The organism is Nostocoides veronense, assembly GCF_039531185.1.
Lineage (GTDB): Bacteria > Actinomycetota > Actinomycetes > Actinomycetales > Dermatophilaceae > Nostocoides_A > Nostocoides_A veronense.
Genome location: NZ_BAAAPO010000056.1, coordinates 1 through 45,528 on the forward strand (window position 1 = coordinate 1; position 45,528 = coordinate 45,528).

Annotated in this window: 42 protein-coding genes; 18 read left to right on the forward strand and 24 right to left on the reverse strand. The window is 67.1% G+C overall.

What is annotated here, in order from left to right:
• Window positions 1–46: 46 nt before the first annotated feature.
• The 10 genes from ABD225_RS17030 to ABD225_RS17075 all read right to left on the reverse strand — a co-directional run bounded on the left by ABD225_RS17030 (window position 47) and on the right by ABD225_RS17075 (window position 8,505).
• Complete coding sequence (locus tag ABD225_RS17030) at window positions 47–697, reverse strand: acVLRF1 family peptidyl-tRNA hydrolase (RefSeq protein ID WP_344088356.1); 651 nt, start codon at window positions 695–697, stop codon at window positions 47–49.
• Window positions 675–1,004 carry a metal-sulfur cluster assembly factor gene (locus ABD225_RS17035; RefSeq protein ID WP_344088359.1) on the reverse strand — a complete coding sequence of 110 codons (330 nt, stop codon included), beginning with the start codon at window positions 1,002–1,004 and terminating at the stop codon, window positions 675–677. Before ABD225_RS17035 ends, ABD225_RS17030 begins: the two co-directional genes overlap by 23 nt.
• Window positions 997–1,446: a Fe-S cluster assembly sulfur transfer protein SufU gene (gene sufU, locus ABD225_RS17040; protein WP_344088362.1), complete on the reverse strand. Its 450-nt coding sequence runs from the start codon at window positions 1,444–1,446 to the stop codon at window positions 997–999. The genes ABD225_RS17035 and sufU overlap by 8 nt, the downstream gene beginning before the upstream one ends.
• Before the next feature lie 3 nt (window positions 1,447–1,449).
• The gene (locus tag ABD225_RS17045; RefSeq protein WP_344088365.1) at window positions 1,450–2,754 is read right to left on the reverse strand and encodes a SufS family cysteine desulfurase; all 1,305 of its coding nucleotides are present in this window, start codon (window positions 2,752–2,754) and stop codon (window positions 1,450–1,452) included.
• A gap of 8 nt (window positions 2,755–2,762) precedes the next feature.
• Window positions 2,763–3,521: a Fe-S cluster assembly ATPase SufC gene (gene sufC, locus ABD225_RS17050; RefSeq protein WP_344088368.1), complete on the reverse strand. Its 759-nt coding sequence runs from the start codon at window positions 3,519–3,521 to the stop codon at window positions 2,763–2,765.
• Between the two features lie 2 nt (window positions 3,522–3,523).
• Entirely contained in the window at window positions 3,524–3,877 is a 354-nt protein-coding gene (locus ABD225_RS17055; RefSeq protein ID WP_344088371.1) for a non-heme iron oxygenase ferredoxin subunit, read from the reverse strand.
• Window positions 3,874–5,067, reverse strand: coding sequence for a Fe-S cluster assembly protein SufD (gene sufD / locus ABD225_RS17060; protein WP_344088374.1), 1,194 nt, complete (start codon window positions 5,065–5,067; stop codon window positions 3,874–3,876). Before sufD ends, ABD225_RS17055 begins: the two co-directional genes overlap by 4 nt.
• Window positions 5,068–5,119: 52 nt before the next feature.
• Window positions 5,120–6,541, reverse strand: a complete 1,422-nt coding sequence (sufB, locus tag ABD225_RS17065) for a Fe-S cluster assembly protein SufB (RefSeq protein ID WP_344088377.1) — start codon at window positions 6,539–6,541, stop codon at window positions 5,120–5,122.
• Complete coding sequence (locus tag ABD225_RS17070) at window positions 6,538–7,251, reverse strand: helix-turn-helix transcriptional regulator (protein WP_344088379.1); 714 nt, start codon at window positions 7,249–7,251, stop codon at window positions 6,538–6,540. The genes sufB and ABD225_RS17070 overlap by 4 nt, the downstream gene beginning before the upstream one ends.
• 72 nt (window positions 7,252–7,323) lie before the next feature.
• Window positions 7,324–8,505, reverse strand: coding sequence for a PQQ-dependent sugar dehydrogenase (locus tag ABD225_RS17075; RefSeq protein ID WP_344088382.1), 1,182 nt, complete (start codon window positions 8,503–8,505; stop codon window positions 7,324–7,326).
• 81 nt (window positions 8,506–8,586) lie between these two features.
• Here ABD225_RS17075 and ABD225_RS17080 point away from each other — a divergent pair, with 81 nt between their 5' ends.
• The 5 genes from ABD225_RS17080 to ABD225_RS17100 all read left to right on the forward strand — a co-directional run bounded on the left by ABD225_RS17080 (window position 8,587) and on the right by ABD225_RS17100 (window position 13,949).
• Entirely contained in the window at window positions 8,587–9,234 is a 648-nt protein-coding gene (locus tag ABD225_RS17080; protein ID WP_344088385.1) for a LuxR C-terminal-related transcriptional regulator, read from the forward strand.
• A 58-nt stretch (window positions 9,235–9,292) separates the two neighbouring features.
• Entirely contained in the window at window positions 9,293–10,003 is a 711-nt protein-coding gene (locus tag ABD225_RS17085; RefSeq protein ID WP_344088468.1) for an ABC transporter ATP-binding protein, read from the forward strand.
• Window positions 10,000–10,755, forward strand: coding sequence for an ABC transporter permease (locus tag ABD225_RS17090; RefSeq protein WP_344088388.1), 756 nt, complete (start codon window positions 10,000–10,002; stop codon window positions 10,753–10,755). The genes ABD225_RS17085 and ABD225_RS17090 overlap by 4 nt, the downstream gene beginning before the upstream one ends.
• 62 nt (window positions 10,756–10,817) lie before the next feature.
• Window positions 10,818–12,347 (forward strand): molybdopterin-dependent oxidoreductase, encoded by a 1,530-nt coding sequence (locus ABD225_RS17095; protein ID WP_344088391.1) that lies wholly within the window; start codon window positions 10,818–10,820, stop codon window positions 12,345–12,347.
• Between the two features lie 138 nt (window positions 12,348–12,485).
• Window positions 12,486–13,949, forward strand: coding sequence for a DEAD/DEAH box helicase (locus ABD225_RS17100; RefSeq protein WP_344088395.1), 1,464 nt, complete (start codon window positions 12,486–12,488; stop codon window positions 13,947–13,949).
• Window positions 13,950–14,016: 67 nt separating this feature from the next.
• Here the strand turns inward: ABD225_RS17100 and pgi are convergent, their stop codons facing one another.
• A complete protein-coding gene (pgi, locus tag ABD225_RS17105; RefSeq protein WP_344088398.1) occupies window positions 14,017–15,687 on the reverse strand; it encodes a glucose-6-phosphate isomerase in 1,671 nt (556 codons plus the stop codon).
• 108 nt (window positions 15,688–15,795) lie between these two features.
• On the opposite strand from pgi, the gene ABD225_RS17110 reads away from it, so the two are divergent.
• A complete protein-coding gene (locus tag ABD225_RS17110; protein ID WP_344088401.1) occupies window positions 15,796–16,731 on the forward strand; it encodes a COX15/CtaA family protein in 936 nt (311 codons plus the stop codon).
• The gene (locus tag ABD225_RS17115; RefSeq protein WP_344088404.1) at window positions 16,728–17,075 is read left to right on the forward strand and encodes an iron chaperone; all 348 of its coding nucleotides are present in this window, start codon (window positions 16,728–16,730) and stop codon (window positions 17,073–17,075) included. Before ABD225_RS17110 ends, ABD225_RS17115 begins: the two co-directional genes overlap by 4 nt.
• A 25-nt stretch (window positions 17,076–17,100) precedes the next feature.
• Here the strand turns inward: ABD225_RS17115 and ABD225_RS17120 are convergent, their stop codons facing one another.
• Window positions 17,101–18,039 (reverse strand): heme o synthase, encoded by a 939-nt coding sequence (locus ABD225_RS17120; RefSeq protein WP_425564483.1) that lies wholly within the window; start codon window positions 18,037–18,039, stop codon window positions 17,101–17,103.
• Window positions 18,040–18,206: 167 nt separating this feature from the next.
• Between ABD225_RS17120 and tkt the strand changes: the two genes are divergently transcribed.
• The 4 genes from tkt (at window position 18,207) to ABD225_RS17140 (ending at window position 24,141) form a co-directional block, all read left to right on the forward strand.
• Complete coding sequence (tkt, locus tag ABD225_RS17125) at window positions 18,207–20,420, forward strand: transketolase (RefSeq protein ID WP_344088474.1); 2,214 nt, start codon at window positions 18,207–18,209, stop codon at window positions 20,418–20,420.
• A 21-nt stretch (window positions 20,421–20,441) separates the two neighbouring features.
• The gene (gene tal / locus ABD225_RS17130) at window positions 20,442–21,554 is read left to right on the forward strand and encodes a transaldolase (RefSeq protein ID WP_344088407.1); all 1,113 of its coding nucleotides are present in this window, start codon (window positions 20,442–20,444) and stop codon (window positions 21,552–21,554) included.
• A gap of 72 nt (window positions 21,555–21,626) precedes the next feature.
• The gene (gene zwf / locus ABD225_RS17135) at window positions 21,627–23,171 is read left to right on the forward strand and encodes a glucose-6-phosphate dehydrogenase (protein ID WP_344088410.1); all 1,545 of its coding nucleotides are present in this window, start codon (window positions 21,627–21,629) and stop codon (window positions 23,169–23,171) included.
• A gap of 34 nt (window positions 23,172–23,205) precedes the next feature.
• On the forward strand, window positions 23,206–24,141 hold the full coding sequence (locus tag ABD225_RS17140) for a glucose-6-phosphate dehydrogenase assembly protein OpcA (RefSeq protein WP_344088413.1): 936 nt from the start codon (window positions 23,206–23,208) through the stop codon (window positions 24,139–24,141).
• A 3-nt stretch (window positions 24,142–24,144) separates the two neighbouring features.
• On the opposite strand, the gene ABD225_RS17145 is transcribed toward ABD225_RS17140, so the two are convergent.
• From ABD225_RS17145 to ABD225_RS17190, 10 genes are all read right to left on the reverse strand, one after another.
• Entirely contained in the window at window positions 24,145–24,495 is a 351-nt protein-coding gene (locus ABD225_RS17145; protein WP_344088416.1) for an RNA polymerase-binding protein RbpA, read from the reverse strand.
• Between the two features lie 52 nt (window positions 24,496–24,547).
• Entirely contained in the window at window positions 24,548–24,790 is a 243-nt protein-coding gene (gene secG, locus ABD225_RS17150; protein WP_344088420.1) for a preprotein translocase subunit SecG, read from the reverse strand.
• Between the two features lie 276 nt (window positions 24,791–25,066).
• Window positions 25,067–25,864, reverse strand: a complete 798-nt coding sequence (tpiA, locus tag ABD225_RS17155) for a triose-phosphate isomerase (protein WP_344088477.1) — start codon at window positions 25,862–25,864, stop codon at window positions 25,067–25,069.
• Window positions 25,858–27,063, reverse strand: coding sequence for a phosphoglycerate kinase (locus ABD225_RS17160; RefSeq protein WP_344088423.1), 1,206 nt, complete (start codon window positions 27,061–27,063; stop codon window positions 25,858–25,860). Before ABD225_RS17160 ends, tpiA begins: the two co-directional genes overlap by 7 nt.
• 6 nt (window positions 27,064–27,069) lie before the next feature.
• Entirely contained in the window at window positions 27,070–28,074 is a 1,005-nt protein-coding gene (gene gap / locus ABD225_RS17165; protein WP_344088426.1) for a type I glyceraldehyde-3-phosphate dehydrogenase, read from the reverse strand.
• A gap of 153 nt (window positions 28,075–28,227) precedes the next feature.
• On the reverse strand, window positions 28,228–29,208 hold the full coding sequence (gene whiA, locus ABD225_RS17170) for a DNA-binding protein WhiA (protein WP_344088429.1): 981 nt from the start codon (window positions 29,206–29,208) through the stop codon (window positions 28,228–28,230).
• 58 nt (window positions 29,209–29,266) lie between these two features.
• Window positions 29,267–30,205, reverse strand: a complete 939-nt coding sequence (locus ABD225_RS17175; protein WP_344088432.1) for a gluconeogenesis factor YvcK family protein — start codon at window positions 30,203–30,205, stop codon at window positions 29,267–29,269.
• The gene (gene rapZ, locus ABD225_RS17180; protein WP_425564487.1) at window positions 30,202–31,038 is read right to left on the reverse strand and encodes an RNase adapter RapZ; all 837 of its coding nucleotides are present in this window, start codon (window positions 31,036–31,038) and stop codon (window positions 30,202–30,204) included. The genes ABD225_RS17175 and rapZ overlap by 4 nt, the downstream gene beginning before the upstream one ends.
• A 135-nt stretch (window positions 31,039–31,173) precedes the next feature.
• Entirely contained in the window at window positions 31,174–33,090 is a 1,917-nt protein-coding gene (uvrC, locus tag ABD225_RS17185) for an excinuclease ABC subunit UvrC (protein ID WP_344088435.1), read from the reverse strand.
• Window positions 33,091–33,132: 42 nt separating this feature from the next.
• Window positions 33,133–33,624: a Rieske (2Fe-2S) protein gene (locus ABD225_RS17190; RefSeq protein WP_344088438.1), complete on the reverse strand. Its 492-nt coding sequence runs from the start codon at window positions 33,622–33,624 to the stop codon at window positions 33,133–33,135.
• A 160-nt stretch (window positions 33,625–33,784) separates the two neighbouring features.
• Here ABD225_RS17190 and ABD225_RS17195 point away from each other — a divergent pair, with 160 nt between their 5' ends.
• The 5 genes from ABD225_RS17195 (at window position 33,785) to ABD225_RS17215 (ending at window position 39,390) form a co-directional block, all read left to right on the forward strand.
• On the forward strand, window positions 33,785–35,008 hold the full coding sequence (locus ABD225_RS17195; RefSeq protein ID WP_344088441.1) for a branched-chain amino acid ABC transporter substrate-binding protein: 1,224 nt from the start codon (window positions 33,785–33,787) through the stop codon (window positions 35,006–35,008).
• A gap of 161 nt (window positions 35,009–35,169) precedes the next feature.
• On the forward strand, window positions 35,170–36,138 hold the full coding sequence (locus tag ABD225_RS17200) for a branched-chain amino acid ABC transporter permease (RefSeq protein ID WP_344088444.1): 969 nt from the start codon (window positions 35,170–35,172) through the stop codon (window positions 36,136–36,138).
• Window positions 36,135–37,847, forward strand: coding sequence for an ABC transporter permease subunit (locus ABD225_RS17205; RefSeq protein WP_344088447.1), 1,713 nt, complete (start codon window positions 36,135–36,137; stop codon window positions 37,845–37,847). The genes ABD225_RS17200 and ABD225_RS17205 overlap by 4 nt, the downstream gene beginning before the upstream one ends.
• On the forward strand, window positions 37,844–38,680 hold the full coding sequence (locus tag ABD225_RS17210; protein WP_344088450.1) for an ABC transporter ATP-binding protein: 837 nt from the start codon (window positions 37,844–37,846) through the stop codon (window positions 38,678–38,680). Before ABD225_RS17205 ends, ABD225_RS17210 begins: the two co-directional genes overlap by 4 nt.
• 5 nt (window positions 38,681–38,685) lie before the next feature.
• Complete coding sequence (locus tag ABD225_RS17215) at window positions 38,686–39,390, forward strand: ABC transporter ATP-binding protein (RefSeq protein ID WP_425564488.1); 705 nt, start codon at window positions 38,686–38,688, stop codon at window positions 39,388–39,390.
• 123 nt (window positions 39,391–39,513) lie between these two features.
• Here ABD225_RS17215 and trhA read toward each other — a convergent pair whose 3' ends face one another.
• Window positions 39,514–40,221, reverse strand: coding sequence for a PAQR family membrane homeostasis protein TrhA (trhA, locus tag ABD225_RS17220; protein WP_344088456.1), 708 nt, complete (start codon window positions 40,219–40,221; stop codon window positions 39,514–39,516).
• Window positions 40,222–40,322: 101 nt separating this feature from the next.
• On the opposite strand from trhA, the gene uvrA reads away from it, so the two are divergent.
• Both uvrA and ABD225_RS17230 read left to right on the forward strand, forming a co-directional pair.
• On the forward strand, window positions 40,323–43,439 hold the full coding sequence (uvrA, locus tag ABD225_RS17225; protein WP_425564485.1) for an excinuclease ABC subunit UvrA: 3,117 nt from the start codon (window positions 40,323–40,325) through the stop codon (window positions 43,437–43,439).
• A 12-nt stretch (window positions 43,440–43,451) separates the two neighbouring features.
• Entirely contained in the window at window positions 43,452–44,120 is a 669-nt protein-coding gene (locus ABD225_RS17230; RefSeq protein ID WP_344088462.1) for an MBL fold metallo-hydrolase, read from the forward strand.
• An 18-nt stretch (window positions 44,121–44,138) separates the two neighbouring features.
• Here ABD225_RS17230 and ABD225_RS17235 read toward each other — a convergent pair whose 3' ends face one another.
• Window positions 44,139–45,473, reverse strand: coding sequence for a pectinesterase family protein (locus ABD225_RS17235; protein WP_486348478.1), 1,335 nt, complete (start codon window positions 45,471–45,473; stop codon window positions 44,139–44,141).
• Window positions 45,474–45,528 lie beyond the last annotated feature (55 nt).

Sequence of the window (45,528 nt, forward strand, 5' to 3'; positions counted from 1 at the left end):
CCGGTATCCGGGCGGGGGCTTCACACGTCCTAGACGGTAGGTCGCCTTAGGCGAGTTCGCCGAGGCGGATGCGGACGGCGCTGCCGCGCTTGATGGCGGTTTCGAGGACGGCCCGGTTGGGGTCGGGCAGGTCAAAGAGGCCACGGCGCGGCAGGGGCACCAAGGAGGCGAGCCGGCGTTCGGCGAGCACGGCCGCGACCAGTTGGCGGTCGCCGCCGACGATCAGACCGGGCGTGACGGGCGCGCCACCGATCGGCAACTCCCCAGTCTCGTCCGGCACATGCGCCAGGTCGACGAGGATTCGGGCCGCATGCTCGACCACGGCCGTCACGAGCTCGTCCGCCTGGTTGTCACGTCGCCGGGCATACCGCTGCTGGCTCCAGCCGCCAGCCGCCGTGCGGGACTGCACATACCGCGTGCCGACCTTGTGCAAGAGCAGCTTTCCGCCACGAACCCGACCCACGGCATACCCACCGCGGCGCACCAAGATGACGCCGAGGGGGTCGTGGGGGAAGTAGTCCAGGATGGCGTCGGCGCCATCGGCACCGACGATCCGCTCCGGCATACCAGGGGGCACCTCGCCCCCATGTCGCTCGACGAAGCCGTCGAGCCAGGCGGGCAAGCGCTCCGGGGCGACCTCGACAATGCGAGGGGTCGCCGGAGCGCCGGAGGTGCTAGATGTTGAAACCAAGGGCACGCAATTGCTCCCGGCCGTCGTCGGTGATCTTGTCCGGGCCCCATGGTGGCATCCAGACCCAGTTAATGCGATGCGTTGTTACCAAACCGTCAAGTGCCTGGGCTGTTTGGTCCTCAATGACATCGGTCAGCGGGCACGCGGCAGACGTCAGCGTCATATCGATGACCGCGTGATTTTGCGGGTCGACGGTGATGCCATAGACGAGGCCAAGGTCGACGACATTGATCCCGAGTTCGGGGTCGACGACATCGCGCATGGCCTCTTCGAGGTCCGCAACATTGGCGGGCATGATCGTGGTCTCAGACATGTGACTCCTCCGAGAGATTGGCTCCGGTGGTGGCCAGCGCGTCCGCGAGGGCCATCCATGACAGCAGTGCGCACTTCACGCGCGCGGGAAACTTCGCGACGCCGGCCAAAGCGACCGCATCGCCGATGACCTCCTCGTCGCCGGCGTCGGCGCCTTTCGAGGTGAGCATGGCGTGCACCGCCGCGAAGGTCGTCCGGGCGGTGTCGACATCTTGGCCGGCGAGCAGATCCGCCAGCATCGAGGCGGAGGCCACCGAGATCGAGCAGCCGAGGCTGTCATACGAGATGTCCGACAGCACCTCGCCGTCGCGCGCCACGCGCAGCGTCACCTCGTCGCCGCAGGTGGGGTTGACGTGGTGCACCTCGGCGTCGAAAGGCTCGCGCAGGCCCGCCCGGTGGGGACGCTTGGCGTGCTCAATGATGAGTTCCTGATAGAGGTCCATCGGCTAGACCTCGATCCCGAAAATGCCCGGCACGCTATCGAGCGCGGTGAAGAAGGCCGCGATCTCCTCCGGGGTGTTGTATGGCGCGAGGCTGGCTCGTGTCGTCGCCGCCGCCTTGAATCGGCGGTGCAGCGGCCACGCGCAGTGATGTCCCACACGGACTGCAACACCGTGGTCGTCGAGAATCTGCCCGACATCGTGGGCGTGCACGCCGTCGACGACGAAACTCACGGCGCCGCCGCGGTTTTCAAGGCTGTCAGGCCCGATGAGGCGCGTCCAGGGACGCTCCCGCAGCCCGTCCAGGAGTATGCCGGTCAGCGCGTGCTCGTGTGCGCTCACCCGGTCCATCCCGAGGGTGGTGAGGTAGTCGCACGCGGCGGCGAGGCCGATCGCCTGGGCGGCGTTCGGGACGCCCGCCTCGAATTTCTGCGGGGCTGGCGCGTAGGTCGCCCGCTCCATCGTGACGGTCTCGATCATCGAGCCGCCGGTCAGGAAGACCGGCATGGCGTCCAGGACCTCCCGGCGTCCCCACAAGGCGCCGATGCCCATGGGTCCGAGCATCTTGTGGCCGGAGAAGGCGAGGAGGTCCACATCGAGGTCTGCGACGTCGATGGGCAGGTGCGGCACCGACTGGCAGGCGTCGAGGACAACCAGCGCGCCGACTTCGCGTGCCCGGGCCACGATGGCGTCGACCGGATTGATGGTGCCGAGCACGTTGGAGGCGTGCGTGAAGGCCACAACCTTGGTGCGCTCGGTGATGACCTCGCGCAGATGGCTCAGGTCGAGGCGGCCGTCCTCGGTCACTTCAAGCCACTTCAACGACGCCCCGGTCCGCGAGGAAAGCTCCTGCCACGGAATGAGGTTGGCGTGGTGCTCCATCTCGGTGACGACGATCTCGTCGCCCGGGCCGATCCGGAAGCGCTCACCCGCTCCCCCGCCGCCGCCCGCCGCGCCATTTGAGAAGGCATAGGCCACCGCATTGATCGCCTCGGTCGCGTTCTTGGTGAAGACAATCTCGTCGGCGCGCGCGCTGATGAAGCCCGCGATGGTGGCTCGGGCACCCTCATACGCCTGCGTGCCCTCCTCCGAGAGCGCGTGCGCACCGCGGTGCGGGGCCGCGTTCAACTCGGTGTACCAGCCACGCTCGGCGTCGAGCACGGCATACGGCTTCTGCGAGGTCGCCCCAGAATCGAGGTACACCAACGGCTTTCCGTCGCGCACCGTGCGCGACAGGATCGGGAAGTCGGCCCGGATGCGGGCGAGTTCCTGATCGCTGAAGGCCGCGAGGGCGGGCGCGTGGGCAGTCATACGGACCCTCAGACGGCTGCCGTCAGGAAGCGGTCGTAGCCCTCGTCCTCGAGGCGGTCGGCGAGTTCGGGGCCACCCTCCTCGGCGATGACGCCATCGACGAAGACGTGGACGAAGTCTGGCTTGATGTAGCGCAGGATGCGCGTGTAGTGGGTGATGAGCAGCACGCCCATATCGGAGGCCTCCTGGGCGCGGTTGACGCCCTCGGAGACGATGCGCAGCGCGTCGACATCGAGACCGGAGTCGGTCTCGTCGAGGACGGCGAAGCGCGGCTTGAGCAACTCCAACTGGAGGATCTCGTGACGCTTCTTCTCCCCACCGGAGAAGCCTTCGTTGACGCCGCGCTCGGCGAAGACTGGGTCCATGCGCAGATTGCCCATAGCCTCCTTGACGTCCTTGACCCAGGTGCGCAGCTTGGGCGCTTCGCCGTCGATGGCCGTCTTGGCGGTGCGCAAGAAGTTGCTGACTGTGACGCCGGGGACCTCGACGGGATACTGCATGGCCAGGAAGAGACCGGCGCGGGCGCGCTCGTCGACGCTCATCGCCAGGACGTCCTCACCGTCGAGGTTGATGGTCCCGGAGGTGACGGTGTATTTGGGATGGCCAGCGATGGAGTAGGCCAGCGTCGACTTGCCAGAGCCGTTAGGGCCCATGATCGCGTGGGTCTCGCCGGAGTTGATGGTCAGGGTGACGCCGCGGAGGATCTCCTTCTGGACGTCATCGGCAGTGATCGCAACGTGCAGGTCGCGGATCTCGAGGGTGGACATGCTTACTCGCTCTCGGGGATCAGGGCGGCGGGGACGGAGACGTAAACCACGCCGTCCTCGATGGTGACGGGGAAAGTCGCGACCGGCTCGGTCGCGGGGAGGTTCAGGGCATCGCCGGTGCGCACATCGAATCGCGAACCGTGGAGCCAACATTCGAGGCGGCAGCCGTCGAGTTCGCCTTCGCTGAGGGAGACATTCTGGTGGCTGCAGATGTCGTCGATGGCGTAGACCTCGCCATCCTCGGTGTGGACGATCGCCATGGCCTGGCCATAGATATCGGCCTTGGCCGCGCCAACGGTGGGGAGCTCGTCGATCCCGCAGACGGCGATGGCAACCAGGTCGGTGTCGGCGCTCACGACGCGACCGCCACCGAGGCTTCGAGCTCGGCGTCGATGGCGCTCATCAAGTGCCCGATCACCTCGGGCACGCCGATGCGCGAGACGACCGCGGCGAAGAAGCCCCGCACGACGAGGCGACGCGCCTCGGCCTCTGGGATGCCGCGGGCCATCAGATAGAACAACTGCTGGTCGTCGAATCGGCCTGTCGCAGAGGCGTGTCCGGCACCGGCAATCTCGCCGGTCTCGATCTCCAGGTTGGGGATGGAGTCGGCGCGGGCGCCATCGGTGAGCAGCAAATTGCGGTTTAGTTCGTAGGTGTCCGTGCCCTCGGCGGCGGCGCGGATCAGCACATCACCGACCCAGACGGTGCGGGCAGAGTCCCCCTGCAGCGCGCCCTTGTATTCGACATTGCTCGTGCAATGCGGCACGGCGTGGTCGACGAAGAGCCGGTGCTCCAGGTGCTGACCCGCATCGGCGAAGTACACGCCATACGCCTCGAAGGAGCCGCCGGGCCCGGCATAGGTCGCATTGGTGTTGAGGCGCACGATCGCCCCACCGAGGGTGACGGCGATGTGCTTGACCTGCGCGTCGCGGCCGACGACCACATCATGCTGGCCGAGGTGGATGGAGCGGTCGTCCCACTCCTGCAGCGAGACGACGGTCAGGTGGGCACCGTCGCTGGCGGTGATCGTGAGCACCTCGCTGTAGTCGGCCAGGCCGTCGTGCGTCAGGACGACGGTGGCCTTGCTGAAACGACCCGCTCGGATCATCAGGTGCCCGTGGACGAGCTGACCGTCACCGCCCGACAACCGAATGCGAACCGGCTCGGTCAGCTCCGCGTCATTCGGGATGTCGATGACGCCGACACCCCCACTGTGCGCCGCGGCGATAGCAGCGGCGCGGTCGGCGGGGGCCGGCGCGCCAGCGGCCTGCCAGTCGGCGACCGACATCGTGCCGAGGCGGACGCCGGCGGGCAGGGACTCGTCCCAGTCGAGGCAGAGGCCGGTCGCCTCGTCCTTCAGGAGCGGACGAATCCGGTCCACCGGAGTGAACCGCCAGTCCTCTTCCCTGCCGGTCGGCATCGGGAAGTCGGCCACGGCATACGAACGGGTCCGCTCGGCGCGGGATTGGTCCGGGACGAAGGTGGCGACCGAATCGGTATGCGGTGCCAGCCCGGGGCGCTGGGTCTTCTCAGCCAGCAGGCTCATGCGGGATTCCTTGTGCAGTAACGGTTTTGGGTGGGTCGGTGACGTCTTGAGGTCAGCCGACCGCACCCTCCATCTGGAGTTCGATGAGGCGGTTCAGCTCGAGGGCATACTCCATCGGCAACTCGCGGGCGATCGGCTCGACGAAGCCGCGCACGATCATCGCCATGGCCTCTTCCTCGGACATCCCTCGGGACATGAGGTAGAACATCTGGTCCTCGGAGACCTTCGAGACGCTCGCCTCGTGGCCCATCTGGACGTCGTCCTCGCGGATGTCGACATAGGGGTAGGTGTCCGAGCGACTGATCGTGTCGACCAGCAGGGCGTCGCAGACGACGCTGGACTTGCTGCCGGTCGCGCCCTCCATGATCTGGACGAGCCCGCGGTATGAGGTGCGCCCGCCCCCGCGCGCCACGGACTTCGAGACGATGGTCGAGGAGGTGTTGGGGGCCGCGTGGACCATCTTGGAGCCGGCGTCCTGGTGCTGGCCCTCGCCGGCGAAGGCGATGGACAGCGTCTCGCCCTTGGCGTGCTCGCCGAGGAGGTAGACGGCGGGGTACTTCATCGTCACCTTGGAGCCGATATTGCCGTCGATCCACTCCATCGTCGCGCCCTCGGCGCAGGTGGCGCGCTTGGTGACGAGGTTGTAGACGTTGTTGGACCAGTTCTGGATGGTCGTGTAGCGGACGCGAGCGTTCTTCTTGACGATGATCTCGACGACTGCGGAGTGCAGGGAGTCCGACTTGTAGATCGGCGCCGTGCAGCCCTCGACGTAGTGAACGTAGGAGCCCTCGTCCGCGATGATCAGCGTCCGCTCGAACTGGCCCATGTTCTCGGTGTTGATCCGGAAGTAGGCCTGCAGCGGGATCTCGACGTGCACGCCCGGCGGAACATAGACGAACGAACCGCCCGACCAGACAGCGGTGTTCAGCGAGGCGAATTTGTTGTCGCCCGGCGGGATGACCGAGCCGAAGTATTCGCGGAAGAGGTCCTCGTGCTCGCGCAGGCCGGTGTCGGTGTCGACGAAAATAACACCCTTCTCCTCCAGGTCCTCGCGGATCTGGTGGTAGACCACTTCGGATTCGTATTGCGCGGCCACGCCGGCGATGAGGCGCTGCTTCTCGGCCTCGGGGATGCCGAGGCGGTCATAGGTGTTCTTGATGTCCTCGGGCAGTTCCTCCCAGGAGGTGGCCTGCTTCTCCGTGGACTTCACGAAGTACTTGATGTTCTGGAAGTCGATGCCGGACAGGTCGCTGCCCCAGGTCGGCATGGGCTTCTTGTCGAACAGGCGCAGCGCCTTCAGCCGCAGCTCGCGCATCCAGTCCGGCTCGCTCTTGCGCGCCGAGATGTCCTCGACGACCTCGGTGTTCAGGCCGCGGCGCGCGGTCGCGCCAGCCGTGTCGCTGTCGGCCCAGCCGTATTCATAGCGTCCCAGGTCCTTCAGACCAGGGTTCAGGTCTTCGATGCTCTGCGTCATGACGCCTCCGTCGGGTTGAGCGTGGTCGTGGGGATGAAGGTGGTGCACACGTGGTCGCCGTGCGCGAGGGTGGCCAGCCGCTGGACGTGCACGCCCAGCAGGCGGGAGAAAGCTTCGGTCTCGGCTTCGCACAGCTGAGGGAACTGCGCCGCCACATCCTGCACCGGGCAATGCCCTTGGCACAGTTGTATGCCGCGAAGAGCCGCCGGTGTCGCCTGGTCGCCCACCCTGCGCAGGCTGGCGTCGAAGCCGTCGCGGCTGAGCGCGCCGACGAGCTGCTCTGCGCGCTCGGCCGTGCCTGCCTGGCGAGGCAGCTGCGCGGCATACCGGCTCTCCCAGTCGGCAATCCGTCGCCGGGCGAAGTCCTCAACCGCGTGCGGGCCGACGGTCTCCGCGAGATAGCGCAGCGCCTGGCCGGCGAGGTGGTCGTAGTCCGAGGTGAGCGAGCGATGGCCGGCGTCGGAGACGACATACGCCTTGGCGGGCCTTCCGCGGCGTCGGGGTGTAGTGGCCTCGTGGGGCTCGATCAGCCCCGCGTCGGCGAGATTGTCGACATGCCGGCGAATGGCGGTGTCGGACAGGCCGAGCCGCTCGGCGAGAACCGCCGCCGTGATCGGACCCTGCTGGCTGATCGCCCGCAGTACCCGCTCGCGCGTGCCCGACTCGGGCACGGCATCGGCCGTCGCCTCGGTTGCTCGCGCATTAATCACACATCCATGTTAGGTAATTGCGTCAAGCGTGTCGAAGTTAGGTCAACCTAAGTCGGCCTGCGACTCGGAGGGCTAGGCGGGATCGAGGCGCAGCAACTTGCCCTCGGACCCGTCCTGCAGGACCCAGATGCGGCCGTCTGGGCCCTGCTCGACTTCGCGGATCCGCGTGCCTAGGGCGCCCGCAGACCAGACCTCGGCCTTGGTGGCGGTGGTGCCGTCGAGGTCTACCCGAAGCAGTGACTGGCCAGAAAGCGCGCCGATGAAAGCATCGCCGCGCCACTGCGGGAAGACCTCCCCGGTGTAGATCATCAGGCTGCTCGGCGAGATCGAGGGATTCCACCAGACCTTCGGCGCCTCGAAGCCGTCGCCGGCGGCGTGGTCGGGTATCTCCTCACCGCTGTAGTGCGAGCCATTGGAGACTTTCGGCCAGCCGTAGTTGGCGCCTTCGGTGATGACGTTCAGCTCATCGCCGCCTTTGGGTCCCATCTCGGTGCTCCACAGCGTGCCGTCGGGGGCGAAGGCGATGCCGAGCGGATTGCGGTGACCGAGCGTCCATACTTCCTCGGCCGGATAGCCTTGCGCCGCAAAGGGATTGGCGGCGACGGGTGTCCCATCCAGGGTCAGGCGCAGGATCTTGCCGAGATTGGTTCCCAGGTCCTGGGCGGGGTCGAACTTCTGGCGCTCGCCGGAGGTGACGAAGAGGTACTTCCCGTCCGGACTCACGGCGAGCCGGTGTGCGAAATGCCCGGCACCCTCGACTTTCGGCTCCTGCCGCCAGATCACGGTGAGGTTCTCGAGTCGCGCAGCGCCGTCCTCGATGACGAGACCGCCACGTCCGACGACCGCACCCGCGCTCGTGCCATCGCCGGGCTCGACCCACGACAGATAGATATGACCGCTTTGGTCGAAGTCTGGGGCCGCGATGATGTCGCCGAGCCCGCCCTGGCCTTCAGCCTTGACCTCCGGCGCCCCATCCACGGTGAGCACCTCGCCACTGCTCATGTCGCGGACCAGCAGTTGGCCGCCGCGTTGGGTGATCGCGGCATACTCCGTGCCGGGCAGGAAGGTCATCGCCCAGGGTTCGTCATATGACGCCACCTCCGTCACGGTGAAGGGTGCGACGTCGCTGGACGCGGTGGCCGAGGTGGGGGTGCTCTCGGATGGGGCCTCCGTCGCCCTTGTCGGCGCAGGGCCGGGCCCTGAACAGCCGGCCACCAGGGCCGCGCCCGCGAGCATCGGCATGAGTCTGCGCATGCCTCGACCGTATCCAGTCCGGCTGTGCCTCTCCCGGGAACGCGGGCGATGTGCTGGCGTAACGCCGCGACGCCGGGCCCTATGCGGCGCGTCGCCCCCGGTTACCCACTCGTCGCCCGCCAGGGACTGGCAGCGCTGCTGACCCATGCCGGCATCCACGTGCTCGCGAGCGTCGGCGGCGGCGCGGCTTTGCTGCGAGAGGCCGCTCTGACCAGGCCCGATGTCGTCATCCTCGACGTCCGCATGCCACCGTCCTTCAGCGACGAAGGCATCGGCACAGCCTTGGCTCTGCGGCAACGCTTCCCGGGCATCGGGGTCCTGGTCTTGTCGACCTACGCCGAGCCAGCGTGGGTGCGCCGGTTGACCGGCCACGTGCCGTCGGCGGTGGGCTATCTGCTGAAGGACCGGGTCGGCAACGTCGAACGGCTCACCGACGCCCTCCACACGATCGCGGCTGGCGGAATCGTCATCGACGAGGACGTTATCGCGCGGATCACCCCACCGGCCTCGGTGCTCGATCGGCTGACAGCGCGGCAAGTGGAAGTCTTGTCCCTGGTGGCCGAGGGGCGATCGAACCAGGCCATCTCCGACGCGCTGGGCATGTCGGTGCGCACCGCTGAGGTGCACGTGGCGGCCATCCTGCGCGACCTGGACATTCCCGACGAGCCGTCGTGGAACCGCCGGGTGTTGGCCGCCCTCGCGTATCTCAACCCGCACCGGGGCGCCTGAGCCTCCCCACGGGTCCCAGTCGCTGGGCGGCCGGCTGGTCTGGGCTCCTTAGACTGCTCTGGTGTCCGCAGTCGAGGTCCGAGATCTGGTCAAGTCCTTCGGTGCCACCCGGGCGCTCGACGGCGCGAACTGGTGCGCGGAGGCCGGCCGGGTCACCGCCGTTCTCGGGCCGAATGGCGCCGGCAAATCGACGACCATCGAATGCCTGCAAGGTCTGCAACGCCCCGATTCTGGGCTGGCGCAAGTGCTTGGGGAAGACCCGTGGGGCGCCTCCGCCGAGCATCGAGCCCGCGTCGGCCTGATGCTGCAAGACGGCGGGCTGCCCTCGATGTCCACTCCCCCGGCGCTGCTTGCCCACCTGGCGTCGATGTATGCCGATCCCGCCGACCCGTCGGCCCTCAGCGCGCGCTTGGGCATTGATGACTTCGCCCGCACGATCGTGCGCCGACTTTCCGGTGGCCAGCGGCAGCGGGTCGCCCTCGCCACCGCCCTCATCGGGCGCCCGGATGTGCTCTTCCTCGACGAACCGACGGCGGGGATGGATCCGCATACTCGCCTGGACGTCTGGGAGATCGTCCGCGAGCAGGCCGCCGGCGGCGCCGCAGTGGTCTTGGCGACGCACTCCTTCGAGGAGGCGGACCGGGTCGCTGACGATATCGTCATCATGGACCGCGGCCGGGTGCGCACCAGCGGCCCGCGGGCGGAGGTCGCGGGCGCGAAAAGCCTTGAAGACGTGTACTTCTCACTCACCGGACGGGGCGAGCGATGACCACCGCGACGGGACAGCGGGCTGCGGCGCGCGGCATACGCATCCGCCGGCAGGCGAGCTTCGAGGCGCGCACGATGCTGCGCAATGGCGAGCAACTCCTGGTCGCCTTCATCCTCCCGGCGATGGCGATGATCGGCCTGAAGTTCGCGTCGGTGCCCGACCTGGGCGCCCGGCGGATCGATGTCATCGTCCCCGGCGTGCTCGCCCTCGCGGTCGTCTCGACGGCCTTCACCAGCCAAGCGATCGCCACCGCCTTCGACCGCCGCAATGGCGTGCTGCGGCTGCTCGGCACGACCCCCCTGGGTCGCGATGGGCTGCTCGGGGGCAAGACGATGGCGACCGGCTTCGTGCTCGCTTTCCACCTGCTTGCGCTCTCGATTCTGGGTATGGCGCTCGGCTGGCGCCCCGAGGTCGCGGGCCTGCTCCCGGCGCTCATCACGATTGTCCTCGGTGCCGGTTGTTTCGTTGCGCTCGCGATGCTGGTCGCTGGACGGCTGCGCGCGGAAGCCGTTCTCGCCGTAGCCAATTTGCTGTGGGTCATCTTCCTCGGACTTGGCCTCTTGCTGCCCACGAGCACCCTGCCGAGCGCGGCCGTCGGCGTGGCACGGCTGCTGCCCTCGGGTGCTTTGGGCGACGGGCTGCGGGACGCCTTCGTTGAGGGCGCCTGGCCCGTGACCAGTTGGCTGGTGCTGGCCATTTGGGGTGGCATCAGCGCCATGCTCGCCACCCGGATCTTCCGCTGGTCGGACTGACGTAAGCAGACCGTAAGACCTGGGCGCGACCGATCGCCGGGCGCGAGGCCTAGCCTTTTGGCATGACCTCCCCGCAGCGCAGGTATGCCGCCCTCGTGGGTCTGGCAGCCACCAGCTGCGGGCTCGGTGCGGGTCACCTCGTGGCGGGAGTCGTCGGGCCGTCCACCTCGCCGGCTATCGCCGTGGGCAGCGCGGCGATCGACCTCACCCCGCTGTGGCTCAAGGACTGGGCCACCTCGACGCTGGGCACGGCGGATAAGCCGGTGCTGATCGTGGGCGTCCTGGTGGTCGTGCTTTGCTTGGGCGCGCTGGCGGGAATCCTGCAGTCCCGCAACCGTTCTGGCGCCTGGTTGCTCGCTGGCCTTGCCGGGATCGCTGCGCTCGCCGCGGCCACTCGTCCGTCCGGCGGTCAACTCGCGGTCTTGCCCAGCAGCGTGGCGGCGCTGGTCGGCATCGTGGGGCTGCGGTTCGTGCCGACGGACGGGAGCAACCCAGCGGGAAGGGAGCGGGCGGCATACGCGGGCAGCGCCGATCGGCGCACGGTCGTAGCGGCGGGCCTCTTGACGGGTGCAGGGGCGGGGGCGGCATACCTCGGCACTCGGCTGGGCGCGCCCATCGGCGCGACCGGTCAGAGCTTGACGCTGCCTGCTCCCTCGGCACCGCTGCCCGCGTTGCCGGCTGGCCTCGGCGCAAGCACGCCCGGCCTGACGCCGCTGCGCACCCCGGTGGCGGACTTCTATCGCATCGACACCGCCGTGATCATCCCGCGCATCGACGTTTCCGCCTGGCGGCTGCGCATTGACGGCGATGTCGATCACCCCTACGAGGTGACCTTCGACGAACTGCTGCGGATGCCGATGATCGAGGCCGACATCACCCTCAATTGCGTGAGCAATCCCGTGGGCGGGGACTACATCGGATCGACCCGTTGGCTTGGGGTGCGCACGCGAGATGTCTTGGCCCGCGCCGGAGTTCGCGACACGGCCGATCAGATTCTCAGCACCTCGCACGATGGTATGACGATCTCCACCCCCGTCGCCGCCCTTCAGGACGATCGTGGCGCCCTGCTCGCCATCGCGATGGACGGCAAGCCGTTGACGCCGACGCACGGCTTCCCCGTGCGGATGATCACGCCCGGACTGTACGGCTATGTCGGCGCAACGAAATGGCTTACGCACCTGACCGCCACCACCTACGCCAAGGACCAGGCGTACTGGTCGACGCGGGGTTGGGCGGAACAGGCCGAGGTGAAAACGCAGTCGAGAATCGATGTGCCTCGCGACGGAGCGAGCGTCCCCGCCGGAAGCGAACTCGCCATCGCCGGAGTGGCGTGGTCCCAAGCGCGCCAAGGGATTTCGGGCGTCGAGGTGCGTGTCGACGACGGCGCGTGGATCGCGGCGGACCTCGGCCCGGACGTCGGTGGGCACTACTGGCGCCAGTGGCGCGCGACCTGGACTCCTTCCGCGAGCGGCCAACACGTCATCACGGCACGCGCGACGGACGGGACGGGAGCGATCCAGACGACGACGATCGCCGAACCCGCGCCCGATGGCGCGAGCGGGCTGCACAGCATTCGGGTCCGAGTGCGCTGAGACTGCCGGTAGACTGGACCCATCGGCCCGACCAGTTCTGCCGCGGGCCGCTTCGCTTCGTCGATCGCCATCGCTGCTGCGGCCCATGTCGTCCGCGCCGGGCAGAACGACTTCATTCGATTCACTTGGAGCTATTCAGTGTCTTCCGACACGACTTTTCGCACGCTCGGCGTCCCCGCAACCCTCGTGACCGTGCTCGCCGAGCGCGGCATCACCGCCCCCACTCCGATCCAGGCAGCGACCCTGCCCGACTCGCTCGCCGGCCGGGACGTCCTTGGACGTGGCCGCACAGGCTCCGGCAAGACCTACGCCTTCCTCCTCCCGCTCGTCGCGCGCCTCGCCGGCCGTGGACGTCGTATGCCGAAGCGCCCCCGCGCCCTGATCCTTGCCCCGACGCGTGAGCTCGTCGCACAGATCGAGGAGTCACTCGCCCCGCTCGCGGCGGCGACTGGCCTCACCTCCCGCACCGTCTTCGGCGGTGTTGGCCAAGGCCCGCAGGTGTCGGCGCTGCGCGCCGGCGTCGACATCGTTATCGCCTGTCCGGGCCGACTGGAGGACCTCATCGGTCAGGGCCACGCCGACCTCAGCGCCATCGAGGTCACGGTTCTGGACGAGGCCGACCACATGGCCGACCTCGGCTTCCTGCCCGCCGTCCGCAGGTTGCTCGATCGCACCCCGCGCGGTGGACAGCGGATGCTTTTCTCCGCGACGCTCGACGCCGGCATCGGTGTCCTCGCCCGGACCTACCTCGTGAAACCCGTGACGCACGAGGCGGATTCGGCGCAGAGCCCGGTGGCCGAGATGTCCCACCACGTCCTGCATGTCCGCGAAGAGGCGCACCTGCCGGTCCTCGTGGACCTGGCCGCTGCACCGGGCCGCACGATCGTCTTCACCCGCACCAAGCACCGCGCCAAGAAGCTCGCGCGACAGCTCAACGCGGCCGGTGTGCCGTCCGTCGAACTGCACGGCAATCTCTCGCAGAACGCCCGCACCCGGACGATGGACGCCTTCCACAGCGGCGCGGCCGGCACGCTGGTGGCGACCGATATCGCCGCGCGCGGCATCCACGTCGATGACGTCGCGCTGGTCATTCACGCCGACCCGCCGGTTGAGCACAAGGCGTATCTGCACCGCTCAGGGCGCACGGCGCGGGCCGGGAACTCCGGCACTGTCGTGACGATGATGCTGGACCAGCAGGTGCGCGAGGTCCGAGACCTGACGCGCAAGGCCGGCATCAACCCGACCACCACGCGCGTCCACGCCGACCATCCGCTGCTCACCGATCTCGCGCCGGGCGCCCGGTCCTTCCCCGGGGCGTATGTCGTCCCCGAGGCCGCGCCGGCGCAGCCTGGGCGCGGTTCGCGCAAGTCCTCGGGCACCCGCGGATCGGGGCGTGGAAAGACGACCCATCCGCATACGTCCTCGGGCGGCGGAGCGCGCCGTGAGTCGGGGTCAGGCGAGAGCCGTTCGCGGGCAACGAATCCCGGTCAGCGCCGGCAGCGGCCCGCGGCCCGCGGTGCAGCGTCCACCGGCCGCTCGGGTGGTGGCGCGGCGGCCTTCTCCGCGGGCAGCCGCGGCGGCCCTCGACGCACCTCGCGCTGACCCCTCAGCGCGAAGCACGACGATCGGCGGTGAGTTCACCGCCGGCCGTCGTCCTTAAGTGTGCGGATTAGTGGCGCTGCGAGCGGTAGTACTCGATCAGCCCACGAGTGGAGGGGTCCTGGGCGGCCAGCGCCTCGTCGTCCTGCGAAATCGCGGGGGCGATCTGCATAGCGAGTTGTTTTCCGAGTTCGACGCCCCATTGGTCGAAGGAGTCGATGCCCCACACGACGCCTTGGGTGAAGGTGATGTGCTCGTAGAGCGCGATCAACTGACCAACCACAGATGGCGTCAGCAGTGGCGCCATGATCGAGGTCGTCGGGCGGTTGCCGGAGAAGACCTTGGCCGAAACCAGTTCTTCCGCAACACCTTCCGCGCGCACCTCATCGGCCGTCTTGCCGAAGGCGAGCGCCTTGGTCTGGGCGAAGAAGTTGGCGAGGAAGAGTTCGTGGACGTCGGCATCGCCGTCCTTGATCGGGTGTGCAGTGTTGGCCATCGCGATGAAGTCGCACGGGATCAACTGCGTGCCCTGGTGGATCAATTGATAGAACGCGTGCTGCCCGTTGGTGCCCGGCTCCCCCCAGAAGACCTCGCCGGTCTCGGTGGTCACCGGCGCGCCGTCGGCGCGCACGCCCTTGCCATTGGACTCCATCGTCAACTGCTGGAGGTAGGCCGCGAACCGGTGGAGGTACTGCGCATACGGCAGCACCGCATGACTCGTGGCCTTGAAGAAGTTGACGTACCACACATTCAACAGCCCCATGAGCGCCGGGACATTGCTCTCGAAAGGCTCCTCGGCGAAGTGGTTGTCGACCGCGTGGAAGCCACCGAGGAAGTCGGCGAAATGGTCCTTGCCGATCGCCACCGCGAGCACCGTGCCGACGGCGGAGTCCACGGAATAGCGCCCACCGACCCAGTCCCAGAAGCCGAAGGCATTAGCCGGGTCGATGCCGAAGGCTTCGACCTTGTCGAGAGCGGTGGAGACGGCGACGAAGTGCTTGGCCACGGCCCCGGTGCGGGCCTCATCCGAGTCCTCGATCGCGCCCTGCTCAATGAGCTTGCGCCACAGCCAATCCCGCGCCATCCGAGCGTTGGTCAGGGTCTCCAGCGTCGTGAACGTCTTGGAGGCGATGATGAAGAGCGTCGTCTCGGGGTCGAGATCGCCGACCTTCTCCGCCAAGTCGGTCGGGTCGATATTGGAGATGAAGCGGCAGCTCAGCCCGGCCTGGACATAGGGCTTTAGAGCTTCATAAACCATGACCGGCCCGAGGTCCGAGCCACCGATGCCGATATTGACCACCGTTTCGATGCGCTTGCCCGTCACGCCAACCCACTCACCCGAGCGGACCTTGTCGGAGAAGGCGTAGATCTTCGCCAGGACGTCATGAACCTCGGAAACCACATCCGTGCCGTCGACGACGAGGGAGTCGCCAGCCGGCCGGCGCAGGGCGGTATGCAGCACCGACCGGTTCTCGGTCACATTGATGCGCTCCCCCGCATACATCGCGTTGCGGCGCGCGGCCAGGCCCACCTGTTCGGCGAGATCCAAGAGCGCCCCGAGGATCTCGTCATCGATGAGGTTCTTGGACAGATCGACATGCAGGTCCGCGCAGGTGCGCGTATAACGCTGCGCCCGGTCCGGATCGGTCGCGAACGCTCCGCGCAGATCGGGGGTGTATGCCGCCTTCAACTCGGTCAGGCGGGCCCAGGCGGTGGTGGTCGTGGGGTCGACGATGGTCATTGCATCACCCTAGTGAGGCGGGCCTGCCCGTGCGGTCGCCGCGAGGCAGGGCTCGCCACGCCGAGGCCGCCGTGCAAGGGTCGATTCCACGGGGCTTAGCCTGGAGCGGTGACGACGCTGGACCAGGCACCCCCGCAGATGATCCGCCCGCCGGGGCCGGCCCCGAGCCCCTGGCTGCACCGCATCCTGCTGGCCAATGTCGTCGTCGAGGTGCTCATCGTCGTCACCGGCGGGCTGGTCCGCCTGACCGGATCCGGGCTGGGCTGCCCGACCTGGCCTCAGTGCACTCCCGGGTCCTATGTGCCGGTGCGCGAGCAGGCCGAGGGCTTCCACAAGTACATCGAGTTTGGCAACCGGACCCTCACCGGCCTCGTTGGCTTCGTCGCCCTTGCCGCCGTCATCGCGATCTGGCGGTGGACCGACCGCCGCCGCGCGCTCCTGGTCCCGGCGGTCCTCGTGCTCGCCGGCGTTGCCGTGCAGGCAATCCTGGGCGGCATCACGGTGCGCACCGGATTGAACCCGGCCACCGTCGCCGCGCACTTCCTCGTCTCCATGGGGCTGATCGCCGCCGCCACCGCAGCTTATGTGGAGGGGCGTATGCCGCCCGGCCCCCGCCACCTGGTCGTCCCGGGCATCGTGCGCCAGGTGGCCTGGGCGACAACCGCACTCGCCGGGGTGGTGCTCGTCCTCGGCACGATCGTGACCGGTTCTGGTCCCCACTCAGGCGACGCGGACCAGCCCGCGCGCCTCTCGTTCGACCCACGCTCGGCATCGTGGCTGCATGCCGACAGCGTGATGCTCTTCGTCGGGCTGGTGATCGCCATGGTCGTCGCCACCCACCTCGTCGGTCGCACCGAGTTGGTGAAGAACGCCTGGCGCGGCGTTTTGTTCGTCACCCTGGCTCAGGGAGTTGTCGGGTACACGCAGTACTTCACCAAGCTCCCCGAGGCGCTCGTGCTGATGCATATGCTGCTGGCCAGTCTGCTGGTGATCGCCCTGGTCAACGGGCTCAAGCACCTGCGCGGCCAGGCGGAGCCGAGTTGATAGGCGAGGTCACGGCATACCTCGACGGCTTGGATGCGGACCGCGCCGCGGCGCTGCGCCGGGTGCTGGCCATCGTCGCGGAGGAAGCCCCCGAGACGCAGGAGGGCAAGAGCTACGGTATGCCGGCCCTGAAGGTCGCCGGTAAGCCGCTGATCAGCGTCATCGCCACCAAAACCCACCTGAGCCTGTTCCCGTTCTCCGGCGAGATCGTTGAGCGCGTCGCCGACCGCCTGCCCGGGTTCTCGCTCAGCAAGGGCACCATCCGCTTCCAGGTCGACCAGCCGCTGCCGGACGACGTTATCCGCGATATCGTCCGCGCGCGGCTCGCGCAGATCGGCGCCTGAAACCCCGACGGTCCAGACGCAGGCGTCAACGGATCGCGAGATAGACCAGCGGGTCGATGGCGACGGCGAGGAAGAGAACCGTCACATAGGTGATGGAGTAGTGGAAGAGCCGCATCGGTTTCATCTGGGCCATCGACTCCCCCGCCTTGGCGGAGCGCAGCAGCCGGTGCGCCTCGGCGAGGAAGAGCCCGCCGGACAGGGTGGCCGTGGCGGCATACAGCCAACCCATGGGGGCGATCGGGATCAGCACGAGCGAGGTCGCCACCATCACCCAGGAGTAGATGACGATCTGACGTCCGACCGTCACATTGGTCTCGACCACGGGCAGCATCGGGACCCCGGCCTGGGCGTAGTCGTCCTTGAAACGCATGGACAGCGGCCAATAGTGCGGAGGCGTCCAGAAGAAGATCACCAGGAAGAGGACCACCGCGGCCCAGCTCACCGAATTGGTGACGGCCGACCAGCCGATCAGCACCGGCATACAGCCGGCAGCGCCGCCCCACACGATGTTTTGGGAGGTGCGGCGCTTGAGGATCATCGTGTAGCCCACGGCATACAGGGTGATCGCCCCGAGCGACAGCGCCGCCGAGAGCACATTGACGACCACGGCGAACCACACGGTCGAGATGACCGCCAGCGCGGAGGCAAAGATCAGGGCGGCCCGCGGTGTCACCGCTCCCGTGACCAGCGGCCGATTGGCGGTGCGCCCCATGTGGGCGTCGATATCGCGGTCGTAGACCATATTGAAGGCGTTGGCCGAGCCCGCTGACAATGTGCCGCCGACAAGCGTCGCGACCACCAGCCACAGCGAGGGGACGCCGCGCTGCGCGAGGAACATCGTCGGGACGGTGGTGACGAGTAGCAGTTCGATGATCCGCGGCTTGGTGAGCGCGACATAGGCCGCGAGACTGCGGCGCCACGCGGGCCGGGCCGGCACGGCCGCGGGCGTATGCAGCGTGGTCACGGGGGGCCGTCGCCTCGATCCGGAAGGTGGGATGGCCGCGAGAGCGACCAAGATTGATGCCTGCAGTCTACCCACCGGTCTTGCTGCGACGTGGCTCACACCCGGCACTAGGCTGGGAGGGACGTGCCGCACCTCCGACGTCCAGGAAGGACGACTCTGTGACCGCTGTGTCCACCAAGCCCACCCGCAAGCGCGCCGCGAAGGCCACCAGCCGGGCGGTTCCCGCGCCGAAGGCGAAGAAGGCGGGGTGGAGCGATCTGGACGTGCGGGCCGTTGACACCGTGCGCGTGTTGGCAGCGGACGCCGTGCAGAAGGTCGGCAATGGCCACCCCGGCACGGCGATGAGCCTCGCGCCGGTCGCGTATCTGCTCTACCAAAACGTCATGCGCCACGACCCGTCCGACCCGCAGTGGCTGGGCCGCGACCGCTTCGTCCTCTCGTGCGGCCACTCGTCCCTGACGCAATATATCCAGCTGTACTTCTCCGGCTACGGCCTGGAACTCGATGACCTCAAGGCGCTGCGGACCTGGGGTTCGCTGACCCCGGGTCACCCGGAGGTCCACCACACCACCGGCGTCGAGGTGACGACCGGTCCGCTCGGCTCGGGTCTGGCGACGGCCGTCGGTATGGCGTTCGCGCAGCGCCGCGTCCGCGGCCTGCTGGACCCGGACGCCAGAAAGGGCACCAGCCCCTTCGACCACCACGTCTGGGTCGTCGCCTCCGATGGCGACATCATGGAAGGCGTCACCCACGAGGCCAGCGCGCTCGCTGGCCACCAGGAACTCGGCAATCTGACGGTCATCTACGACCAGAACACCATCTCGATCGAGGACAAGACCGAGATCTCGTTCTCCGAGGATGTGGGCAAGCGCTACGAAGCGTATGGCTGGAATGTCGAGACGATCGACTGGCGCCGCGATGGTGATGGCGCGACCTATGTCGAGGATGTCGACGCCCTCCTGGCGGCCTGCGAAAAGAGCCGCAGCGCCAGCAAGCCGACAATGATTGTCCTGCGCACCATCATCGCCTGGCCGTCGCCGACCAAGCAGGACACCGGCAAGTCGCACGGCTCGGCCCTCGGCGACGCCGAGATCGCCGGCCTGAAGGAACTGCTGGGCTTTGACCCGAAGAAGACCTTCGAGGTTTCCCGCGAGGTCATCACGCACGTCCGCAAGGTCAAGGCGCGCGGGAAGGCTGCTCACAAGGAGTGGGAGCCCGGCTACAAGGCCTGGCGCAAGGCCAACGCCGAGGGCGCGGCCCTGCTCGACCGGCTCGTCGCCCGCGAGTTGCCGGCCGGCCTGGCCAAGGCCGTGCCCACCTTCGCTGCCGACCCCAAGGGGCTGGCCACCCGCGCTGCGTCCGGCAAGATTCTCGGCGCGCTCGCGAGCGTCCTGCCCGAGCTGTGGGGTGGCTCGGCCGACCTCGCCGAGTCCAACAACACCACGATGGAGGGCCAACCCTCCTTCATACCCACCGCCAAGCAGACCCGCGAATGGAGCGGGGGCCCGTATGGCCGCACCCTCCACTTCGGCATCCGCGAGTTCGGGATGGGGCTGATTCTCAATGGCATCGCCCTCTCCGGGCTGACCCGGCCGTATGGCGGCACCTTCCTCGTCTTCTCCGACTACATGCGCGGGGCGGTGCGGCTCGCGGCCATCCAGGAGATCGGGGTCACCTTCGTCTGGACCCACGACTCCATCGGCCTCGGCGAGGACGGCCCGACGCACCAGCCGATCGAGCACCTGGCCGCCCTGCGGGCAATCCCCGGCTTCGACGTGATCCGCCCTGCCGACGCCAACGAAACCGCCGCCGCGTGGGTCGCGATCCTGCAGAACGACCGACCGGCAGGTTTGTGCCTGTCACGCCAGGCCTTGCCGACCCAGGACCCCAAGGTGGCCGGGAAGGTCGCCAATGTCAGCAAGGGCGCCTACATCCTGCGCGAGGCGTCGTCGGGGAGCCCGGAAGTCATCCTGATTGCCACCGGCTCTGAAGTCGGCCTGGCCATGTCGGCGGCCGAGACGCTGGAGAAGGCCAAGATCGCGACGCGCGTCGTCTCGATGCCGTGTCGCGAGTGGTTCGAACGTCAGGGCAAGGCCTATCAGGAGAAGATCCTGCCCGCCGGCGTTCGTGCGCGCGTCTCTGTCGAGGCCGGGGTGCCGATGGGCTGGCGCGACCTGGTCGGCGACGCGGGCGAGATCGTCGGCATCGATCACTTCGGTGCCTCCGCCGATGCGGCGACGCTCTTCCGCGAGTTCGGTTTCACGCCCGAGAAGGTCGTGGCCGCCGCCAAGCGCAGCGTGAAGGCTGCGGCAGCGAATGCCGGTCCGCGCACCCCCGCGCCGAGTTCCGCCGACACCGATGTCGACGCCGCCAAGTCCTAGATCTTTCTCAGAAGGAGCGACATGACTGACAACAACAACCTGCAGGCGCTCGCCAACAGCGGCGTCTCCGTCTGGCTCGACGACCTCTCCCGGGCCCGCCTCACGTCGGGCAATCTCAAGGATGTCATGGAGAACAGCGGGGTCGTCGGCGTCACGACGAATCCCTCGATCTTCCAGGCGGCGCTGAGCAATGGGGACTCGTATGCCGCCCAGGTCGCCGAACTCGCCCAGGCCGGCACCTCGGTCGACGACGCCGTCTTCGCCATCACGACGCAAGACGTCCGGGATGCGTGTGATGTCTTCCGCCCGATCTATGACGCCACCGGCGGCAAGGACGGCCGGGTGTCGATCGAGGTTGACCCCCGCCTGGCCCACCAGGAGGCCGAAACCATCGATCAGGCCAAGGCGCTCTATGCCGCGGTCGACCGCGAGAACGTGATGATCAAGATCCCCGCGACAATCGCTGGCTTGCCCGCCATCACGGCTGTCATTGCCGAGGGCATCAGTGTCAATGTCACCTTGATCTTCAGTCTTGAGCGATACCGCGCGGTGATGAATGCCTACCTCGAGGGCCTGGAGCAGGCGCGCGAAGCCGGCAAGGATCTGTCGACGATCTGGTCGGTCGCTTCCTTCTTCGTTTCCCGCGTTGACACCGAGATCGACAAGCGGCTCGACGCCATCGGCACCGATGAGGCCACCGCGCTCAAGGGCAAGGCCGCCGTCGCCAACGCGCGACTCGCCTACCAGGCCTACGAAGAGGTCTTCTTGACCGCGCGCTGGGAGTCGCTGGCCGCCGAAGGCGCCAACAAGCAACGTCCGCTGTGGGCGTCCACGGGCGTGAAGAATCCGGACTATTCCGACACGATGTATGTCACCGACCTGGTCGCGGACAACACCGTCAACACCATGCCGGAGAAGACTCTGCAGGCGGTCATCGACCACGGAGACATCCGCGGGGATGCCGTCACCGGCACCTACGCGGACGCCGCCGCAGTGCTCGATGACATTGCCGCGCAGGGCATTTCCTACACCGAGGTCACCGACCTGCTCGAAGAAGAAGGCGTCGAGAAGTTCGAAGCCTCATGGGCGGACCTGCTCGGCGACCTCCAAGCCGCACTCGACGCGGCGAAGTGACGCAGAGGGCGGGCACCGGTCAGACCGGGCCCGCCCTCTTCGTCTCCCCACGACATACCCGGGAAGGGAAGCATGTCTCCCGCGCGCGTAACGGCTGACCGCAATCCGCTTCGCGATCCTCGCGACCGGCGCCTACCTCGAGTGGCAGGGCCCTGCGGCCTGGTGCTTTTCGGCGTGACCGGCGACCTGGCCCGCAAGAAGCTCATGCCGGCGATCTACGACCTGAGCAATCGCGGGATGTTGCCGCCTGGCTTCTCACTCGTCGGTTTTGCCCGGCGCGATTGGGACGACCAAGAGTTCGGAAAAATTGTTCACGACGCGGTCAAGCAGCATGCCCGCACGCCCTTCAAGGAGGAAGTTTGGCGGGCCTTGTGCGAGGGATTGCGCTTCGTTCAGGGCAGCTTTGACGACGAGGCGGCCTTCGACGAACTCGCCCGCACGCTCGCCGCGCTGGATGAAGAGCGCGGTACCGGGGGGAATCACGGCTTCTACCTCTCGATTCCGCCAGGGTCCTTTGCGACCGTATGCCAGCAGCTCGAGCGCGCCGGACTCTCGACCCCCCACAAGGATGCCTGGCGGCGCGTCGTGATCGAGAAGCCGTTTGGCCATGACCTGGCGTCGGCTCGCGAACTGAATGCCATCGTCGAGGGCGTCTTCCCCGCCGACTCGATCTTCCGGATCGACCACTATCTGGGCAAGGAAACCGTCCAGAATCTGCTCGCGCTGCGCTTTGCGAACCAACTCTTCGAGCCGGTCTGGAACAGCCACTATGTCGACCACGTGCAGATCACCATGGCCGAGGACATCGGGATCGGGGGCCGCGCGGGCTATTACGACGGCATCGGCGCGGCGCGCGATGTCATCCAAAATCACCTGCTCCAACTCCTCGCCCTGACGGCAATGGAGGAGCCCGCGTCATTCGCGGCCGATCAGTTGCGGGCCGAGAAGGAGAAGGTGCTCTCGGCCGTGCGGGTGCCGACCGATATCGCGGGCAGCACCGCGCGCGGGCAGTATGCCGCGGGCTGGCAGGGCAGCGAGCAGGTGGTCGGCTACCTGCAGGAGGAGGGCGTCGCCGCCGATTCGCGCACCGAGACCTATGCCGCAATCCGTCTCGATATCGACACCCGCCGCTGGGCCGGCGTGCCCTTCTATCTGCGAACTGGCAAGCGCCTCGGCAAGCGCGTCACGGAGATCGCGGTCGTCTTCAAGGCCGCACCACACCTGCCCTTTGAGGACACAGCCACCGAGGAGTTGGGCCGCAATGCGATCGTCATCCGCGTGCAGCCCGACGAAGGGGTCACGATGCGCTTCGGCGCGAAAGTGCCTGGGGCGCAAATGGAAGTGCGCGATGTGACGATGGACTTTGGCTATGGCCGGGCCTTCACCGAGTCCTCACCCGAGGCCTACGAACGCCTGATCCTCGATGTGCTCCTCGGCGAGCCGCCCCTTTTCCCGCGGCATGAGGAAGTCGAGCTGTCGTGGCGCATCCTCGATCCGATCGAGAAAGCCTGGGCCAAGGACAAGGCATCGCTGGATCAATATGAAGCGGGCACCTGGGGGCCAGCCTCGGCCGATCAGTTGATGACCCGCGACGGCCGCGTCTGGAGGATGCCGTGACAACCACTCGCTCCGAAACTGAACGGGGACCCCGGTGATCGTCGACCTGCCGAGCACCAATACCGTCACGGTCAGCAAGCGGCTCGTCTCGCTGCGTGATGATGTGGGCGCGATGGCCCTCGGGCGGGTCCTGACCCTCGTCATACCCGTTGACGAGGATCGCGTGGACTCGGCGATCGATATCGCCAATGACGCCAGCCGGCAACACCCGTGCCGCGTGATCGCGCTGGTGTCCGGGAATGCCCGCGGCACCGCGCGGCTCGATGCGCAGATCCGCGTCGGCGGGGACGCCGGAGCCAGTGAGATCGTGGTGTTGCGCATGTATGGCCCGCTCGCCAAGCAGGGCCGAGCTGTGGCCATGCCGCTGCTGCTCGCCGACTCCCCCATCGTTGTGTGGTGGCCGGGAGACTCGCCAGACGATCCGCATACCGATCCGCTGGGGGCACTCGCGCAGCGCCGGATCACCGACACCGCGGCGGCGGCCCGCCCGCACGCGAAACTGGCGCGCCTGGCAAAGAACTACACCGACGGCGACACCGATCTGGCATGGACCCGGGTGACGCTCTGGCGAGGGCGACTCGCGGCAGCGCTGGACCAGCCGCCCTACGAGTCCGTGACCGCAGCGACAGTGGTCGGGGCCGGGGACTCGCCCTCGGCATACCTCCTGGCCGCCTGGCTCGGCAAGAGCCTGCGCTGCCCGGTGTCCATCTCCTCGGCGAAGGCCGGCTCGGGGATCGTCAGCGTGCACCTGGAACGCGCCTCAGGGCCGGTCGATCTTGTGCGCCCCTCGGGCAATCTCGCGACCTTGACCCAGCCGGCGCAGCCAGACCGGGTGGTCGCGCTCCCGCATCGCGGGGATGCCGAGTGCCTCGCCGACGAACTACGCCGGCTCGATGCCGATGAGGTGTATGCCGAGACGCTGGTCCGCGGGCTGCCGAACGTCGCGCGCAAGAATGGCGCGGCGACCTAGGGGCTATTTGATCAGGCCGCGATCGCGCAAGGAGTCGAGGGCCTCGTCGAGGATCTGGGCGCCGTCCGCGTCGGAGCGCCGCTCCTTTACATAGGCCAGATGCGTCTTGTAGGGCTCGACCTTGGGCGCCGTCGGCGGATTGTCCTGGTCCTGCCCGGCGGGCAGCCCGCAGCGCGGGCAATCCCACAGCTCGGGTATGACGAGCCCCTGCTCCTGCGCGAAGCTCGGCCGGGTTTCGTGGTTGTTGGAGCAGAAGTACGAGACGAAGACCCGAGCCGCGACCTCGCCGCGCTCCGCTTCGCCCATGGGACCCGCGCCGACGCGGCTGCCCCGGATCGCATTGCCTCCAGCCATGAAACCCTTCCGTCCTCTCTGACGTGCTTGGTCCGGCCGAGCCGGCGAATTCTTAGTTGAAGCGGTCGATCAGGCCGATGCCGAGAATGGCGGTCGTCCACACGAGGGCGATGACGACCGTGATGCGGGTCAAGTTGCGCTCGGCGACCGAAGACGAGGACATCGAGGTCGACAAACCGCCACCGAACATGTCCGACACCCCGCCGCCCTTGCCCTTGTGGAGCAAGATGAGCAGGGTCAGGAAGAGGCCGGTGACGACGAGCAGCACCTGCAGCCCGATTCGCACAGCATCCACGGTTCACGCCTTTCGATTGGTCAATCTGGCCAGTCGCAACGGGCCCCCGGCAGGATACCCCGCCGCACTCCGCTCTCCAACGCGCCGCCACGGCATAGCCGGTTCCCGGGTCTGGCCCGACGCGGCCGGCGGGAGGGGGTGTGCCTAACCTCTGCTAGCAGAAGCTAGTCGACTGTCAACACCTTGCAAGCTGTGCACAGTTGACTACCTTCTGCTAGCAGAGGTTAGGAAGCCAGCGCCACGCGCACCCCGGCCACCGAGACGGGCGGGCGCCGGTCAGGCGTCGGGGGTCAGGTGCTTCTGGTAGCGGCAGATGGCCGCGAACTCGGTCGGGTCGAGGCTCGCGCCGCCGACGAGGGCGCCGTCGACATCCTCGCCGGCCATGATCGAGGCGATATTGCCGGACTTGACCGAGCCGCCATACAGGATGCGTATGCCGTCCGCCGTGTCGCCGGAGTACATCTCGGCGAGCTGGGTGCGTATGGCCGCGCACACTTCCTGGGCGTCCTCGGGCGTGGCGACCTCGCCCGTGCCGATGGCCCAAATGGGCTCATAGGCCACGACGATGGATCGCACCTGCTCGGGGGTCAGCTTGGCCAGGCCCGCCTTGATCTGCTCCAGCACGTGCGAGACGTGGGTGCCCGCCTTGCGGATCTCCAGGCCCTCGCCGACGCAGAAAATCGGGGTCAAGCCGTAGCGGTACGCCGCCGCGAGCTTGTCCGCGACGACCGCGTCACTCTCGTGGTGGTATTCGCGACGCTCGCTGTGCCCGACGATCACATAGGTGCAGCCAAGTTTGGCGAGGAAGGCGCCGCTGATCTCACCGGTGTAGGCGCCGCTGTCGTGGACCGAGAGGTCCTGTGCGCCGTGCTTGAGCTCGAGCTTGTCGCCATCGATCAGGGTCTGGACGGTGCGCAGGTCGGTGAACGGCGGGCAGACCACCACCTCAACTGCGCCGAAGTCGTGATTGGCGTCCCGAAGGGTCCAATCCAACTTCTGCACCAGCAGGGTGCCCTGCAGGTGGTCGAGGTTCATCTTCCAGTTGCCCGCCATCAGCGGGGTGCGGCTCATGATTTTGACTCCAGGATGGTGATGCCGGGCAGCGCCTTGCCTTCGAGGTATTCGAGGGAGGCGCCGCCACCGGTGGAAATGTGCCCGAACTGCTCGTCGGCGAAGCCGAGTTGGCGCACGGCGGCGGCGGAGTCGCCACCACCGACGACGGTCAGGGCGCCAGCCGCGGTGGCGTCGACGAGAGCCTGGGCGACGGCCTTGGTGCCGCCGGCGAAGGGCGCCATCTCGAAGGCACCCATCGGACCGTTCCAGAAGACGGTGCGGGCGTCGGCGAGCTTGCCGGCATACAGCGCAGCAGACTCCGGACCGATGTCCAAGCCCATCGTGTCGGCCGGGATGGCATCCGCCGCGACGACGGCGGTCTCGGTGTCCTCGGCGAAGTCCTTGCCGACGATGACATCGACGGGCAGCACGATCTCGACCCCGGATTCCTGGGCCCGGGCGAGGTAGCCCTTGCAGGCCTCCAGCGATTCGGCGTCGAAGAGGCTCTTGCCGATCTCGTGGCCCTGAGCTGCGAGGAAGGTGAAGAGCATGCCGCCGCCGATCAATAGGCGGTCGGCCTTGCCGACCAGGTTGTCGATGACCGCGAGCTTGTCGGCGACCTTCGCGCCGCCGAGCACCACGACATACGGCCGCTGCGGGTCCTCGGTCAATCGCTTGAGGACATCGACTTCGGTCTTGACCAGACCACCCATCGCCGAGGGTAGGAGGGTCGCCACGTCATAGACCGAAGCCTGCTTGCGGTGCACGACACCGAAACCGTCCGAGACATAGGCGTCGGCAAGGCCGGCGAGGGCGCCCGCGAACTCGGCCCGCTCCTCATCGGTCTTGGCCGTCTCCCCCGCGTTGAAGCGCAGGTTCTCGAGGAGGACGACATCGCCATCGGACATCGCGTCGACCGCCGTGTGAGCGGACGGGCCGACGGTGTCCTCGGCGAAAGTGACGTCCTGCCCGAGCAACTCACCAAGGCGCGCGGCGACCGGGGCCAGGGAGTATTTCGCCTCCGGGGCGCCCTTGGGCCGCCCGAGGTGGGCGCACACGATGACGCGTGCGCCCGCCTCGGTCAGTGCCGAGATCGTGGGGATCGAGGCTCGGATCCGACCGTCGTCGGTGATCGTCGTGCCGTCGAGCGGGACGTTGAGGTCGGACCGGACGAGGACGCGCTTGCCGCGCAGGTCGCCCAAAGAGGCCAGATCACCCATGACGGATCAGAGGCTCTTGCCGACCAGGTTGACCAGGTCAACGAGGCGGTTGGAGTAGCCCCACTCGTTGTCATACCAGCCGACGACCTTGACCTGGTTGCCGATGACCTTGGTCAGCGGAGCATCGAAGATGCAGGACGCCGCGTCGGTGACGATGTCGGAGGAGACGATCGGGTCCTCGGAGTACTTCAGGAAACCCTTGAGCGGGCCTTCCGCGGCCGCCTTGACGATCGCGTTGACCTCTTCGACCGTGGTCTCGCGGGAGGCCTCGAAGGTGAGGTCGGTGGCGGAGCCCGTGGGCACCGGCACGCGCAGGGCGTAGCCGTCGAGCTTGCCCTTCAGTTCCGGCAGCACGAGAGCAACGGCCTTGGCGGCACCGGTCGTGGTGGGCACGATGTTCAGGGCGGCACCGCGGGCGCGGCGCAGGTCCTTGTGCGGTCCATCGAGAAGGTTCTGGTCGCCGGTGTAGGCGTGCACGGTGGTCATCAGGCCGCGCACGATGCCGAGGCCGTCGTTGAGCGCCTTGGCCATCGGGGCCAGGCAGTTCGTGGTGCACGAGGCGTTGGAGATGATGTTGTGCTTCTCCGGGTCGTAGTCGCCGTCGTTGACGCCCATGACGAAGGTCGCGTCCTCGTTCTTGGCGGGCGCGGAGATGATGACCTTCTTGGCGCCACCGTCGAGGTGGGCCTTGGCCTTCTCGGCGTCGGTGAAGAAGCCGGTGGACTCGATGACGATGTCGGCGCCGACCGACTTCCAGTCGAGGTTGGCGGGGTCGCGGTCTTCGAAGACCTTGAAGGACTTGCCGTCGACGGAGATGGAGGACTCGTCATAGGTGACATCGCCGTCGAGGCGGCCCAGGATCGAGTCGTACTTCAGGAGCGTGGCGAGCGTCTTGTTGTCCGTCAAGTCGTTGACGGCGACGATCTCGATGTCGGCACCCGACGCCAGGACGGCGCGGAAAAAGTTGCGGCCGATGCGGCCGAAGCCGTTGATGCCAACGCGAACAGTCATGCGAAAGCCTTGCCTTCCGATTGGGATGGAGGCGCCGCGACACTGCGGCGCCGGAACCACTTCCCAGCCTATTGCGCCCGTGTGATCAAGCACACGGCGCCCACGGATCGGACACTTCGGGCCCCGCCGTCTCAGCCGGCGGACGGCGCGGAGTCAGGTGTCGAGCATGTCCGGGGTGATCGCCGCCTCGGTGTCCGGAATGCCCAGATCGGCGGCCCTTTTGTCCGCCATCGCCAGCAGCCGACGGATGCGGCCGGCGACGGCGTCCTTGGTCATCGGCGGGCTCGCGAGGGCGCCGAGTTCTTCGAGGGAGGCCTCCTTGTTCGCCACCCGCAGGTCACCCGCGACCCGCAGGTGGTCCGGCACGTCATCGCCGAGAATCTCCAGGGCGCGCTGCACGCGAGCCCCGGCCGCGACAGCGGCGCGCGCGGATCGGCGCAGGTTGGCGTCGTCGAAGTTCGCGAGCCGGTTGGCGGTGGCCCGCACCTCGCGCCGCATCCGGCGCTCCTCCCAGACCAGCACCGCCTCATGCGCGCCCATCCGGGTGAGCATCGCGCCGATCGCGTCGCCATCGCGGATGACGACGCGGTCCACTCCGCGCACATCCCGTGCCTTCGCGGGTATGTCGAGGCGCCGGGCCGCCCCGACCAGCGCGAGGGCGGCTTCCGGCCCCGGGCAGGTGATCTCCAGGGCCGATGAGCGGCCGGGTTCCGTGAGCGAGCCATGGGCAAGGAAGGCTCCGCGCCAGGCGGCGACCGCGTCACACATCGCGCCGCCGACGACCTTGGCCGGCAGGCCACGCACGGGACGACCGCGGGGATCGATCAGGCCGGTCTGGCGGGCCAGGACCTCGCCACCCTCGACGACGCGCACGACATACCTGCTTCCCCGGCGCAATCCACTGGCCGCTAGGACGACGATCTCGCTGCGATGCCCATAGAGCTCGTGGATGTCCTTGCGCAGGCGGCGGGCGACGCTCGCGGTGTCGAGTTCGGCCTCAACAACGATTCGCCCGCCGATGATGTGCAGGCCGCCGGCGAATCGGAGCATCGAGGCAACCTCCGCCTTGCGGCAGCAGGTCTTCGCGATATCGAGCCGACTCAGCTCGTCCTTCACCGATGCGGTCATGGCCATCGGGCTATGGTGCCATCCCCATCCGGGGTTCGCCGCCCTGGCCGCTGGCCAAGGGTCGTCAGCCGCCGAAGATGTCCCGATAGGCGGCCGCGAGGCGCAACGGATCGTGGATGCCGGGCGCCAGATGCGTCGAAACGTGCTGGATCATCAGGTTCGCGCCCAGGTCTTCGACGGCCCGACGCAGGGCGCTCTCGTCGTCGACGATCGAGGGGTCGGCGAGCACCACGTCGAGCCGAAGTCCCTCCGCGTGCTCGCGCAGCGATTCGATATGCCGGACCGCGGAGAAGCCACGTGTCTCCTTGGTGTGCATCTCCATATTCAGCGTGAGTAATCGGCGAGCTCGGCTATGCAGCAAGGCCTCCCGAAGCTTGGGCACGAGGAGATGCGGGAGCACGCTGGTGAACCACGAGCCTGGGCCGAGGACGATCCAGTCGCACTCACCGAGCGCCGCCAGCGCATCCGGGTGAGCGGGTGGGTCCTCCGGAAGCAGCGCGACCGAGTGGATCAGCCCGGAGGTCCGGGCGACTTGATGCTGACCGGTCACGACGGTCCGCTGATCGGGTTGCTCCGGATCGAGGGAGACCGAGGCGGCGATCTCCAGGGGCACGGCGGCCATCGGCAGGACTCGGCCGTAGGCGTTTAGCAGCCGGCCGACCAGTTGCAGGCCGTGCACGGGCTCGGGGTCGAGATCCCATAGGGCGACGATCAAGAGGTTGCCGAGCGCGTGGCCACCGAGGGGGCCATCACCGCTGAAGCGATGCTGCAGCACATCTCGCCACTGGTGGCCCCAATCGCTGTCCGCGCAGAGCGCCGAAAGCGCCATCCGTAGGTCGCCGGGGGGGAGCACGCCGAACTCTTCGCGCAACCGTCCGCTCGAGCCGCCATTGTCGGCGACGGTGACGATGGCGGTGATCGACTCCGATACATGCCGCAGCGCCGAGAGGGAGGCGGCCAGCCCGTGGCCGCCGCCAAGCGCGACAACATGCGGGCCGCTCATTCACGCCCCAAATCACGGTGCATGACGAAGGTCGCGAAGAGATCGCCGTCCAGCCGCCGAGCGAGCTCTTCGGCAATCGCGACCGAGCGGTGCTTGCCGCCGGTGCAGCCGACCGCAACCGTGGCATAGCGCCGCCCCTCGCGCTCGTAGCCTGCTCCCACGGTCTGCAGCAAGGCAACAACCTGGTCGACGAAGGGCTCGGCGCCCTCTTGGCCGCGCACGAACTCCGCGACGGGCGCGTCCACGCCGGTCAGCGCCCGCAGCTCCGGCACCCAAAACGGGTTCGGCAGGAAGCGCATATCGAAGACGAAATCGGCGTCGAGGGGGACGCCATATTTGAAGCCGAAGGAAACCACCGCAAGCCGCGCCCGCCGCTCCCCGGCGGCGAACATGGGGGTCACTTTCGCCGAGAGTTGATGGACGTTCAAACCGCTGGTGTCGATGATGACGCTGGCATTACTGCGCAAGTCCGCGAGTTGAGCGCGCTCGGCTTGGATCCCGTCGAGGAGCCGTCCGTCGCCCTGGAGCGGATGCGGACGGCGCACACTTTCGAAGCGCCGCACCAGCGCCTCGTCAGTGGCCTCCAAGAACAGGACATTGGCGTGCCAGCCCTCAGCGGTCAAGGTGGCCAAGGCGTCCGACAGGGTCTGGGAAAACTCGCGGGCACGGACATCGGCGATCGCGGCGATGCGTGGCGGCCGCAAGCCCCGCGCAGCCGTCGTGGCCGCGAGGTGGAGCAGCGGCAGCAGCAGAGCCGGCGGGAGGTTGTCGACGACATACCAGCCCATGTCCTCCAAGACATTGCCGACTGTCGAGCGGCCCGCGCCACTCATCCCGGTGACGACGATGATCTCCACATCGGCGGGACCGGATCCCTCATCCTCCGGGACGATCGAATCGGCGGGCTCGGCAATGTTCGGGCTCACACGACCCATTCTGCTATCTGGCCGCCTCAGGCATCCAGCCTTTCACCCATCCACCACTTCGCCGGTCGTCAGGTTGACCGCGGGCACGGCCTCGGCGGACCTGGCCCCGAGATGGCCGGCGATTGTGGCAGCAAGGGCTGGCCCGATACCGGGCACCTCGGCGATGTCCTCCGCGCTCGCCGCCTTGATCTTGGCCACGGATCCGAAATGCCGCCGCAGCGCCGCCTGCCGCGTCGCGCCGAGCCCGGGTATGCCGTCGAGGCTGCTCGTCGTCATCCCCTTGCTGCGGCGTTCCCGGTGGAAGGTGATGGCGAAACGGTGCGCCTCATCCCTCACCCTCTGCAAGAGGTAGAGACCTTCGCTGCCCCGCGGCAGGATGACGGGGAAGTCGGTGCCGGGCAGCCAGACCTCTTCCAGCCGTTTGGCGAGACCCACACAGGCGATATCGACGATTCCCAGCTCGCGCAGCACCGATGACGCCGCCTCGACCTGCGGGCGTCCACCGTCGACGACGAGCAGATTCGGTGGGTAGGCGAACTTCTTGGCTCGTCCGTCCTCGGTTTCGGTGCGCTCGGTGAGATAACGAGCGAAACGACGACGCAACACCTCGCGCATCGCGGCCGTGTCGTCCACCTGATCGCCCTTGATGAGGAAGCGGCGGTACTCGGACTTGCGCGCCAGCCCATCTTCGAAGACGACCATGGACGCGACGACATTGGTGCCCTGCACGTGCGAAACGTCGAAGCACTCGATCCGCAGCGGGGCCTCGTCCAGAGCCAGCGCCTGGGTCAACTCTTCCAGGGCCTGGGCGCGTGCCGACAGATCCCCGGCCCGCGCCACCTTGTGCCGCGCCAGTGCCTGCTCCGCATTGCGGTGCACTGTCTCCAGCAGCGTCTTCTTGTCCCCCCGCTGAGGTATGCGGATCGCCACCTTCGCCCCGCGCACTCCACCGAGCAGGGCGGCCATCGCCTCCGGCTCGGCGGGCAGGACCGGCAGCAGGATCTCGCGAGGGATCGCCTCGGGTGACTCCCCGCCATACACCTGCAGCAAGAGGGTCTCCATCAGGTGCGGGACATCCTGCTCCTCCATCTCGGCGACCCAGCCGCGCTGGCCGCGGATGCGGCCGCCGCGGACATGGAATAGCTGTACCGAGATCTCCAGTCCGTCCTCGGCGATGGCGAAGACGTCGGCGTCGGTGGCATCGGCGAAGACCACGGTGGAGCGCTCGAGGGCTTTGGTCATCGCGTCGATGTCATCGCGCAGCCGGGCAGCCTGTTCGAAGTCAAGATCTGCGGCGGCAGCCTTCATGCGGGCGGTGAGCCTCTTAACAAACTTGCCGGTGTCTCCCGCCATGAACTCGCAGAAGTCCTCGGCGATCGCCCGATGCTCAGCCTCGTCGACCCGTCCGACGCAGGGGGCGGAGCATTTGTCGATATAGCCGAGCAGGCACGGCCGCCCCACCTGGCCGGCGCGTTTGAAGACCCCATTGCTGCAGGTGCGCAGCGGGAAAACCCGCAGCAGTTGATCGAGCGTCTCGCGGATTGCCCACGCGTGGGCATATGGCCCGAAATACCGAGTTCCAGGCTTCTTGGCCCCGCGCATGACCTGCGCTCGCGGAAAGTTCTCCCCGAGCGTCACCGCGAGATAGGGATAGGACTTGTCGTCGCGATATTTGACATTGAAGCGCGGGTCGAACTCCTTGATCCAGGAGTATTCGAGTTGCAGCGCCTCGACCTCATTGGCGACCACCGTCCACTCGACCGAGGCGCCGGTGCGCACCATCCGCGCGGTCCGTGGGTGCAGTGCATAGACATCTTGAAAGTAGCTGGAAAGCCGAGGACGCAGCGATTTGGCCTTGCCGACATAGATGACCCGGCCGTGGGCATCCCGGAAGCGATAGACCCCGGGGTCGGTCGGAATCGTGCCCGGGGCCGGGCGATAGGTCGACGGATCTGCCATTCACAACACCTTAGGTGGCGGCTCCGACAACCCCGCCCGCGATCAACTGATCGCGAGATTGTCGCCTTCCGCGGTGACCGTTTTCGCGGCCAGCGCTGAGGTGGCGGGTCCAGAGACGACGGAGCCGTCGGCGAGCGCGAACTTGCTGTTATGGCACGCGCAGTCAATGGTGGAGGTGACACCCGAGACGATGCAGCCTTGGTGCGTGCATACGGCGGAAAAGGCTTTGAACTCCCCCGCGCTCGGTTGCGTCACCACCACCTTCGCGTCCTTGATGACGACACCTCCACCCTCGGGGACATCGGACTTGGCAAGCGTCGTCGATCCCCCAGAACCGCCGCTCGCCGCGGTGGTGGATGTCCCCGCGGCGGTGCCATCAGCGGACCCGCAGGCGGTCAGGGAGGCCGCCGCTAGGCCGGCCCCACCGGCCAGCAGGGCCTCGCGGCGCTTCGGTGAGTGATCTGTCGGCAGGTCGTGGCGCACGGCAGCTCCGCTTCTCGTGATGTCGCTCGAAAGGATGACGAACAAGCACATCTTGAGCCATGCGAGGGCGATGGGGGGATAACGAGAGGGACACGGGTTCGGCGAGGCGTGTTGCGCGCGTGGCAATACCGGTTACTGTGCGCATGCTCCGGCGAATCGCCGAGTCCGACGGAAGGTATGCCGTCGGCACGTATTACATGGAGGAAACCTCGTGCCCCAGCGCTCCGTAGTCTCTGTCGGCGCTACCTTGCTCGTCGCCTCGCTCGCCCTCACGGCGTGTGGCTCGCGCGGCGGAAGCAGCAGCAGCACCAGCGGCGGCGGCAACAGCGACGCCAAGGTCGCCAAGATCGGCGTCATCGCCCCCCTTTCTGGTGACTTGGCCGCCCTCGGCCTCGGCATCAAGAACTCTGTCGACCTGGCCATCAAGCAGGCCAACGACTCGAATGCCATCCCCGGCTGGAAGCTCGAGCTCGCCGCCGAGGACGACCAGGCCACCGCCGATGTCGGCAAGAACGCCGCCACCAAGCTGGCCGGCGACAAGGACGTCATCGGTGTCGTCGGCACCCTGAACTCCTCGGTCGCCCTTCAGGTCCAGCCGGTCCTCGCGTCCGCGAATATCGTCCAGGTCTCCCCGGCCAACACCGGTGTCTCCCTGACCAAGGGCGAGGATGCCGCGAACCCGAAGCGGCCCTTCCCGACCTACTTCCGCACCTGCACCACCGATGACGTGCAGGGTCCGTTCGCCGCGCGCTACCTCTTCGACGCCGGCATCAAGGAGGTCGCGACCGTCCACGACAAGAAGGCCTACGGCCAGGGTCTGGTCGCCGCCTTCACGACCGAGTTCGAGAAGCTCGGCGGCAAGATTGTCGCCGCCGAGACCATCAACCCGGACGAGGACAAGTACGACGCCGTCGTCTCCGCCATCAAGCCGAAGGCTCCCAAGGCTCTCTACTACGGCGGGGAGTACCCCCAGGGTGGCCCGCTCTCGCAGCAGATGAAGGCCCAGGGCCTCAACGTCCCGCTCATGGGTGGCGACGGCCTCTTTGACGGCAAGTACATTGAGCTCGCGGGTGCCACGTCGAATGGAGACATGGCGACCTCGGTCGGCGCGCCGACCGACAGCACGGACGCCGGCAAGAAGTTCCTCGAGCAGTACAAGGGCGCGGGCTACTCCGACGACTCCGCTGCCTATGGTGGCTACGCGTATGACGCGGCGAACGCCATCATCAACGCCCTCAAGGTCTCGCTCAAGGACGCCGCGAGCGTCGAGGCCGCCCGTCCGAACACCGTCACCGAGCTGGGCAAGGTCAGCTTCGATGGCGTCACCGGCAAGGTTGCCTTCAACGAGTTCGGCGACACCACGACCAAGATTCTGACCGTGTACAAGGTCACCGACGGCGCGTGGAAGCCCGAGAAGACCGACGAATTCAAGTGATCGGACCGGCCGATCACGTGATTCGGCCTTAAGACGGCGTCGGTGGGGACGCAGGTGAGCCTGCTCCCCACCGACGCTGTCTTTCGCTAGCGTTCTCCCACAGCACCGTCGCTGGACCGGTCGGCATCGACACGGGCCCGAGAGTTAGGAGTCCAACCTCCGTGGATATCTTCCTGCAGCAGCTCGTCAATGGGCTGACGCTGGGGTCCCTCTATGCGTTGATCGCCGTCGGCTATACTGTCGTCTACGGCATCGTCCAATTGATTAACTTCGCCCACGGCGAGGTTTTTATGATCGGCGCATTCGGGGCCTTGGCGACATACCTCCTGCTCTTCCAAGGCCAGACCGCCTTGTGGATCCTGCCGATTATGGTGATCGGCGCGATGATTGCCGCGGTGGGGACGGCCGTTGCGATGGAGCGCGTGGCCTACCGGCCGCTGCGCCACGCTCCACGGCTTGCACCGCTTATCACCGCGATCGGTATCTCGGTCTTCCTCCAGGAGTTCGTGCGGCTCTTCTTCGACAAGATCCCGGGCACCGACTTCCCGTCGGCCAAGGCGAAGATCCCCTTCCCGCAGATCGATGTCGTGACCGGACCGGCCTTCACTCCGATGGCCGGGGTCCAGATCCAGCGCGCTGCGATCTTCACTATCGCGATGATGGCGCTCTCCGCCGCCGGCCTGTGGTGGTTCATCAACAAGACCAAGACCGGCCGAGGTATGCAGGCCGTCTCGCAGGACCCCGATACCGCCCGCCTCATGGGCATCAATGTCGACCAGATCATCGTCGCGGCCTTCGCTGTCGGCGCTGCCCTGGCCGCCATCGCGGGTGTCGCACAGGGCCTCGCGATCACGAATATCAACTTCAAGATGGGCTTCATCGCCGGTCTCAAAGCCTTCACCGCAGCCGTGCTCGGTGGCATCGGCAATATCCAGGGCGCCGTCGTCGGCGGGCTGGTGCTGGGCATGGCCGAAGCGATGATCACCCAGTACACCGGCATGCTGCCCGATCCGCTCGGTCAGTTCGGCGGCTCGTCCTGGAAGGACGTCTGGGCCTTCGCCTTGCTCATCATCGTTCTGGTCTTCCGGCCTCAGGGCCTTCTCGGTGCGAAGGTGGTCGACCGCGCATGAAACTCACTCTTCCCACCATCCCGGATGCGCTGCGCGAGCAGCACGCGAGCAAGGGCTGGCCCATGGCGCTGCTCGGCTCGGTCCTGCTGTTTGTCTCTGGTCTGCTGTCGTGGAGCTATGACGCGAGCATCCTCGGCGATATTTCGATCTCTTTCTGGCCGGCCACGCTGCAGCTGTTCGCCATGATTCTCGGCGCGGTCGGCATACTCCTGGCCCTGATCCACAAGGGCCCCCTTCAGGGCCTCGGGAACTGGTTCGATTCGGCGCTCGCGCTGCGCGCGCTGGGCACCGGTTCCCTGCTGTTCGCGGTCTACTCACTCACGGCGATCGCGTATGAAGCGGGTGGACTGGTCAACATCAATCCCGGTGGCTGGCTAGCGCTCGTCGGAGCGCTGGTCCTGACGATTGGTGCCCGCTTCGTTCCGCAGCGCACCTTGCGCAGCTTCGCGAAGGCCAAGGCCAACTCCACCCTGGAGATCGTGGTCATCGTCATCCTCATGGCGCTGGTGCTTTTCGGTGCCGCCTATGTGCTCGGCCAGGATGACCCGTGGGTCTTCGTCGGCTTCTTGCTCATGGCGGGCGTCGCAGCCATGGCTCTTGCGCGGGCCGGCCTCTTCACCTGGCTCGGCCACATCTCGCAGCGGCACCGGAAGGTGCTCACTTTGGCAGCCTTCGCGGTCGCGTTCCTGTTTCCGTTCACCCAGGACGGGTCGGATGCGAATATGTCGATCGCCACCCAGGTGCTGATCTTCGCCGCGACCGCTATCGGCCTGAATATTGTCGTCGGCCTGGCGGGCTTGCTCGACCTCGGCTATATCGCCTTCCTGGGTTCGGGCGCCTATGTCGCGGCGATGATGTCGAATGCCGCGTCGGCAACGATCGGCTGGAAGCCGCCCTTCCTGGTCGTCATGCTCATCGGCGCCTGCGTCGCAGCTACCTTGGGCTTGATCATCGGGTCCCCGACCCTGCGAGTCTCCGGCGACTACCTCGCCATCGTGACTCTGGCCTTCGGTGAGATCTTCCGGCTCTCGATGTTCAACCTGGACGGCAACAACGGCCCGGACCTGACCAATGGCCCCAATGGCATCCCCGGCATCCCCGACCTGAACCTCTTCGGGTTCGACTTCGGCAAGCCGCACACGATCGCCGGCTTCACTCTGGGCCGCTTCAGCAACTATTACTTCGTGTTGCTGCTGCTCATCGGCTTCATCATCTTGGTCTTCACCCGGCTCAACAACAGCCGGATCGGCCGCGGCTGGGTCGCCATCCGCGAGGACGAGCGGGCCGCCGAAGCGATGGGTGTCAACACCTTCGGTCTGAAGCTGCTCGGCTTCGCCGTCGGCGCCTTCCTCGCCGGTTTGGCTGGCACCATCAAGGCGCATCAGGACACGGCCGTCTCACCGGACCAGTACATCTTCCTGGAGTCCGCCTTCCTCCTCTCGGCCGTCGTGCTCGGTGGTATGGGGACCGTCGCCGGTGTTCTCGTCGGCGCCACGATCCTGAAGTTGCTCCCGGAGAAGCTGCGCTTCTTCAGTGAGTACCGCCTGCTGCTCTTCGGCCTGCTGCTCGTCGTCATGATGCGCGTGCGTCCCGAGGGTCTGATCGCCAGCAAGCGGCGGCAGTTGGAGTTCCATGAGGACGATGAGGAGTTGGCCTCAGAAGTCCAACAAGATCATCTGATCGACGCGAGTGCGGAGGCAGCCCGATGACCGTCATCGATACCGAAGTGCAGGACGGCCGGGCTCGGCCGCAGCGAGGAGCCAAGGTGCTGGAGGCCGAAAAGGTCGTCATGCGCTTCGGCGGTCTCGTCGCGGTCAATAACGTCGACTTCGACGTCCACGAGGGCGAGATTGTCGGTCTGATCGGCCCCAATGGTGCCGGCAAGACGACCTTCTTCAACTGTCTCACCGGGATGTACAAGCCGACCTCCGGCACGGTGAAGTTCTACGGCGAGGTGCTCCCGCCCAAGCCGCGGGCGGTCGTCAAGGCCGGCATGGCCCGGACATTCCAGAACATCCGCCTGTTCGGCAATATGACGGCCCGGGAAAATGTGATGGTCGGGCGCTACTGCCGGACCACCTCCGGGGCGATCACCTCGGTCCTGCATGGCCCGAAGTTCCGCCGTGAAGAGGCTGAATCCACGGCGCGGGCCACCGAGCTCCTGGAGTTCGTGGGCCTCGGCAAGTCCGCCGAACTGCTGGCCCGCAATATGCCGTATGGCGACCAGCGGCGCCTGGAGATCGCCCGCGCGCTGGCGACCGACCCGAAGCTCATCCTCCTGGATGAGCCAACGGCTGGGATGAACCCGCAAGAGACCCAGCAGGCCATGGACCTGATCTTCAAGATCCGAGACATGGGGCTGGCGGTCGTCGTCATCGAGCACGACATGCGCTTCATCTTCCAGTTGTGCGATCGCGTGCTCTGTCTGGTTCGCGGTGAGGCCCTGATCTGGGGCACACCGGGCGAAGTGCAGTCTGACCCGCGGGTCATCGAGGCATATATCGGCGGCAGCGAGCTGGAAGACGACGAGGACGACGCATGAGCGAAATGCTGGAGGTCAAAGACCTCGAGGTGAGCTACGGCAAGATCAAGGCGGTCAAGGGCATCTCCTTCACCGTTGGCGAAGGCGAGGTCGTCTCGCTTATCGGCACCAATGGCGCCGGCAAGACGACGACCTTGCGCACGATCTCCGGGCTGTTGCGCCCGACCAATGGGTCGATCACCTTCAAGGGCAAGCCGATTCACACCACACCGGCTCACGAGATCGTCACCTTGGGGCTAGCGCACTCGCCCGAGGGCCGCCGCATCTTCCCGGCGATGACGGTCGAGGAGAACCTCCTCCTCGGCGCGTTCACCCGCAGTGACGGCGATATCGGCAAGGACCTGCAGGCGGCATACGACCTCTTCCCGATCCTCGCGGAGCGCTCCAAGCAGCCGGCCGGCACCTTCTCCGGTGGCGAGCAGCAGATGCTGGCCATGGGCCGCGCCATGATGAGCCGCCCCACTCTGCTCATGCTCGACGAGCCGTCGATGGGTCTGTCGCCGCTGATGATGAAGCGCATCATGACGACGATCAAGACGCTCCAGGAGCAGGGCACGACGATCCTGCTGGTCGAGCAGAACGCCCAAGCCGCGCTCCGATTGGCCAACAAGGGCTATGTCCTCGAGGTCGGCAAGATCGTGCTGTCCGGCACCGGCCGCGAGTTGCTGAAGTCCGACGACGTCCGCAAGGCCTACCTCGGCGAGGACTGAGTTCTCTGTCGGCTCCCCTCCTCCGGGTCGGCGGGGATTCCTAACCTCTGCTAGCAGCAGTTAGTCAACTGTGGACACCTTGCAAGCTGTCCACAGTTGACTAGCTTGTGCTGAGTTGGCCGCTCAGGCGCCGCGGGCCGCCGGGCTGTAGGCGGCGAGGAAGACCCCGATAAGGTGCACGGTGAAGGCCGCGACCGTCAACGCGTGAAAGACCTCGTGGAAGCCGAACCAACGGGGTAGCGGGTTGGGACGCTTGATGCCGTAGACGATGCCGCCGAGGGTGTAGAGCACTCCCCCGACGATCACCAGGGTCAGCACCGCGGCCCCGCCACGCACCGCGAAATCCGGTAGGTAGAAGACCGCGGTCCAGCCAAGGGCGATATATGCGGGGGTGTAGAGCCAGCGCGGTGCGCCGACCCAGAAAACTCGGAAAGCCACCCCAAGCAGAGCCCCCGACCACACGATGGCCAGCAGCACCTTGGCCTGCTCGTGTGGCAGCAGGAGCACCGCGAAGGGGGTGTAGCTGCCGGCGATGATCAGGAAGATATTGGAGTGGTCGATGCGCTTGAGCAGCCGCTCACGCGAGGGCGACCAATGGCCGCGGTGATAGAGCGCGCTGGTGCCAAAGAGAATGGCCGCCGTTGCGGCGAAGATGGCGCACGCGATGCGGCCGCGTCCCGCAGGTGCCAAGGCGACGAGCACGATGCCCGCGATCACGGTCAACGGGAAGGCCACCAGGTGCAACCAGCCACGCAATCGGGGCTTGAGTTGCTGCACTAGGGCCGCCGCCGACTCGGCGAGCGTTTCGGTCAGGGGTTCGCGGGCGCCCATACGTGCACCATAACCTACGCCACCGTAGGTTACTTGAAAGTCACATTCTTACCGGGCGTCCGAGAACGTGAGACAGGGGGCTGTCGGTCGGTCCGCATACGATGGCGGGCGTGACGAGAAGGACCACGAATCGCGGCTCGGGGAGCCGCCTGCACGACCACCTGATCGTGCGCGGAGCGCGCGAGCACAACCTGCGCGATGTCTCGGTCGAGCTGCCTCGCGACAGCCTCGTGGTGTTCACCGGGCTGTCCGGATCCGGCAAATCCTCGCTGGCCTTCGACACGATTTTCGCCGAGGGTCAGCGGCGGTATGTCGAGTCGCTCTCGGCCTACGCTCGGCAGTTCCTCGGGCAAATGGACAAGCCCGATGTCGACTTCATCGAGGGCCTCTCCCCCGCCGTCTCGATCGATCAGAAGTCGACGAACCGCAACCCGCGGTCCACGGTGGGCACGATCACCGAGGTCTATGACTACCTACGCCTGCTCTTCGCCCGCGCCGGCCGGCCGCACTGCCCGGCGTGTATGGAGCCGATCACCAAGCAGTCGCCGCAGCAAATCGTCGACCGGCTGCTGGAGTTGCCGGAGGGCACCCGGTTCCAGGTGCTCGCGCCGGTGGTGCGCGCCCGCAAGGGTGAGTATGTCGATCTCTTCGGTGAACTGCAGAGCAAGGGCTATGCCCGCGCCCGCGTCGACGGGGTGGTCATCAACCTGACCGACCCACCGAAGCTCGAGAAGCAGATCAAGCACACGATCGATGTTGTCATCGACCGCCTCGTGGCCAAGAGCGGGGACAGCGAGGCCGGGCGCTCAGCGAAGCGACGCCTGACCGACTCGGTCGAGACCGCACTGGGCTTGGCCGGGGGCTTGCTGGTCGTGGAGTTCGTCGACCTGCCGGCCGACGATCCGGCGCGCGAGCGACGCTTCTCCGAGCGGATGGCCTGCCCCAACGACCACCCGCTGTCGATGGATGAGGTTGAGCCACGGTCGTTTTCATTCAACAGCCCGTTCGGCGCCTGCCCGACGTGCACCGGTATCGGTGTCGAATTGGAAGTCGATCCCGAGCTCATCGTGCCGGACGAAGACCTTTCGCTCGCCGAGGGCGCCATCGCGCCGTGGGGGCAGGGCAGCGGGTCGGCCGAGTATTTCCAGCGCGTCTTGACCGCCCTCGCCGAAGACCTCAGCTTCTCAATGGACCTGCCGTGGAAGGCGCTGCCAGAGCGCGCCAAGCAGGCGGTGCTGCACGGCAAAAACCACAAGGTCCACGTCCGCTACCGCAACCGCTATGGCCGCGAGCGGTCATACAGCACCGGCTTCGAGGGCGCGGTGCCCTTTGTGAAGCGCCGGCACGCCGAGACCGACTCGGAGTGGAGCCGGGAGCGGTATGAGGGGTACATGCGCGAGGTGCCGTGCCCCGCCTGCCGCGGGACGCGCCTGAAGCCGGAATCACTTGCCGTGCTGATCGGCGGGCATTCGATCGCCGACATCTCCACGCTCTCGATCAAGCAAGCGGCGGGCTTCCTCGGGACAGTCGATTTCACTCCGCGCGAACGGGCGATCGCCGAGCGGGTGATCAAGGAGATCGACGCGCGTCTCGGCTTCTTGCTCGACGTCGGTTTGGAGTACCTGTCCCTCGACCGGCCGGCCGGCACCCTCTCCGGCGGCGAGGCGCAGCGCATCCGGCTCGCGACCCAGATCGGGTCCGGTCTGGTCGGGGTGCTCTATGTCTTAGACGAGCCGTCGATCGGTCTGCACCAACGCGACAACCACCGGCTGATCGAGACCTTGGTGCGGCTGCGGGATCTCGGCAACACCCTGATCGTGGTCGAGCACGACGAGGACACCATCGCCACGGCCGACTGGGTGGTCGACATCGGCCCCGGGGCCGGTGAGCACGGGGGTCGCGTGGTGCATTGCGGGCCGGTGAAGGGTCTTCTCGAACACAAGGAATCGCTGACCGGCAAGTATCTATCCGGGCGGTTGGAGATCCCCTCCCCCGCGGTGCGGCGGCCGATCGACAAGAAGCGCATGGTCAAGGTCGTGGGAGCCAAGGAGCACAACCTCGATGACGTCACGGTGTCGTTCCCACTGGGGACGTTCGTGGCGGTGACTGGTGTCTCGGGCTCGGGCAAGTCGACGCTGGTTAACGACATCCTCTACAACGTGCTGGCCAACAAGCTCAACGGAGCCAGGCACGTGCCGGGGCGGCACAAGTCGGTCACCGGTCTGGAGCATCTCGACAAGGTCGTCCACGTCGACCAGAGCCCGATCGGGCGCACTCCCCGGAGCAATCCGGCGACCTATACGGGGGTGTTCGACCACATCCGCAAGCTGTTCGCCACCACCACTGAGGCCAAGATCCGCGGCTATCAGCAAGGCCGGTTCTCCTTCAACGTCAAGGGTGGACGCTGCGAGGCATGTTCTGGTGACGGCACGATCAAGATCGAGATGAACTTCCTGCCGGATGTCTATGTCCCGTGTGAGGTCTGCCATGGGGCGCGTTATAACCGCGAGACACTGGAAGTGCATTTCAAGGGCAAGACGATCGCTGATGTGCTCAATATGCCGATCGAGGAGGCGGAGGAGTTCTTCGCCGCGGTGCCGGCGATCGCGCGGCATATGACGACCCTTAATGCGGTGGGGCTGGGGTATGTCCGCCTGGGCCAGCCCGCGACGACGCTCTCGGGTGGCGAGGCGCAGCGGGTGAAGCTCGCGTCGGAGCTGCAGAAGCGCTCCACCGGCCGGACGATCTACGTCCTGGACGAGCCGACCACGGGTCTGCATTTCGAGGACATCCGCAAGCTGCTGATCGTCCTGCAGGGGTTGGTCGACAAGGGCAATACCGTCATCGTCATCGAGCACAATCTCGACGTCATCAAGAATGCCGACTGGATCATCGACATGGGCCCCGAAGGCGGCTCCGGCGGCGGCTTGGTGATCGCGGAGGGCACGCCCGAACAGGTTGCGGCGCAACCAGATTCACACACCGGCCGATTCTTGGCGCCGGTTCTAGAACGGGCTGCCCGCACGCCAGATCGGCCAACCGGGCGGCCCAGCGCGACCAGGACTGCCGCGCCGGCGAAGACGACGGCACCCAAGGTCGCCGCACCCAAGCCGCGCACGGCCAAGGCTGCCGCGGCACCCAAGACCACCGTCCCGGCGAAGGCTGAGGTGTCGAAGGCGGCTGCAGCCGCCGCCCGCCGGGCCCGTAAAGCCGGATGAAAGCGAGGTCCGATGAGCACCTATGACGGCGTTGTCACCCCGGGCGGGCCGAGCCAGGCTCGCGAAGCCGGTGAGGTCACGATCCGCAAGATGTCGGTGTCGGCGATGCACAACAACGTCTATCTGCTGACGCATCGCGATGGATCGCAGGTGTTGATCGACGCAGCCGACGATGCGCCGCGGGTCCTCGAGTTCATTGCCGAGGGCGGGAAGGGACTCGATGCGTTGATCACGACGCACCAGCACTGGGATCACGTGCGGGCACTGGCCGAGGTTGCCGCCGTGACGGGTGCGCGGACGTATGCCGGTGAGGACGACGCCGACGCGCTCCCAGTGGCGCCGGAGGTCCGGTTGCAGCAGGGCGACCGCATTCAGGCCGGGTCGATCGCTGTGGATGTCGTCTATTTGCGTGGGCACACGCCCGGGTCGGTCGCGCTGGCCTACACGGATGCGTCCGACGGCAACCGGGTCCACCTCTTCACCGGAGACGCCCTCTTCCCGGGCGGTGTCGGCAACACCAAGCTGCCGGGCCAAAACTTCGACTCGCTCTATGCCGATGTCACCGAGCGAATCTTCGACGTCTATGACGACCGGACGATCGTCTACCCCGGCCACGGCGCCGACACCACCCTCGGCGCCGAACGCCCGCACCTTCAGGAGTGGCTCGAGCGCGGCTGGTGAAGGTGAGCCAGGGTCGCGTCAGCCGGCCGGGTTCCAGCCGTCGGTGCCGGCGAGGTAGCCTGCGGGGGTCGCCTCGAGTGCCTGCTCCGGCGACAGCTGTGGACGGTTGTCGTTGATCGTGGCACCGGGGCCGGTGTTCCGATATTCGAAGAAGCGGCCGTCGGTCCACACATTCGGTGCCATATCGGCCCACGGCTGCGCGACCCGGATCGCGTCGGGGAGCGCGGTGTCCCGGATGGTCACCTGGCCACGACTGTTGTGGACCACGCCGCCCTCAGTGTAGCCGTCGCTCCAGCCGCGCCATGGACGGCCGAGGGAGAAGGTGCCGGCCGGGGCATTGCTGGTGATGGTGCTGTCGACGATGAGGAAGCCGTGTGGATTGGTGTCGGCGGTGCTGGCCGCGGTGATATAGCCGTTGTTCGAACTCGACCCGCGGGACAGCGCATGGATCTGGGAGGCGTCGAAGACGGCGGTGCCGCGACCGAAGATGAAATCGACATCGCCCTCGACATAGCAGTCGACGTAGTAGGCCCGCGCCACCCGACCAGGACTCGGCGAGTCGGCCAGCAGCGTGTCCTGGTTGCCCAGCAGCCGCACATTGTCGAAGACCAGCCGGTCACCGGTCGTCTTCAGCGCGACCGCCTGCTCTGAGGAGTAATCGTGCGCCGCCTCGTCGAAGGCGTTCTCGATCGTCAGATCCCGCACCGTCACATTCGATCCCGAGATGAGCACGCTCTGGCTCCGCCCGGTGCCATAGGGCCCGGTGCCGTCCGGATTCGGCGTCCCGGCAGCGTTGTCATAGCTGAGCACGATCTCCGATGCCGTGCCGCTGGTCCCGATCAGCGTGATGTAGTTGCGGTTGACCGTGATCAGCTCCCGGTAGAACCCCGGCTTGATCGCGATGACGGTCGGGTCACCGGCGGTGCCGGCGGGCGCGGCCGCCAGGGCCGCCTGGACGCTCGTGAACTGGCCGGTGCCGTCCGCGGCCACGAGAATGTCGTGTGGCGGCAGGGGCACGCCCGTCGGCGCTGCGGTGACGATCGTCGAGGCGGGCGATTCGTTGCCGGTGCGATCCGAGGCGGTCACCACATAGCGGTAGGTTGTGCCATTGGCGGCCGTCCTGTCGACGAATCCCGTCTCGGTGACCAGCGCATCGGTCAGCCGGTTCGCCATCGTCAACTCGACCTCGCCGATGGTCCCGGTGTCCCGATAGACGTGATACCCGGCGAGATCCGGCTCGGTCACGGCGTCCCAGGCGAGGGTGACCGTGCTGTCCCCGGGCGTGGCGCCCAGCCCCGTCGGCGCCGCGGGTGCCGTGATGTCCGCGGGCGGCTCCTGGCCTGATGCTCCTATTCCGTGTCAAGGTCTGTTCATGCGGCGGTGAGCCAGGCGCGGTAGCGGGCGGCGA

Excerpts from the sequence above, each read along its gene's own strand:
- ABD225_RS17035 (WP_344088359.1), bottom strand. The coding sequence starts at position 1,004 with ATGTCTGAGACCACGATCATGCCCGCCAATGTTGCGGACCTCGAAGAG.
- sufU (WP_344088362.1), bottom strand. The coding sequence starts at position 1,446 with ATGGACCTCTATCAGGAACTCATCATTGAGCACGCCAAGCGTCCCCAC.
- ABD225_RS17045 (WP_344088365.1), bottom strand. The coding sequence starts at position 2,754 with ATGACTGCCCACGCGCCCGCCCTCGCGGCCTTCAGCGATCAGGAACTC.
- sufC (WP_344088368.1), bottom strand. The coding sequence starts at position 3,521 with ATGTCCACCCTCGAGATCCGCGACCTGCACGTTGCGATCACTGCCGAT.
- sufD (WP_344088374.1), bottom strand. The coding sequence starts at position 5,067 with ATGAGCCTGCTGGCTGAGAAGACCCAGCGCCCCGGGCTGGCACCGCAT.
- sufB (WP_344088377.1), bottom strand. The coding sequence starts at position 6,541 with ATGACGCAGAGCATCGAAGACCTGAACCCTGGTCTGAAGGACCTGGGA.
- ABD225_RS17075 (WP_344088382.1), bottom strand. The coding sequence starts at position 8,505 with ATGCGCAGACTCATGCCGATGCTCGCGGGCGCGGCCCTGGTGGCCGGC.
- ABD225_RS17080 (WP_344088385.1), top strand. The coding sequence starts at position 8,587 with ATGCGGCGCGTCGCCCCCGGTTACCCACTCGTCGCCCGCCAGGGACTG.
- ABD225_RS17090 (WP_344088388.1), top strand. The coding sequence starts at position 10,000 with ATGACCACCGCGACGGGACAGCGGGCTGCGGCGCGCGGCATACGCATC.
- ABD225_RS17095 (WP_344088391.1), top strand. The coding sequence starts at position 10,818 with ATGACCTCCCCGCAGCGCAGGTATGCCGCCCTCGTGGGTCTGGCAGCC.
- pgi (WP_344088398.1), bottom strand. The coding sequence starts at position 15,687 with ATGACCATCGTCGACCCCACGACCACCACCGCCTGGGCCCGCCTGACC.
- tal (WP_344088407.1), top strand. The coding sequence starts at position 20,442 with ATGACTGACAACAACAACCTGCAGGCGCTCGCCAACAGCGGCGTCTCC.
- zwf (WP_344088410.1), top strand. The coding sequence starts at position 21,627 with ATGTCTCCCGCGCGCGTAACGGCTGACCGCAATCCGCTTCGCGATCCT.
- ABD225_RS17145 (WP_344088416.1), bottom strand. The coding sequence starts at position 24,495 with ATGGCTGGAGGCAATGCGATCCGGGGCAGCCGCGTCGGCGCGGGTCCC.
- ABD225_RS17160 (WP_344088423.1), bottom strand. The coding sequence starts at position 27,063 with ATGGGTGATCTGGCCTCTTTGGGCGACCTGCGCGGCAAGCGCGTCCTC.
- gap (WP_344088426.1), bottom strand. The coding sequence starts at position 28,074 with ATGACTGTTCGCGTTGGCATCAACGGCTTCGGCCGCATCGGCCGCAAC.
- whiA (WP_344088429.1), bottom strand. The coding sequence starts at position 29,208 with ATGGCCATGACCGCATCGGTGAAGGACGAGCTGAGTCGGCTCGATATC.
- ABD225_RS17175 (WP_344088432.1), bottom strand. The coding sequence starts at position 30,205 with ATGAGCGGCCCGCATGTTGTCGCGCTTGGCGGCGGCCACGGGCTGGCC.
- rapZ (WP_425564487.1), bottom strand. The coding sequence starts at position 31,038 with ATGAGTGGCGCGGGCCGCTCGACAGTCGGCAATGTCTTGGAGGACATG.
- uvrC (WP_344088435.1), bottom strand. The coding sequence starts at position 33,090 with ATGGCAGATCCGTCGACCTATCGCCCGGCCCCGGGCACGATTCCGACC.
- ABD225_RS17190 (WP_344088438.1), bottom strand. The coding sequence starts at position 33,624 with ATGTGCTTGTTCGTCATCCTTTCGAGCGACATCACGAGAAGCGGAGCT.
- ABD225_RS17205 (WP_344088447.1), top strand. The coding sequence starts at position 36,135 with ATGAAACTCACTCTTCCCACCATCCCGGATGCGCTGCGCGAGCAGCAC.
- ABD225_RS17210 (WP_344088450.1), top strand. The coding sequence starts at position 37,844 with ATGACCGTCATCGATACCGAAGTGCAGGACGGCCGGGCTCGGCCGCAG.
- ABD225_RS17215 (WP_425564488.1), top strand. The coding sequence starts at position 38,686 with ATGCTGGAGGTCAAAGACCTCGAGGTGAGCTACGGCAAGATCAAGGCG.
- trhA (WP_344088456.1), bottom strand. The coding sequence starts at position 40,221 with ATGGGCGCCCGCGAACCCCTGACCGAAACGCTCGCCGAGTCGGCGGCG.
- uvrA (WP_425564485.1), top strand. The coding sequence starts at position 40,323 with ATGGCGGGCGTGACGAGAAGGACCACGAATCGCGGCTCGGGGAGCCGC.
- ABD225_RS17230 (WP_344088462.1), top strand. The coding sequence starts at position 43,452 with ATGAGCACCTATGACGGCGTTGTCACCCCGGGCGGGCCGAGCCAGGCT.